Origin of the sequence: Rhizobium sp. SEMIA 4085 (assembly GCF_013004495.1) — a bacterium.
Lineage (GTDB): Bacteria > Pseudomonadota > Alphaproteobacteria > Rhizobiales > Rhizobiaceae > Rhizobium > Rhizobium gallicum.
Genome location: NZ_JABEPH010000001.1, coordinates 1 through 57671 on the forward strand (window position 1 = coordinate 1; position 57671 = coordinate 57671).

The 57671-nt window shown below is 58.9% G+C and carries 48 protein-coding genes and 3 pseudogenes (1 of these 51 running past the window's edge); 19 read left to right on the forward strand and 32 right to left on the reverse strand.

Translation table 11 applies throughout. From position 1 onward, the window contains the following. Positions 1-754 (forward strand): annotated as a pseudogene (locus C9413_RS00005) (IS3 family transposase); the annotation flags it as partial. A gap of 62 nt (positions 755-816) precedes the next feature. Here C9413_RS00005 and C9413_RS00010 read toward each other — a convergent pair. Further along, positions 817-1524, reverse strand: coding sequence for a DUF1013 domain-containing protein (locus C9413_RS00010; protein WP_039846535.1), 708 nt, complete (start codon positions 1522-1524; stop codon positions 817-819). A gap of 228 nt (positions 1525-1752) precedes the next feature. Here C9413_RS00010 and acs point away from each other — a divergent pair, with 228 nt between their 5' ends. After that, positions 1753-3708, forward strand: coding sequence for an acetate--CoA ligase (gene acs, locus C9413_RS00015; RefSeq protein ID WP_170250091.1), 1956 nt, complete (start codon positions 1753-1755; stop codon positions 3706-3708). 284 nt (positions 3709-3992) lie between these two features. Here the strand turns inward: acs and C9413_RS00020 are convergent, their stop codons facing one another. Next, positions 3993-4217: a DUF1674 domain-containing protein gene (locus C9413_RS00020; protein ID WP_039847053.1), complete on the reverse strand. Its 225-nt coding sequence runs from the start codon at positions 4215-4217 to the stop codon at positions 3993-3995. A 108-nt stretch (positions 4218-4325) separates the two neighbouring features. Between C9413_RS00020 and htpX the strand changes: the two genes are divergently transcribed. The 4 genes from htpX to purH all read left to right on the forward strand — a co-directional run bounded on the left by htpX (position 4326) and on the right by purH (position 10163). Beyond that, positions 4326-5288, forward strand: coding sequence for a zinc metalloprotease HtpX (htpX, locus tag C9413_RS00025; protein WP_039847052.1), 963 nt, complete (start codon positions 4326-4328; stop codon positions 5286-5288). Further along, a complete protein-coding gene (locus C9413_RS00030) occupies positions 5279-6664 on the forward strand; it encodes an RsmB/NOP family class I SAM-dependent RNA methyltransferase (protein ID WP_039846533.1) in 1386 nt (461 codons plus the stop codon). Before htpX ends, C9413_RS00030 begins: the two co-directional genes overlap by 10 nt. A gap of 111 nt (positions 6665-6775) precedes the next feature. After that, positions 6776-8449, forward strand: coding sequence for a heparinase II/III family protein (locus tag C9413_RS00035; RefSeq protein ID WP_039846532.1), 1674 nt, complete (start codon positions 6776-6778; stop codon positions 8447-8449). 97 nt (positions 8450-8546) lie between these two features. Continuing rightward, positions 8547-10163, forward strand: a complete 1617-nt coding sequence (gene purH, locus C9413_RS00040) for a bifunctional phosphoribosylaminoimidazolecarboxamide formyltransferase/IMP cyclohydrolase (RefSeq protein ID WP_039846531.1) — start codon at positions 8547-8549, stop codon at positions 10161-10163. A gap of 43 nt (positions 10164-10206) precedes the next feature. On the opposite strand, the gene C9413_RS00045 is transcribed toward purH, so the two are convergent. Beyond that, positions 10207-11607, reverse strand: a complete 1401-nt coding sequence (locus tag C9413_RS00045; protein ID WP_039846530.1) for an MFS transporter — start codon at positions 11605-11607, stop codon at positions 10207-10209. Positions 11608-11638: 31 nt separating this feature from the next. Further along, positions 11639-16417, reverse strand: a complete 4779-nt coding sequence (locus C9413_RS00050; RefSeq protein ID WP_170250092.1) for an NAD-glutamate dehydrogenase — start codon at positions 16415-16417, stop codon at positions 11639-11641. Between the two features lie 270 nt (positions 16418-16687). On the opposite strand from C9413_RS00050, the gene pdxY reads away from it, so the two are divergent. Together pdxY and C9413_RS00060 are read left to right on the forward strand one after the other, a co-directional pair. Further along, a complete protein-coding gene (gene pdxY, locus C9413_RS00055; RefSeq protein WP_039847051.1) occupies positions 16688-17566 on the forward strand; it encodes a pyridoxal kinase PdxY in 879 nt (292 codons plus the stop codon). A 70-nt stretch (positions 17567-17636) separates the two neighbouring features. After that, a complete protein-coding gene (locus tag C9413_RS00060; RefSeq protein WP_039846528.1) occupies positions 17637-18278 on the forward strand; it encodes a carbonic anhydrase in 642 nt (213 codons plus the stop codon). A gap of 18 nt (positions 18279-18296) precedes the next feature. On the opposite strand, the gene C9413_RS00065 is transcribed toward C9413_RS00060, so the two are convergent. The 3 genes and pseudogenes from C9413_RS00065 to C9413_RS34365 form a co-directional block, all read right to left on the reverse strand. Beyond that, positions 18297-19118 carry a lytic murein transglycosylase gene (locus tag C9413_RS00065; protein WP_039846527.1) on the reverse strand — a complete coding sequence of 274 codons (822 nt, stop codon included), beginning with the start codon at positions 19116-19118 and terminating at the stop codon, positions 18297-18299. A gap of 184 nt (positions 19119-19302) precedes the next feature. Beyond that, a complete protein-coding gene (locus tag C9413_RS00070; RefSeq protein WP_022717572.1) occupies positions 19303-20337 on the reverse strand; it encodes an aspartate-semialdehyde dehydrogenase in 1035 nt (344 codons plus the stop codon). Between the two features lie 109 nt (positions 20338-20446). Beyond that, positions 20447-20646, reverse strand: a pseudogene (locus C9413_RS34365) (hypothetical protein). 206 nt (positions 20647-20852) lie between these two features. Here C9413_RS34365 and C9413_RS00075 point away from each other — a divergent pair. After that, the gene (locus C9413_RS00075; RefSeq protein ID WP_039846526.1) at positions 20853-22739 is read left to right on the forward strand and encodes an MFS transporter; all 1887 of its coding nucleotides are present in this window, start codon (positions 20853-20855) and stop codon (positions 22737-22739) included. A gap of 233 nt (positions 22740-22972) precedes the next feature. On the opposite strand, the gene C9413_RS00080 is transcribed toward C9413_RS00075, so the two are convergent. The 4 genes from C9413_RS00080 to C9413_RS00095 form a co-directional block, all read right to left on the reverse strand. After that, complete coding sequence (locus C9413_RS00080) at positions 22973-23731, reverse strand: phosphatase PAP2 family protein (RefSeq protein ID WP_039846525.1); 759 nt, start codon at positions 23729-23731, stop codon at positions 22973-22975. A 123-nt stretch (positions 23732-23854) separates the two neighbouring features. Further along, the gene (leuB, locus tag C9413_RS00085; RefSeq protein ID WP_170250093.1) at positions 23855-24967 is read right to left on the reverse strand and encodes a 3-isopropylmalate dehydrogenase; all 1113 of its coding nucleotides are present in this window, start codon (positions 24965-24967) and stop codon (positions 23855-23857) included. Positions 24968-25147: 180 nt separating this feature from the next. Next, on the reverse strand, positions 25148-25756 hold the full coding sequence (gene leuD, locus C9413_RS00090) for a 3-isopropylmalate dehydratase small subunit (protein ID WP_039846523.1): 609 nt from the start codon (positions 25754-25756) through the stop codon (positions 25148-25150). 89 nt (positions 25757-25845) lie between these two features. Then, positions 25846-26076, reverse strand: coding sequence for a hypothetical protein (locus C9413_RS00095; protein ID WP_039846522.1), 231 nt, complete (start codon positions 26074-26076; stop codon positions 25846-25848). A gap of 111 nt (positions 26077-26187) precedes the next feature. On the opposite strand from C9413_RS00095, the gene C9413_RS00100 reads away from it, so the two are divergent. Both C9413_RS00100 and C9413_RS00105 read left to right on the forward strand, forming a co-directional pair. Further along, on the forward strand, positions 26188-27111 hold the full coding sequence (locus C9413_RS00100; protein ID WP_039846521.1) for a CoA ester lyase: 924 nt from the start codon (positions 26188-26190) through the stop codon (positions 27109-27111). Next, entirely contained in the window at positions 27108-27314 is a 207-nt protein-coding gene (locus C9413_RS00105) for a DUF1737 domain-containing protein (RefSeq protein WP_022717565.1), read from the forward strand. The genes C9413_RS00100 and C9413_RS00105 overlap by 4 nt, the downstream gene beginning before the upstream one ends. A 1-nt stretch (position 27315) precedes the next feature. Here the strand turns inward: C9413_RS00105 and C9413_RS00110 are convergent, their stop codons facing one another. Then, positions 27316-27753, reverse strand: coding sequence for a metallopeptidase family protein (locus C9413_RS00110; protein WP_039846520.1), 438 nt, complete (start codon positions 27751-27753; stop codon positions 27316-27318). Between the two features lie 164 nt (positions 27754-27917). On the opposite strand from C9413_RS00110, the gene C9413_RS34370 reads away from it, so the two are divergent. From C9413_RS34370 to C9413_RS32610, 6 genes and pseudogenes are all read left to right on the forward strand, one after another. Then, entirely contained in the window at positions 27918-28862 is a 945-nt protein-coding gene (locus C9413_RS34370) for a hypothetical protein (RefSeq protein WP_039847050.1), read from the forward strand. 10 nt (positions 28863-28872) lie between these two features. Then, complete coding sequence (locus C9413_RS00115; protein ID WP_348648758.1) at positions 28873-30321, forward strand: DNA polymerase Y family protein; 1449 nt, start codon at positions 28873-28875, stop codon at positions 30319-30321. Continuing rightward, positions 30318-33773 carry an error-prone DNA polymerase gene (locus tag C9413_RS00120; RefSeq protein ID WP_039846518.1) on the forward strand — a complete coding sequence of 1152 codons (3456 nt, stop codon included), beginning with the start codon at positions 30318-30320 and terminating at the stop codon, positions 33771-33773. The genes C9413_RS00115 and C9413_RS00120 overlap by 4 nt, the downstream gene beginning before the upstream one ends. A gap of 146 nt (positions 33774-33919) precedes the next feature. Further along, positions 33920-34325: pseudogene (locus C9413_RS00125) on the forward strand ((2Fe-2S)-binding protein). Then, a complete protein-coding gene (gene bfr, locus C9413_RS00130; protein ID WP_039846517.1) occupies positions 34291-34776 on the forward strand; it encodes a bacterioferritin in 486 nt (161 codons plus the stop codon). The pseudogene C9413_RS00125 and the gene bfr overlap by 35 nt, the downstream one beginning before the upstream one ends. A gap of 388 nt (positions 34777-35164) precedes the next feature. After that, positions 35165-35302, forward strand: coding sequence for a hypothetical protein (locus tag C9413_RS32610; protein WP_210263354.1), 138 nt, complete (start codon positions 35165-35167; stop codon positions 35300-35302). 165 nt (positions 35303-35467) lie between these two features. Here the strand turns inward: C9413_RS32610 and C9413_RS32615 are convergent, their stop codons facing one another. The 9 genes from C9413_RS32615 to rsfS all read right to left on the reverse strand — a co-directional run bounded on the left by C9413_RS32615 (position 35468) and on the right by rsfS (position 45501). Continuing rightward, the gene (locus C9413_RS32615) at positions 35468-36085 is read right to left on the reverse strand and encodes a hypothetical protein (protein WP_210263355.1); all 618 of its coding nucleotides are present in this window, start codon (positions 36083-36085) and stop codon (positions 35468-35470) included. Next, entirely contained in the window at positions 36085-38565 is a 2481-nt protein-coding gene (locus tag C9413_RS00140; RefSeq protein ID WP_210263356.1) for a class I SAM-dependent methyltransferase, read from the reverse strand. Before C9413_RS00140 ends, C9413_RS32615 begins: the two co-directional genes overlap by 1 nt. A gap of 65 nt (positions 38566-38630) precedes the next feature. Further along, a complete protein-coding gene (locus C9413_RS00145; protein ID WP_039846515.1) occupies positions 38631-39383 on the reverse strand; it encodes a protein-L-isoaspartate(D-aspartate) O-methyltransferase in 753 nt (250 codons plus the stop codon). Between the two features lie 402 nt (positions 39384-39785). Then, a complete protein-coding gene (locus C9413_RS00150) occupies positions 39786-40319 on the reverse strand; it encodes an RNA pyrophosphohydrolase (RefSeq protein ID WP_039846514.1) in 534 nt (177 codons plus the stop codon). A 10-nt stretch (positions 40320-40329) separates the two neighbouring features. Next, complete coding sequence (locus C9413_RS00155) at positions 40330-41523, reverse strand: divergent polysaccharide deacetylase family protein (protein ID WP_039846513.1); 1194 nt, start codon at positions 41521-41523, stop codon at positions 40330-40332. Positions 41524-41601: 78 nt separating this feature from the next. Beyond that, positions 41602-42924, reverse strand: coding sequence for a S41 family peptidase (locus C9413_RS00160; RefSeq protein WP_039846512.1), 1323 nt, complete (start codon positions 42922-42924; stop codon positions 41602-41604). Continuing rightward, positions 42914-44320 (reverse strand): murein hydrolase activator EnvC, encoded by a 1407-nt coding sequence (locus C9413_RS00165; protein WP_039847047.1) that lies wholly within the window; start codon positions 44318-44320, stop codon positions 42914-42916. Before C9413_RS00165 ends, C9413_RS00160 begins: the two co-directional genes overlap by 11 nt. Positions 44321-44462: 142 nt before the next feature. Further along, positions 44463-44945, reverse strand: a complete 483-nt coding sequence (rlmH, locus tag C9413_RS00170; RefSeq protein WP_039846511.1) for a 23S rRNA (pseudouridine(1915)-N(3))-methyltransferase RlmH — start codon at positions 44943-44945, stop codon at positions 44463-44465. Positions 44946-45057: 112 nt separating this feature from the next. Then, entirely contained in the window at positions 45058-45501 is a 444-nt protein-coding gene (rsfS, locus tag C9413_RS00175) for a ribosome silencing factor (protein ID WP_039847046.1), read from the reverse strand. Positions 45502-45703: 202 nt separating this feature from the next. Here rsfS and C9413_RS00180 point away from each other — a divergent pair, with 202 nt between their 5' ends. Next, positions 45704-46081, forward strand: coding sequence for a winged helix-turn-helix domain-containing protein (locus C9413_RS00180; RefSeq protein WP_039846510.1), 378 nt, complete (start codon positions 45704-45706; stop codon positions 46079-46081). Here C9413_RS00180 and modC read toward each other — a convergent pair whose 3' ends face one another. From modC to obgE, 8 genes are all read right to left on the reverse strand, one after another. After that, complete coding sequence (modC, locus tag C9413_RS00185) at positions 46082-47149, reverse strand: molybdenum ABC transporter ATP-binding protein (RefSeq protein WP_039846509.1); 1068 nt, start codon at positions 47147-47149, stop codon at positions 46082-46084. Then, a complete protein-coding gene (gene modB, locus C9413_RS00190; protein WP_039846508.1) occupies positions 47146-47844 on the reverse strand; it encodes a molybdate ABC transporter permease subunit in 699 nt (232 codons plus the stop codon). The genes modC and modB overlap by 4 nt, the downstream gene beginning before the upstream one ends. A gap of 49 nt (positions 47845-47893) precedes the next feature. Next, a complete protein-coding gene (gene modA, locus C9413_RS00195; RefSeq protein WP_039846507.1) occupies positions 47894-48691 on the reverse strand; it encodes a molybdate ABC transporter substrate-binding protein in 798 nt (265 codons plus the stop codon). Positions 48692-48933: 242 nt separating this feature from the next. Next, entirely contained in the window at positions 48934-50181 is a 1248-nt protein-coding gene (locus C9413_RS00200; RefSeq protein WP_170250094.1) for a TadE/TadG family type IV pilus assembly protein, read from the reverse strand. Positions 50182-51001: 820 nt separating this feature from the next. Beyond that, positions 51002-51586: a nicotinate-nucleotide adenylyltransferase gene (locus C9413_RS00205; RefSeq protein ID WP_223844030.1), complete on the reverse strand. Its 585-nt coding sequence runs from the start codon at positions 51584-51586 to the stop codon at positions 51002-51004. A gap of 37 nt (positions 51587-51623) precedes the next feature. Continuing rightward, entirely contained in the window at positions 51624-52907 is a 1284-nt protein-coding gene (locus C9413_RS00210) for a glutamate-5-semialdehyde dehydrogenase (RefSeq protein ID WP_170250095.1), read from the reverse strand. Further along, positions 52900-54069 (reverse strand): glutamate 5-kinase, encoded by a 1170-nt coding sequence (gene proB / locus C9413_RS00215; RefSeq protein WP_039846503.1) that lies wholly within the window; start codon positions 54067-54069, stop codon positions 52900-52902. The genes C9413_RS00210 and proB overlap by 8 nt, the downstream gene beginning before the upstream one ends. Then, positions 54056-55135 (reverse strand): GTPase ObgE, encoded by a 1080-nt coding sequence (gene obgE / locus C9413_RS00220; protein ID WP_039846502.1) that lies wholly within the window; start codon positions 55133-55135, stop codon positions 54056-54058. The genes proB and obgE overlap by 14 nt, the downstream gene beginning before the upstream one ends. Positions 55136-55219: 84 nt before the next feature. Here obgE and C9413_RS00225 point away from each other — a divergent pair, with 84 nt between their 5' ends. Beyond that, the gene (locus C9413_RS00225; protein WP_039846501.1) at positions 55220-56083 is read left to right on the forward strand and encodes an endonuclease/exonuclease/phosphatase family protein; all 864 of its coding nucleotides are present in this window, start codon (positions 55220-55222) and stop codon (positions 56081-56083) included. A gap of 38 nt (positions 56084-56121) precedes the next feature. On the opposite strand, the gene C9413_RS00230 is transcribed toward C9413_RS00225, so the two are convergent. The 3 genes from C9413_RS00230 to rpmA all read right to left on the reverse strand — a co-directional run. Next, entirely contained in the window at positions 56122-56709 is a 588-nt protein-coding gene (locus C9413_RS00230; protein ID WP_039846500.1) for a GNAT family N-acetyltransferase, read from the reverse strand. Further along, positions 56709-57341: a GNAT family protein gene (locus tag C9413_RS00235; RefSeq protein ID WP_039846499.1), complete on the reverse strand. Its 633-nt coding sequence runs from the start codon at positions 57339-57341 to the stop codon at positions 56709-56711. The genes C9413_RS00230 and C9413_RS00235 overlap by 1 nt, the downstream gene beginning before the upstream one ends. Before the next feature lie 124 nt (positions 57342-57465). Next, positions 57466-57671, reverse strand: the 3' portion of a protein-coding gene (gene rpmA, locus C9413_RS00240) for a 50S ribosomal protein L27 (RefSeq protein ID WP_022717527.1). The gene runs 64 nt beyond the window's last position; the window shows 206 of its 270 coding nt (coding positions 65-270); its start codon lies off the right edge, out of view; the stop codon is at positions 57466-57468.

A 57671-nucleotide genomic window follows, 5' to 3' on the forward strand; every position in this document is an offset into this window, starting at 1 on the left:
CAAACGGCAGCATCGCTGGCCGCCCGCCATGCCGCGCTCAAAGACAGCATCAAAGCCATCTTCGCCCTTCACAAGGGGCGCTATGGCTATCGCCGCATCACGGCTGCCATCTGCCGACTGGGACGGCGCGTCAATCACAAGACAGTTCAGCGGCTGATGGGGCAAATGGGTTTGAAATCGCTGGTGCGGCCGAAGAAGTATCGGTCCTACAAGGGCGCTACCGGCCGCACCGCTCCCGATCTCATCCAGCGCAAGTTCACGGCTGAGGATGCAAACCAGAAATGGGTGACGGATGTGACCGAGTTCAACGTTGCGGGCGAAAAGCTCTATCTCTCACCGGTCATGGACCTCTTCAATGGCGAGATCATCGCCTTCGAGACAGCCCGCCGTCCCGTCTTCAAACTCGTGGAAAAAGGCGCTGGACCGGCTGGGGAGCGGCGAAAAGCCGATCCTGCATTCCGATCAGGGATGGCACTATCAGATGACCGCCTATCAGCGCACGCTTGAAAAACACGACGTCATCCAAAGCATGTCACGCAAAGGCAACTGCCTCGACAACGCGGCAATGGAAAGCTTCTTCGCGGTGCTGAAATCAGAGCTGTTCTACCCGACCAAATTCGCCAGCATTCAAAGCCTGCAGTCCGCCATCACCGACTATATCAACTACTACAATCACGACAGGATCAAAATGAAACTCAAAGGGCTGAGTCCTGTACAATACAGAACCCAGCCCTTAAATCTGCCTTGCCTTTAAACCGTCCAACTTAATGGGGTCAGTTCAGATCCGGCGGGTCTTTTCACGTTTATGCAAACAGGTCAGAAGCGATCGTCTTCGTCTTCATCCTTGTCCTTGGGGGAGGACTTCAGAGACTTGAGCTTGGCAAAGACGGCATCGGCGTCGATTTCGCGTTCTTCTTCGCGTTCGAAATTCGGGCTCATGCGCTCAGTTTCCTGGGCGGACTGCAGCGTGGCGCCGAGTTCGGCGGCGGTCGGCAGTGGCCGGCCCCTGGATGCCTTTTCCACTTCCATATCGAGGTCGATCTGGCTGCAGAGGCCGAGCGTGACCGGATCCATCGGCGTCAGGTTGGCCGAGTTCCAATGCGTGCGTTCACGAATCTGCTCGATCGTCGATTTCGTCGTGCCGACGAGGCGTGAAATCTGAGCATCCTTCAGCTCCGGGTGATTGCGAACGAGCCAGAGAATGGCATTCGGACGGTCCTGGCGCTTGGAAACAGGCGTGTAACGCGGACCACGGCGCTTGGATTCGGGAACGCGAACCTTCGGCTCCGAGAGTTTCAACTTGTGGTTCGGATTAGCTTCGGCGCGGGCAATTTCATCGCGTGAAAGCTGGCCGGTCGAGATCGGGTCCAGGCCCTTGATGCCCTGCGCTGCCTCGCCGTCGGCAATTGCTTTCACCTCGAGGGGATGCAGCTTGCAGAACTGGGCGATCTGATCGAAAGACAGCGCCGTATTGTCGACGAGCCAGATGGCGGTCGCCTTCGGCATGAGCAATTGTTGAGCCATGGATATAGTCCTTCTGTCGTCCGCGCCGGTGTCGCGGTCCGTGGATATCACCATAATATCCGGGAAATATGGCGCTATATAACTGGAGTGACGCAGAATTGCAATTGATCAGGAATGAAATGACCTTTGTCTAATTGCCGGGTGCTTTTGACCTGCTATGAATGCCTAAATCGAGTTCCGGTGATCGCCTTGCGCAGTTAGCCGGTGCCTGTGTTGAGGAGGAACCACATGTCGGAAAAGATCCATCCGGTTACGAAACTGGTGAAGAGCCATGCCCTGATCGATAAGGCCAAGTATGAGAAATGGTACGAGGATAGCATCGAGAACCCGGACAAATTCTGGGGCAAGCACGGCAAGCGGATTGACTGGTTCAAGCCCTATACGAAGGTCAAGAACACGTCCTTTACCGGGAAGGTCTCGATCAAGTGGTTCGAAGACGGTCAGACGAACGTTTCCCACAACTGCATCGACCGCCACCTGAAAACGCACGGCAACCAGGTCGCCATCATCTTCGAAGGCGACAATCCCTATATCGACAAGAAGATCACCTATAACGAGCTCTACGAGCATGTCTGCCGCATGGCGAACGTGTTGAAGAAGCATGGCGTCAAGAAAGGTGACCGCGTCACCATCTATATGCCGATGATACCCGAAGCGGCCTATGCCATGCTCGCCTGTGCCCGCATCGGCGCCGTGCATTCCGTCGTCTTCGGCGGGTTCTCGCCGGAAGCGCTTGCCGGCCGTATCGTCGACTGTGGTTCGACGTTCATCATCACGTGCGACGAGGGCGTGCGCGGCGGCAAGCCGGTGCCTCTGAAGGACAATGCCGATACCGCGATCCACATCGCGGCCCGCCCGCATGTGACGGTGGGCAAGGTCCTCGTCGTGCGCCGGACCGGCGGCAAGACCGGCTGGGCTCCCGGCCGCGATCTTTGGTACCACCAGGAAGCGGCGACGGTGAAAGCCGAGTGCCCACCTGTGAAGATGAAAGCGGAGGATCCACTGTTCATCCTCTATACCTCTGGCTCCACCGGCAAGCCGAAGGGCGTCTTGCACACGACGGGCGGATATCTTGTCTATGCGTCGATGACCCATGAATACGTCTTCGACTATCACCATGGCGATATCTATTGGTGCACGGCCGATGTCGGCTGGGTGACCGGCCATTCCTACATCGTCTACGGTCCGCTTGCGAATTGCGCGACGACGCTGATGTTCGAAGGCGTGCCGAACTTTCCCGACCAGGGCCGCTTCTGGGAGGTCATCGACAAGCACAAGGTCAACATCTTTTATACTGCTCCGACAGCGATCCGTTCGTTGATGGGCGCCGGCGACGATTTTGTCACCCGCTCGTCCCGCTCGTCCTTGCGCCTGCTCGGGACGGTCGGCGAGCCGATCAACCCGGAAGCTTGGGAGTGGTATTACAATGTCGTCGGCGATGGCCGTTGCCCGATCGTCGATACCTGGTGGCAAACAGAGACCGGCGGCATCCTGATCACGCCGCTGCCTGGTGCGATCGACCTGAAGCCGGGTTCAGCGACCGTCCCATTCTTCGGTGTGAAGCCGCAGCTGGTCGACAATGACGGCAAGGTGCTGGAAGGCACTGCCGACGGCAACCTGTGCATTACCGACAGCTGGCCCGGGCAGATGCGCACGGTCTATGGCGACCATGAGCGCTTCATCCAGACATACTTTTCCGCCTACAAGGGCAAGTATTTTACCGGCGACGGCTGCCGCCGCGATGAAGACGGCTACTACTGGATCACCGGTCGTGTCGACGATGTGCTGAACGTATCCGGCCACCGCCTCGGCACGGCCGAGGTGGAGTCCGCGCTCGTCTCGCATAATCTGGTTTCGGAAGCCGCGGTCGTTGGCTACCCGCATTCGATCAAGGGACAGGGCATCTATTGCTACGTCACGCTGATGGCCGGAAACGAAGGATCCGATGAGTTGCGCCAACAGTTGGTGAAGCATGTTCGCTCAGAAATTGGCCCGATCGCATCTCCGGACAAGATCCAGTTTGCGCCCAGCTTGCCGAAGACCCGTTCCGGCAAGATCATGCGCCGTATTCTGCGCAAGATTGCCGAGGACGATTTCGGCGCGCTCGGAGATACGTCCACGCTTGCCGATCCGGCGGTCGTTGATGACCTCATTGCCAACAGGCAGAACAAGGTAACCGCGTGAAATCAGAGCGGCTCCCGGAAACCCGGGAGCCGCTTGTCAATCGTGCTGGCACAGACGGGCGCGCAGCTCCGCGCGCCCTCGTATTCACGGGCGCCTTCCAACAGCATATCTTCGGCCGGGTTCTCATCTGAACGAACCGCATTGGCGGCAATCAGGCCAAAATAGTTGTCGCTCTTCATCAACCGCACACGGGGTGAACCCGCCGTCAAGTCTTGCAGTGCGTCGACAGACAGCCCCGGCGAATCGCGAGGACTTCAAAGGTCGAGAAGAAAAGGAATATTTCCTTAAAAATCGATCGCACGGCCGTTGATTTCGTAATCGCCGAAGCGCGCTGGCTCGGCTCCTCCCCGTCCACCGATCTCCGGTGGCAGTTCCAGGGGTTTCTGGTTCCTGCGTCGTTCCTCGGCTTCGGCAAGCGCGCGTTTGGCAGCGGGAGACAGAACCTTGCGCGGCAGTTCTGCTCCTTCTGCCACAGTGCTATCTACATTGTCGTTGTCGGCTGGCTGCAATAGCGTCTCCCGCCGGAAATATTGAAAATGGCTGACGAATAACCAAATCATAGTGCGCCGGCGCCTTGATTGAAACCCTTTTGCCGCAAATGGGAGATGGAGACCTCGATGAACCTCGTTCGCACTGCCATGTTGCTTGCCTTCATGACGGCTCTGTTCATGTTCGTCGGATTCCTGATCGGTGGCCGCGGCGGCATGATGATCGCCTTCCTGATCGCTGCGGGTATGAATTTCTTTTCCTACTGGAATTCGGACCGGATGGTGCTTTCGGCCTACCGGGCGCGGGAGGTCGATGAGCGCAACGCGCCGGAATTCTTCCGCATCGTTCGCGATCTTGCGCAAAATGCCGGGCTGCCCATGCCGAAAGTCTATCTCTACGACAATCCGCAGCCGAATGCCTTTGCCACGGGCCGCAATCCGGAGAATGCCGCCGTGGCGGCCTCGACGGGGCTGCTCAGCGCGCTCTCGCCGGAAGAAGTGGCGGCTGTGATGGCGCATGAACTGGCGCATATCCAGAACCGCGACACGCTGACGATGACGATCACGGCAACGCTTGCCGGCGCAATCTCGATGCTCGGTAACTTCGCCTTCTTTTTCGGCGGCAATCGCGAGAACAACAATAACCCGTTCGGTTTCGTCGGCGTGCTTCTGGCGATGATCGTAGCGCCGCTCGCCGCTATGCTTGTGCAGATGGCGATCAGCCGGACGCGCGAATATTCTGCCGACCGGCGCGGCGCCGAAATCTGCGGCAACCCCCTATGGCTCGCTTCCGCGCTCGGCAAGATTGCCCGTGGCGCGGCGCATATCCCGAATTATGATGCCGAGCGCAATCCTGCGACAGCGCATATGTTCATCATTAATCCCCTCTCCGGGGAGCGTATGGACAACCTGTTTTCGACGCACCCGAATACGGAAAACCGTATTGCAGCACTTCAGGAAATGGCAGCAAACGGTATGAATGGCTCGACGGCGACGGTTCGTACTGGTAATCCGTCGCGCAGATCGCGCTCGGTTCCGAATACGGGTATTGGCCGCGGTGGTTCCCAACCGCCAAAAGGTCCCTGGTCTTGAATTCAGACGGCAGAAACAAGCCATTCAACAAAAAGAAACCGCCTTTAGAACGCCTGGCGGTCAAGCCGGGCCTAGAGGCGCGTGCGGCCGCAGCGAAGATTCTCGCTGCCGTGATTGACCGCAAACTGCCGCTAGATGGTGCATTGGATCACGAACACGGAAATCCCGCATACAAGGCACTCAGGGAGAGCGATCGCGCACTGGTTCGCGCTATTCTCAACAGTGCGCTCCGTCACCTGCCCCGCATCGATGCGGCGATTGCTTCTCTATTAGACTCGCCGTTGCCCGAAGGCGCGCGCGCACTTCATCATGTGCTTGCGGTTGGGGCGGCGCAGATCCTTTATCTCGACGTCCCCGACCATTCGGCGGTCGATCTTGCCGTCGAGCAGGCAAATCAGGATCCTCGCAATCGCCGCTTCGCAAAACTGGTGAATGCGATCTTGCGACGACTTGGCCGCGAGAAGGAGAAGGTCCTCGAAGACGTCGCGAAGATTTCGCCGATGCCGGCTTGGTTTATCGACCGTCTTGAAAAGGCTTACGGGAAAGAGGCCGCCGCGGCGATCGCCGAATCTCAGCTCGAGCCGGCGGCAATCGATCTCACCGTGAAGTCGGATGCGGCAGGCTGGGCAGCAAGATTGAATGGGGAAGTCCTGCCGACCGGTGGCGTGCGTCTCGCAGCCTTTGATGGCACTATCCCCTCCCTTGAAGGTTTCGATCAAGGCGAATGGTGGGTGCAGGATGCCGCGGCAAGCATTCCGGCCAAGCTCCTTGGCGACCTGTCTGGCAAACGCGTCGTCGATCTTTGCGCCGCACCGGGCGGCAAGACCGCACAGCTCATTCTCGCCGGAGGTAGCGTCACTGCGATTGATCAATCTGAAAGCCGATTGAAGCGCCTACGCTCCAATCTCGACCGCCTTGCCCTCAAGGCAGAAACGCTCGCGACGGATCTTGTGAAATACCAGCCGGGCGAGCCGTTTGATGCCATCCTGCTCGACGCGCCCTGCTCCTCGACGGGCACCACGCGCCGTCATCCGGATGTCCTCTGGACGAAGGGGCCGGAGGACATCGCAAAGCTTGCTGGCGTGCAAGAACGCCTGCTTCGCCATGCGCTGACGCTCCTGAAGCCTGGCGGTACTCTCGTCTTTTCAAATTGCTCGCTGGATCCAGTCGAAGGCGAGGATGTCGTCAGCCGCATCTTGGCGGACACAGCGAATGTCGAGCGCGTCCGGATCGACGCTGCTCTATGGCCCGGTTTGGAAATGGCGATCAGTCCGCTTGGCGAATTCCGGACGACCCCCGCCATGCTGCGCATGCCCGCAACGGTCGCTTCAGGTCTTGACGGTTTTTACGCTGCAGTGCTGCGGCGTCTTGCCTGATTGCATGGACCTTCCCTAGATTTCGTTTCTGTCACAATTAATGCAGTCTTTCCGCTGAAACCGGCTCTCATTCACCTATTCTTAATCATGAGGGTCAATAGACAATAGAATATGCAGTCCGGCCGGCGGTTTTCGAGTTTGTATGTTCGGGAGGCTTGGCGCCGCATGTCGCGGCGCATCGCATCCCTGCGCCTTCGCCTTTTGCGCCATACAATCCAAGTGCCCGAGAGGCTTATCGTCGCGCCGACTGATCTTCGCGCCATCGATTCTCATATCGCCGAGGAGATCATGAACGGCCGCTTCGCTCTGGCAGGCCGCCTGCTGGAGACAAACGGCAAGTCACCCTTCGGCTTTACGCTTCCCTCACGCGCTTTTGCCAGCCGTTTGCATGGCTTCGGCTGGCTTCGCCATATGCGTGCCTACAAAAGCGATCAAGCTTGCGCGGTTGCCCGGGCGATCGTCGATAGCTGGCTCTCGTTGCACGCTGGCCGCATGGAAGGCATTGCCTGGGAAATCGATGTCACTTCACAGCGAGTGATTGCCTGGCTCTCGCATTCGCCGGTCGTGCTGCAGAATGCTGATCGCGGCTTTTACCGTCGTTTCATGAAGTCTCTGGCGTTTCAGGTTCGCTACCTGCGCCGTATGGCGGCTTTCGCGCCGGCGGGGGAAGGTCTTTTCCGCCTGCGGATCGCCCTCGCCATGGCTTCGATTGCAATGCCAGCGCGACAAGGTGTGTTGCGCAAGGCCGCCCAGGCGCTGGATAATGAATTCGATAGCCAGATTCTACCGGACGGCGGGCATATCTCCCGCAATCCCCGCACAGGCCTGGAATTGCTTCTCGATCTCCTACCGCTCCGGCAGACCTATGTGAACCTCGGTCACGATCTGCCGCAGAAGCTGATTTCAGGCATCGATCGCATGTATCCGGCGCTGCGCTTCTTCCGCCACCACAATGGCGACCTCGCGCTCTTTAACGGCGCGACATCGACGCTTGCCAACGAGCTGATGTCGGTTCTGCGCTATGACGAAACGGCCGGCCCACCGTTCAAGGCGATGCCGCATTCGCGCTATCAACGTCTTGCGGCGGGAAATACCATTTTGATCGCCGATACCGGTCCTCCCGCAGCAGGCCCCCTGTCGCGCACGGCGCATGCAGGCTGCCTTTCCTTCGAAATGTCCTCGGGTCGTCATCGCTTTATCGTCAACTCCGGCTCACCGAAATTCGCTGGTCGCCGCTATGTGCAGATGGCGCGCACGACTGCGACGCATTCGACCGTGACACTGAACGACACCTCATCCAGCCGCTTCTCGGCTTCGGAATTTCTCGGTTATGTCATGACGGATTCGGTGAAGACCGTTAGCGTCGAGCGCGCTGAAACCGACGACGGACGCGACGGCATCAAGGTCAGTCACGACGGCTATCTGAAAAATTTCGGCATGCTCCATGAGCGCGAACTGACTCTGAATGCTGCAGGCTCCATCGTCACTGGCCGTGATCGGCTGGTGCCGCAGGGCGAGCGCGTCATTGACGAGCCTCTTCGTGCTGCCGCGCGCTTCCATATCCATCCGGCCATAAATGTGAAGCAGAGCGATCGCGAGTCCGTGTTGCTGACAGCGCCGGATGGCGAAAGTTGGCTCTTTTCGTCGCCGGGGAACGAAGTTCTGATCACTGAAGATATCTTTTTTGCTGACGCCTCCGGCATCTGCGGTTCTGACCAGATCGAGATCGACTTCGTTTTTGCCGAGAAGCCGGAAATTCGCTGGTTTTTGTCCCGCAAGAGCTAGTCGCCGTTTGCGAAGCGGCATAGCTCGTGCTAACGCGGCGCCATTATCCTGTACGTCCCTTGCCGGATGTCTCCCGAAGCCCGAACGGAGAAGGTTCATGGCCGTCACTTCCAAGAAAATCCCCGCCCCTGATAAGGTCAAGGTCAAGACCGCGCTACTCTCCGTCTCCGATAAGGCGGGTATTGTCGAGCTTGCCCGCGTGCTTTCCGAAAAGGGCGTCCGCCTGCTTTCGACAGGCGGGACGCACAGGGCCATCACAGCCGCGGGTTTGGCTGTCACCGACGTTTCCCAAGTCACCGGTTTTCCGGAAATCATGGATGGCCGGGTGAAGACGCTGCATCCGACGGTCCACGGCGGTCTTTTGGCAATCCGTGATGATAGCGCGCATCAGGAGGCCATGAAGGCGCATGGTATCGAAGGTATCGATCTTGCCGTCATTAACCTCTATCCATTCGAAGATGTGCGTGCCGCCGGTGGTGATTACCCCACGACGGTCGAGAATATAGATATCGGTGGTCCGGCAATGATCCGTGCCTCTGCGAAGAACCATGCTTACGTTACGATCCTGACCGACCCTGCAGATTACCCGGAACTGCTCGAACAGCTTTCGGCCGATGCAGGTCAGACGAGCTATGCGTTCCGCCAGCGTATGGCAGCCAAGGCGTATGCCCGCACCGCTGCCTATGACGCGATGATCTCAAACTGGTTCGCTGAAGCGCTTTCCATCGATACGCCGCGCCATCGGGTGATCGGCGGCGTTTTGAAGGAAGAGATGCGCTATGGTGAAAATCCACATCAGAAGGCGGCTTTCTACGTTACCGGGGAAAAGCGACCGGGTGTTTCGACGGCGATGCTGCTGCAGGGCAAGCAGCTCTCCTATAACAACATCAACGACACCGATGCGGCCTACGAACTCGTCGCTGAATTCCTGCCTGAAAAGGCGCCCGCCTGCGCCATCATCAAGCACGCCAATCCTTGTGGCGTTGCCACGGGGCCAAGACTTGTCGAAGCCTACAAACGGGCGCTCGCCTGCGATTCCGTTTCTGCGTTCGGCGGCATCATTGCGTTCAACAGCACGCTCGATGCGGAGACCGCCGAAGAGATCATCAAGCTCTTCACCGAAGTGATCATCGCTCCGGATGTAACCGAAGAAGCCAAGGCGATCGTTGCGAGGAAGCCGAATCTGCGCCTGCTTTGTGCCGGCGATCTGCCCGATCCGCGTGCCGCTGGCCTGACGGCGAAAACAGTCTCCGGCGGCCTGCTGGTCCAAAGCCGTGACAACGGCATGATCGAGGATCTGGAGCTGAAGGTCGTGACCAAGCGCGCGCCGACGCAACAGGAACTGGAAGACATGAAGTTTGCCTTCAAGGTCGGCAAGCACGTGAAATCAAATGCCGTCGTTTACGCCAAGGATGGCCAGACGGCCGGCATTGGCGCCGGCCAGATGAGCCGTGTTGATTCCGCCCGTATCGCTGCCCTGAAAGCCGAGGAAGCCGCCAAGGCGCTGGGTTTGCCTACTGCGATGACACGCGGCTCTGCGGTTGCTTCGGAAGCCTTCCTGCCGTTCGCCGATGGTCTCCTGTCGATGATTGCAGCGGGTGCGACGGCAGTCATCCAGCCGGGTGGTTCGATGCGCGACCAAGAGGTTATCGACGCTGCCAACGAGCACGACGTCGCCATGGTATTCACCGGCATGCGCCATTTCCGCCATTGAGCGGACAGAACGTTAGGCGCTTAGCCGGCGTCCGGCGTTCATTTCAGTCTTGCTTCCTGTCCGCCGGATAAGGGGTCGCGATCAGCAGGATCAGTCCGCCTGCGAGAAAAAGAATCAGCGTTGCCATGCCGAGACGCGCTGATCCGCTGGCATAGGTTATCAGCGAGAAGAAGAGCGTCGCCATGAAACTCGTGGCGCGGCCGGATAGCGCATAGATGCCAAAATAGCGCCCTGCCTCCTGCGGGCTGACGCTGCGCGCCAGATAAGAGCGCGACGAAGCCTGGACGGGACCAAAGGCGAGGCCGATCAACAGCCCGTAAAGAATATAGGCCTTTTCCGCCGCTGTGCCGAAAAGCCCTCCGGTGTCGGCCGTTGACATCGGCAGCAGGCCGAAAAGCGTATATCCAGGCCCCGTCGAAATGATCCCGAGGGTGGCGAGCAAAAGCAGCGTCAGGCTGATCAGGATCGTTGCTTTTGATCCGATCCGGTGATCAACGCGCCCGGCGATGACGCAGCCGAATATCGCGACGACATTGAGGATGATCCCATAAAGTCCGATTTCGATCGTCGCCCATCCAAACATGCCGGCGGCGAAGGCGCCGCCTAGGATCAGCAACCCGTTGACTCCGTCTTGATAGATCATGCGGGCAATCAGGAATTTCAGGATGCCTCTTCGGATCTTCAACTCGCTGATTGTGTTTGCGACCTGCCTGAGGCCGGAACGGACGGCAGCAGCGAGCGGCAATCCCTTCGCCGCATCGGGTGTGAAGAGAAACATCGGAATGATGAAGATGAGATACCAGACCGCGGAAATCGGCCCTGTAATACGCGCGTCCTCACCGATATGAGGATCAAGCCCGAACAACGGGTCGAGCCCCAACAGCGTCTTCCCCGTTTCCAGGTTTCCCGCAAGAAGCGTCACAACAGTGATGAGCACGATCATGCCGCCGAGATAGCCAAGCCCCCAGGCCGTATTGGACAGCCTGCCGACCTCCTCCTTGCCCACAAGGCGCGGCATCATGGAATCGTTGAAGACGATCGAGAATTCCGCGGCGATCGAGGCGAAAATCATCAAGATTACCGGATAGACAAGCGGCGAACCGGGCGCGGCGAACCAAAGGCCGAAGAGGCTGACAACCTTGATGATAGCGAAAAAAGCTATCCATGGTTTGCGGGCGCCGGACTGATCGGCGATGGAGCCGAGGATCGGGGAGAGCAGGGCTATGATCACCGAAGAGATCGTCGCGGTATTGCTCCACATCGCTTGTGCCGAAACCGGATCGTCCGTCAGGCGTGAGACGAAGTAGGGCCCGAAGATGAACGTGGTCACGACCGTGAAAAACGGTTGCGCGGCCCAATCGAAAAGCATCCAGCTCCAGATGCCCTTTTCCGACGCCTTCTGCGGCGCCGGCGTTCCCGTTCCGGTCCAGTCTATTCTGCTCACGCCTACACTCCCGCATTCGCGGCGGACTGTGTCACCTCGCCCGGTCGCGTGCAAGATCGGTTAAAAGACCTGCGGCCACTGTGATTCGTGCAAGAGTTGGATCGCCGCTGTCGCTGAGGTTTGACAGCTCTTCGGCGATGCGGTTGATCCTGATGCGATCGACTCCATGCCAGGCCTGAACCGGCAGCTTTTCCTTGCCATGCTCCGACAGCGCCGAGATGACGATATCGCGGCGGGCACTGGCAATTTGGTCGATGCTGCGCGCCAAGGCCAGGCTTTCGTAGTGATCCGACGTGAGAATGCGGGCGCCGGCTGCAAGCAGCCTCCCGACGCGGAAGGTCTGCGATACGGCAAAATAACTTTCCGCGGCACGTCCGAGCGCCTCGCCTGTGCGTTCGGCGATCTGCATGATCTCCGGCACCAGCACAAAGCCCGGCAGGCCGGCAATGACGTCGGCCAATCTTTCTGGCAGCCCGGCTTCGCGATACTCCATGGCACGCGCCTCGAACTCCGCGGGAGCCTGCGCAGCGAAGGAGGGCTTTAGTTTCTTCAACGCAGTCTGAAGCCGACTAATGGTTTCTGCTATGCCGCCTTTTGCCATGCCGGTCTTCAGGAGCAAGCGAGTCAAAACGGTGAAGCTATGGCCGATCTCTTCATAGACACGGTTCTGCATCTGTCCGGAAATGTTACCGTCCAGCGCATCGGTCTCGGTCCAAAGCCTGGTCAGGTCGAAGCCATCGCGGGCGATGATCGCGGCACGGACGACTTCCGGCGCTGACGCCGCTGTCGCATCCATCATGCTCACCACAAAGCCGGGACCGCCACGATTGATTGCCTCGTTGGCAAGCACCGTCGCGATGATTTCGCGCTTCAGCCGATGAGTTGCGATGTCGGAGGCATTGGTTTTCTGCATCTTAGCCGGGAAGTAGTTTGAAAGGGTCGACGCAAAATAAGGATCGTCCGGGAGGTCGCTTGCGGCAACGGCATCGAAAAGCACGATCTTGGCGTAAGAGAGCAACACGCCGATTTCCGGCCGCGTGAGCGGCCTGCCGGCAGCATAGCGCTCGGCAAGCGTCGCCTCATCGGGAAGCGTTTCCACCTTCCGGTTGAGCTGCTTGGCGCCTTCCAGCACGCTCATGAAGCGCGCGAGCTCAAGGCCGTTAGCGGTTCCCTTGCGTTCGGTCAGCGAGATCGCCAGCGATTGCAGATAGTTGTTGCGCAGAACGAGTGCCGCAACTTCGTCCGTCATCGAGGACAGCAGTTGATCGCGTTTTGTGCGTGTGAGCCGCCCGTCATGCATCGCGTTGGCGAGCGCGATCTTGATGTTTACCTCGACGTCCGAGGTGTTGACGCCGGCTGAATTGTCAATCGCATCGGAATTGCTCCGTCCGCCTTTAAGCCCATAAGTGATGCGGCCTTTTTGCGTGACGCCGAGGTTGGCGCCCTCCCCGATCACCTTCGCCCGCACTTCATCAGCCGTGATGCGGATCGGATCGTTGGAACGATCGCCCACTTCCGTATCGGTTTCCGTCTGCGCCTTCACATAGGTGCCGATGCCGCCGAACCAGAGAAGATCTACCGGGCTCTTCAGGATTGCTGTTATGACCTCGAAGGGGGTTGCCACCGCTTTGTCGATGCCGATTGCGGCAACCGCTTCCGGGGTCAGCGTGACCGATTTCGCCGCGCGGGAAATGATCATCGCGCCTTTCGAAAGAACCGACTTGTCGAAGTCCTGCCAACTTGAACGCGGCAGGTTAAAGAGTCGCTGCCGTTCGGCGAGCGTCTTTTCCATGTCCGGATCGGGATCGATGAAGATGTCACGGTGGTCGAAGGCGGAAACCAGCTTGATCTTTGGAGAAAGCAGCATGCCGTTGCCGAAAACGTCGCCGGACATGTCGCCGACACCGGCCACCGTAAACGGTGTCGTCTGGATGTCGATATCCATCTCGCGGAAATGACGCTTTACAGTTTCCCAGGCGCCACGCGCAGTGATGCCCATTTTCTTGTGGTCGTAGCCGGCCGAGCCGCCTGACGCAAAGGCGTCGTCGAGCCAGAAACCAGCTTCCTGCGCCAGTGCGTTGGCGGTGTCGGAAAAGGTTGCCGTTCCCTTATCGGCGGCGACGACGAAATAGGGATCGGCGCCGTCGAGCCGTACCGGATCTGCCGGAGGCACGATTTCGGTGCCTGAAATGTTGTCGGTGATCGAAAGCAGGGTGCGGATATAGGTCTTGTAGGCTTCGCGGCCGGCATTGAAGATCTCGTCGCGGCTGCCGCCAGCTGGCAGTTTCTTCGGATAAAAGCCGCCCTTGGCGCCGACTGGAACGATAACGGCGTTCTTCACCTGCTGCGCCTTTACGAGGCCCAGGACTTCCGTTCGATAGTCCTCGGCGCGATCCGACCAGCGCAGGCCGCCGCGGGCAACCTTGCCGAAACGCAGGTGCACGCCCTCGACCTCGACGCCATAGACGAAGATTTCCCGGAAAGGCTTTGGGTCCGGCAGGCCATCGACGAGATTCGGATCGAGCTTGAAGGCAAGCATCGCCTTCGGCGAGCCATCGGCATTGCGCTGGAAGTAGTTGGTCCGCAGCGTCGCATCGACGACATTGATGTATCGGCGCAGGATGCGGTCATCGTCAAGGCTCGGCACATTGGCGAGCGCCGTCTCAATCGACCGATGCAGGTCGGCGCTCTTTTTCATGCGCGCCTTCTCGCTAAGCTGCGGATCGAGCGCCTCATAAAAGAGGCGGAAGATCGACGCGGCAATCTCTGGGTATTTGTCGAGGGTCGTTGCGATGTAATCCTGCGAATAGGCGATACCTGCCTGACGAAGATAACGCGCATAGGCCCGCAGGACATTCGTCTCGCGTGCGGAAAGCCCGGCTGAAAGGATGAGCCGGTTGAAACTGTCATTGTCGATCGTGCCGTCGAAAGCAGAAATGAAGGCCTCTTCCAACGCGCCACCATGACGGCTGAGGTCAATTTCGGCGCCACTGCGGTCTTCAAGCTCCATATCGTGCAGTACGACGATGTTGACCGAGCCATCTGCGGTTGAAACTTCGATGTCGAAGGTCCGCTCGCTCAGCACGTTGAAACCGAGATTTTCGAGAAGCGGCACGCGGCGCGAGAGCGGAAGCTGCTCGCGAGCATGGAAAATCTTGAGTGAGAAGACCCGGCCGCGTTCCGCATCATTGCGGTAATAGAACTCGATGCGTATCGGCTCGCCAGAGGCGCAATCGGTGATGTCGGGGAGATCGGCAACCGTTTCTTCAGCGGTGAAGGAATCCTGGAAGGCATTGCTGACGACGATCTTCGGCGCCTTCGGCCCAGCCAGCGCTTCGAAACGATCGTCCCAGCGGGCGGTGATGGCGCGGATCGCTTCCTCGAGCTTCGATTGCGGGATGCGCGGCGTTTTGCCGCCGGACCGGCCGATGATGAAGTGTACGCGCGCAACCCGCCCTTCGGGGAAGGCCGGGTAATAGGCAGAGACCCGGCCGTCATAGACGGTCTTCAGATAGTTGCCGATCTTTTCGCGAACGATGGAATCGTACTCCTCGCGTGGTACATAGACGATGACCGAGACAAAACGGTCGAAATGATCGATGCGCGGCAGAACGCGGACGCGCGGCCGTTCCACAAGGTCATTGATCTGTTCGGCGAAATTCGCGAGCAGCGTCGTGTCGATCTGGAAAAGATCGTCGCGTGGATAAGATTCCAGCGTGTTGTACAACATTCGGCCGGAATGGCTCATGGGATCGAAGCCGAAATGATCTGTCACTTTGGCAACTTTGGAACGGATGAGCGGAATTTCCGAAGCCGAAGACGTATAGGCCGTAGAGGTAAAGAGGCCGACGATGCGCAATTCACCGGTGACGTTGCCGTCCTTGTCGAATCGCTTGACGCCGACATAATCCATATAGGCGCGGCGGTGGACGACGGATTTCACATTCGCCTTGGTGACGATCAGGAAATCCGGACCATCGAGAAAGGCGAGGATTTCCGGCGTTGTCGTTACGGCATCCTTGCCGGTGCGCAGCACCAAGACATCCGGATCGGAAAGAATGCCGAGGCCAGCGCCTTTGTCACGCTCGACCTTCGCTTCGCTCCCGTTGCTGGAATAGACATATTCACGCATGCCAAGGAAGGTGAAGTTTTCATCGCGTAGCCAGGTGAGGAAAGCCAGTGCTTCGTCCCGGTCGGCCTTCTTGCGGCTGGCGCTGTAGCTGCCCAATTCGGCAATCACGGTGTCGAGCTTGGAAAGCATAGGCTTCCAGTCGGAAACAGCCTGGCGGACCTGCTCCAGCACGATCATGATGCGCTTTCGAAGGTCGCCGGATTGCGCCGTAGTCAACGGCGAAATGTGAATCTGGATATGGCTGACACGTTTTGCCGGATCGCTCGGCTCTTCGGCTGAATAAAGTACCGGCGTCTTGCCATGCTCCACCACCAGGATCGGATGCACCGCCATATAGAGATCGCGATAGGTGCTTGTGATCTCGCTCATAACCGACTCGTAGAGGAACGGCTTATTCTGATCGGTAACCGTCAGGACCGAGACCGCAACGCCATCGGGTTCGACATCGGCCAGCGTTTCGATCGTAACGCGCGGGACCTTGCCGTCCCAGCCAGCGAGCTCCTTAGCAGAATGAACGGCCGAAAGCGCCAGCATCTCCGGTGTGTAGTGATCGAGGTCGTCTCCGCTCGCCCGGCCGAAGAGGATTTCCGGATCGAGATACTGCTCTTTGGCTGCAGCAGCGATCTTCTTTGCGCTTTCGATCAGCTTTTCCCGTCGCGGATGGTTTTTGGCAGCCATTGAAGACATTCCCCCGATTTGTGTGATTTGCCGCAAGTTAGCAGAAGAATTATCGAAAAAACCCCTAAAAGAGGCTCCACCTTCGCAGTTTTTGTGGGTTTTTGACCTTGTTTCAGTAGAATTTCAGGGGATTCTCCAATTATGGGAAAGCCCAGGCCGGTCTTGGATTTTCTCAGCTCGCCGAGATTTCCACGCATGGATGAAGAATGGTTGACAGGCGCGCGGCAAAAGGACGATCAACAGCGCATCGAATTCAGGGTTTAAATGACTATGCCGGATAATAGTGCTGCAGGAACGGTGATCGTCATCTCCAGCCATGTCGTTCGCGGTTCGGTCGGCAATCGTGCCGCTGTCTTCGCGCTTGAGACGCTCGGCCATCAGGTCTGGGCACTGCCGACGATCATTTTGCCTTGGCATCCCGGTCATGGCCGTTCGACCCGGCTCACTTTTGCGGAGGCCGATTTCGATGCCGCCATCGATGATCTCATCCGTGCACCGTGGGTTGGAGAAGTGAAGGCAGTCTTGTCTGGTTATTTCGGAAACGCTGCCCAGGCTAGTTCTGTTGCCCGTTTGGTCAGTGCATTGCGTGAAAAGAACTCCGAGCTGCTTTATGTCTGCGATCCGGTGATGGGCGATCTGGGAGGTCTCTATGTGCCCGAAGCGACGGCGGAGGCGATCCGCGACCATCTGATCCCGCTTGCGTCTTTGGCGACACCCAACCGCTATGAGCTGGCCTGGATGGTGGGCGCACCATTGGAGGACAATACAGCTGTTATGGAGGCTGCTTTGTCACTCGGTCCTTCCCGCATGCTTGTCACCTCCGCTATTGCGATGATGGCTGGGGGCACCGGAAATCTCTATCTTTCCGGCCGCCATGCTCTGCTTGCCGAGCATCGTGTCGTCGACAAGCCGCCGAATGGACTGGGCGACCTGCTGGCGGCCGTCTTCCTCTCGCGGCTCCTATCCGGGATGGACGACGAAAAGGCGCTGCAGCTTGCAACAGCCAGCGTCTTTGAAGTGCTGGTGCGTGCGGTCAAACGCGGCAGCGATGAGCTTACGCTCGCAAGCGATGCATCAAGCCTGTCGACACCGATGGCCATGGTGCAGATGCGCCGCCTCATGCACCCCGCCCAACGGAAGAAGAGTTAGCGGGCGCCCGTTTGCGCATTTCGCGTGCGCAGCAGTTGATCTTGCCGCGTCTGCGCGCTAATCGACAGTCATGCAGTGTTTTCCAACTTCACTTCTGGACGGCTATCGCAACTTCATGAACGGGCGGTACGCCGACGCCCGCGACCGCTATAAGATGCTGGCTGAAAACGGGCAAAGTCCGAATACGCTGGTGATTGCCTGTTCGGACTCGCGCGCAGCACCGGAACTTATCTTCGACGCTGGCCCCGGTGAGCTTTTCGTCATCCGTAATGTTGCCAACATGGTACCACCTTACGAGCCGGATGGCCATTTTCACTCGACATCTGCCGCTTTGGAATTCGCCGTACAGGTCTTGAAGGTTTCCGACATCGTCGTCATGGGCCATGGCCGCTGCGGCGGTATCCGCGCAGCGCTTGATCCCAATTCCGAACCGCTGTCGCCTGGTGATTTCATTGGCCGCTGGATGTCGCTCGTCCGGCCCGCTGCCGAGCAGATCCAAAGCAATGACGTAATGACTGCCGCTGAGCGCCAGACGGCGCTCGAGCGCGTCTCGATCCGCAACTCGCTCAATAACCTCAGAAGTTTTCCGGATATCAAGGCGCTTGAAGAGGCGGGGAAGATCGCCCTGCATGGGGCGTGGTTCGATATCTCGACCGGTGAACTATGGGTGATGGACGCGGAAACGCTCGATTTTATCCGCCCGGAAGTATAACCTTCGCGGGCGGGAAGCTCACTGGCCGTCGATCTGCTGGCCGATATAAGCGATTGCCTGTTGGTAGACCGTTGCGGCGTTCCAGCCTGCGATTGCTGCAAAGTTCGCTTCGCCTGGCTGATAACCGGCGCCGGGCTGCCAGCCATGGCCCCTAAGGAAGTTTGCCGTCGAAGCCAGGGCATCAGCGCGCGAGCCAACCATGTCGACGCGGCCGTTGCCGTCGCCGTCGGCTCCGAAACGGACCACATTGCGCGGCAGGAACTGCGTCTGGCCGATTTCGCCATGTGCCGCGCCGCGAGCCTGCGGGTTCAGATAGCCTTCGGAAACAAGTTGCAGAGCGGCGTAAAGCTGATCGGTGAAATAATCCGAGCGGCGGCAGTCGTAAGCGAGCGTCGAAACGGCAGATAGGGTATGCTGATTGCCCATATAACTGCCGAAGCCGGTCTCCATTCCCCAGATCGCAATAAGCGGACCGGCCGGAACGCCGTAGCGGCCTTCGATCGAGGCAAAGAGTCCCTGATTGGCGCGTTTCATGCTTCTGCCGCGGGAGATGATCGTTGCGCCGCCCCGCTTCTTCATGAATGCGTCGAAGGACAGCTTGAAGCTCTTTTGGCCACGGTCGGCTGCGATTGTCGATTTATTATAGCTTACATTGGCGAAGGCCCGGTTTAGCACCGATGGGCTGACGCCGCTGGCGGCCGCTTCCTGCTTGAAGTCTGCAACCCAGGCTTGGAAACCCGCGCTGTTGTTGCCGCACTGGGCAGCCTTTGCTGCTGCCGGAAGAGCTTGGAGTACGCTCGCCGCAGCGACGACCGCCACAAAGAATTTTGTCATGCTCATAAGAAACCCCGATCTCCATCTGCACAAGCTTGGCGCCGCGCAAGAATGCCAGCAGCAGATAATTTTGTCACGATCACCCTTCGGTGGGCCTTGCAACCTGATGGCCGTCGGCCAGCTTTCGTAGGAGCCCCGCATAATCAGGTGATATGCGGGGCTGATAGTAAAGTATGGTTAATTATTGGTGTCAGGCGGCCTTCTTGCGTGGCTTGATCAGCCCGCGGTTGACGAGGAGCTCCGCAATCTGGATTGCATTCAGAGCAGCGCCCTTGCGTAGGTTGTCCGACACCACCCATATATTGAGGCCATTCTCGACGGTCGCATCTTCGCGGATGCGCGAAATATAGGTCGCGTCTTCGCCGGCAGATTCGTAAGGCGTGATATAGCCGCCGTTTTCGTGCTTATCGATAACGAGGCAGCCTGGAGCGTCACGCAGGATCTCGCGCGCCTGATCGGCGGTGATCTCGTTTTCGAACTCGATATTGACCGATTCCGAATGGCCGATGAAAACCGGAACGCGTACCGCCGTGCACGTGACCTTGATTTTCGGGTCGAGCATCTTCTTGGTCTCGGCTAGAACCTTCCATTCTTCCTTGGTGTAGCCATCCTCCATGAAGACGTCGATATGGGGAATGACATTGAAGGCGATGCGCTTCGTGAACTTCTTGTTTTCGATCGGATCGGCAACGAAGACGGCGCGTGTCTGGTTGAAGAGTTCGTCCATGCCGTCCTTGCCTGCGCCGGAAACCGACTGGTAGGTCGAGACGACAACGCGCTTGATCTTGGCGAAGTCATGCAGGGGCTTCAAAGCCACAACGAGTTGTGCGGTCGAGCAATTCGGGTTGGCTATGATGTTGCGCTTGGTGAACTGCGTCACGGCATCCGGGTTCACTTCAGGAACGATCAGCGGCACGTCGGCGTCGTAGCGCCAGGCGGAGGAGTTGTCGATCACGACGCATCCCTGCTGGCCGATCTTCGGCGAGAATTTCTTGGACACCTCGCCACCAGCAGACATCAGGCAGATGTCGGTATCGGAGAAATCGTAGTTCTCCAGATTGGAAACCTTCAGTGTCCGGTCACCGTAGGAAACTTCCGTACCCTGCGAACGCGCGGAGGCTAGCGCCACGACTTCGTCGGCGGGGAAGCCGCGCTCCGAGAGGATGTTGAGCATTTCCCGGCCCACATTTCCGGTCGCTCCCGCAACTGCAACTTTGAATCCCATTTCAAGCTCTCTTTCTCTTCTCTCCTCTGTCCGGTGAGGGGGAAGGCGCGAAACGATCGCGGCTTCCTGTCCCCAGCCGGGCCGGGGAGAGAGCGGCAGGCCAGAGACGTCAGACGGTTTTCGTCGTCGTTTTGGCCTTGGTTTTGGAAGAAACCGGAACAGCAATATCCATCCCGGCACCCGGTGCCAGATCATTGCGCGCAGCAATGGCGTGTTCGTCGCGAACCATGGATATTCCTTTCCGCCGTTGCTCATAAAAGGTTTTCCACAGGAGTCAAGGTTTTTGCAACCTTGCTCTCTGTCGAGCACTTGGGCAGAGGTTGCGGCCCAAACCGGAAGAAGCCTCGCCTGCGACAATCTGTGCATAGGCATTAGACTAAAGTCATAATCCCAAAGCCGCTCTCTTTCTCCGAATCCTTTTCTGTCACACTCTCGTCAGGCGAGTTGCGTCCAAGGATGCTTTGAGGAGAGCTTGGGGCGCGTCTCGTTGCTTATCACTCTGTGGAGGACAGACAATGGCAAATGTCGCAAGCGTCGGAGACGCGAGAGTCGGCCCGATGACAGGCGAGGAGAAGAAGGTCATCTTCGCCTCGTCGCTCGGGACTGTTTTCGAATGGTATGACTTCTATCTTTACGGTTCACTCGCCACCTATATCGGCGCTACCTTTTTCAGCCAGTATCCGGAAACGACGCGAAACATCTTCGCGCTGCTCGCCTTTGCAGCGGGTTTCCTGGTGCGCCCGTTCGGCGCATTGGTCTTTGGCCGCCTCGGCGATCTGGTCGGCCGCAAGTATACCTTCCTGATCACGATCCTGATCATGGGTCTGTCAACCTTCCTAGTCGGTATCCTTCCAGGTGCGGCGTCAATCGGTATTGCAGCTCCGATCATCCTGGTCGCTCTGCGCCTGCTGCAGGGCTTGGCGCTCGGCGGCGAATACGGTGGTGCAGCGACCTATGTGGCCGAACATGCGCCGCATGGCCGGCGCGGCTTCTTCACGTCATGGATCCAGACGACGGCAACGCTCGGCCTGTTCCTTTCGCTGCTGATCATTCTCTTCGTCCAGTCCATGCTTGGCGCCGCCGATTTCGCCGCCTGGGGCTGGCGTATTCCATTCCTCGTCTCGGTCGTCCTGCTTGGCGTTTCCGTCTGGATCCGTCTGAAGATGAACGAGTCACCGGCTTTCCAGAAGATGAAGGCCGAGGGTAAGGGTTCGAAGGCGCCACTGACGGAAGCCTTCGGCCAGTGGCGCAACGCTAAGGTGGCGCTGCTTGCGCTCTTTGGCGCCGTCATGGGGCAGGCCGTCGTCTGGTATTGCGGTCAGTTCTACGCGTTGTTCTTCCTGCAGAACATCCTGAAAGTCGACGCGCAGTCGACCAACCTGATGGTCGCTGCATCGTTGTTGCTCGGCACCGGCTTCTTCGTCTTCTTCGGCTGGCTTTCCGACAAGATCGGTCGCAAGCCGATCATCATGGCCGGCCTTCTGCTCGCCATGGTGACTTACTTCCCGCTGTTCAAGGCTCTGACCAATTTCGCCAATCCGGCGCTTGCAGAGGCACAGGCCACGATCCGCGCAACGGTCACTGCGGCACCGGGCGATTGCAAGTTCCAGTTCAACCCGACCGGCACCGCGAAGTTTACCACCTCGTGCGATATCGCCACTTCATTCCTGACGAAGAATTCGGTACCCTATGATGTTGTCAGCGGGGCCGCCGGTTCAGCCGCCACGGTTAAAATCGCCGACGACACGATTACCAGCTATGATGCCGCTGCCGCTGGCGATAAGGCGAAAGCCATGAACGGCGCGTTCGAAAAGGGCATCAACATCGCGCTTCGCGACGCTGGCTACCCCTTGGTTCGCGGTGCGGCCAAGGTTCCGGAATCCAAGCTCGATGCCTTTATCGCCGCCAATCCGGAGCTGGCTCTCAATGCTGATGCGCTTCGTGCAGGTCAGAAGGAGACGGTCCCAGCCTCCAAGCTCGTGACCGACAAGCTGCTGACAGCCGACGAGGCCAAGGGCGTCACCGACATGGCTGTCTACACGGTCGCCAACGCTGGTGCTTTCACCATGGTTGCCGATCCGGCAAGGCTCAACTGGGTAGGCGTCGTCGCTGTCCTGACGGTCCTCGTCATCTACGTGACGATGGTCTACGGGCCGATCGCTGCCCTTTTGGTCGAGCTCTTCCCGACCCGTATCCGCTATACCGGCATGTCGCTGCCCTATCACATCGGCAACGGCTGGTTCGGTGGTCTGCTTCCGGCAACCGCCTTCGCGATGAGCGCCTTCAAGGGCGACATCTATTACGGTCTCTGGTACCCGATCATCTTTGCGGGCATCACCCTGGTCATCGGCATGATTTTCCTGCCGGAAACCAAAGACCGCGATATCCGCACGATGGACTGAGGCAAACCATCAGAATTGAGAAACGGGACCCGGCGCCTTCCAAAGGCGCCGGTTTTTTTATCCGCAAAAGCCCTTTCGGCGTCGGCCGTCCGTCAGGACCCGGGTTGAATGGAGCCCGTAGCGCGAATAGACGATCGCGGTCATCCATGACTACCTCGAAAAGTCATCCGTTAGAAAAGTGTTTTAGCAACAGCAACGGCAGCAGACGGTAACGACAGTTTTTTACGCAGAACTCAAATAAGCCTGCTGAGCCGTGGCACAGGCCAGCCTTCGCGACCGACAGCAAAGACCAGGCCGAAGCGGGCAAAGAGGATTGAGACGGCAAATGCGAGCCAGGCACCGAGTGCCAGTCCCGCTACGACATCGCTTGGATAATGGACGCCGATGATGATGCGGGTTGCACCGAGCCAGAGCCCGATACCGATGAAAATGAGCCTGACGTGCGGAAAAAGGAGGATGAGTGCCACAAAGAGCGCGCCGATATTGGCCGAATGACCTGATGGGAAGCTCTGATGCAGGAAATCCATGTTCAAGGGCGAGAAACTGAAAATGCCCTCCTGCTCATAGATAAGCGGACGCGCCCGCCCGATCAGGAATTTCAAGGCGTTGGCACAGACACTGGCCAGGATGACGGAAAGCCCGACATATGCCGTCATTTGGACGAAATAGGCCATGCGGAATTGACGGCGGACCTTCCAAAGCCGTCGGCGAACGGCGTAACCGGTAGCAAGAACGGTGCAAAGCCCCGCAAGGATCCAAGCAAGGCGGCCGATATCCGTTACGTCGCCGGCGATCGATACCAAGGGAGGCGAGAGGCTTTTGGCTGCCTGTCCGAGCGGTCTGTCGAAGACAAAAAAGGCAATGACGACCACATTGATCGCGGAAAGCGTGAACGCCTTCCAGGGAACTCTGCGATGGATCGTGCGTCGGGCGTCGTAGCGCTTGCAAAGATAGGATCGGCAGCCTGGTTTGTGATCGGCGGTATTGCTCATTCCATTCCTTCGTCGTTTTGCCCTTCGTCGTTTGCAGGACATAGGAACCGGAACTGATACCTTCAATAAAAAGCCCTCCGTACCGATAGATACGAAGGGCGGAGAAGCGTTTCACGTGAAATATCAGGCAGAAAGCGTCTTGAACTCGGCAAGGATCGCCTGGCCCATTTCGACAGTTCCAACCTTGTTGGCGCCTTCGGCCATGATGTCGGCCGTGCGCATACCCTTGTCGAGAACGTTGGCGATCGCCCTCTCAAGATTGTCGGCTTCCTTCACGAGGTTGAAGGAATAACGCAGGCACATGGCAAAGGAGGCGATCATCGCAATCGGGTTGGCGATGCCCTTGCCGGCGATGTCGGGAGCGGAGCCGTGGACCGGTTCGTAGAGCGCCTTTCGTTTGCCTGTCTTGCCATCCGGCGCACCGAGAGAAGCAGACGGCAGCATGCCAAGCGAGCCGGTCAGCATCGCCGCTACGTCGGAAAGCATGTCGCCGAAGAGGTTGTCGGTGACGATGACATCGAACTGTTTGGGCTGACGTACCAGCTGCATGCCGCCGGCATCGGCCAGCATATGCTCCAGCTGGACGTCGGAATATTTTGCCTTGTGCGTCTCGGTCACGACCTGATTCCAGAGCACGCCGGACTTCATGACGTTGCGCTTTTCCATGGAACAGACACGGTTTTGACGGGTTCGGGCCATTTCGAAGGCGACGCCGGCGATGCGTTCGATTTCATAAGTGTCATAGACCTGCGTATCGATGCCGCGTTTCTGGCCGTTGCCAAGATCGATAATCTCCTTCGGCTCGCCGAAATAGACGCCGCCCGTCAGTTCGCGGATGATGAGAATGTCGAGACCTTCGACAAGTTCAGGCTTCAGCGAGGAGGCGGAGGCAAGCGCCGGATAGCAGATTGCCGGGCGCAGGTTTGCGAAGAGTTCCAGGTCCTTGCGAAGGCGCAGAAGACCCGCTTCCGGGCGCACTTCATAAGGCACGCTGTCCCATTTCGGACCGCCGACTGCACCAAAGAGAACGGCATCCGCCGCCAGCGCCTTTTTCATGTCGTCTTCGGAGATGGCCGCGCCATGCGCATCGTAGGCACAGCCTCCGACAAGGCCTTCACCGATGGCGAAGCCGGCGTTCATCGCCTCGTTCATGTAAGCAATGATCTTGCGGACCTCGTCCATTGCCTCGGGACCGATGCCGTCGCCCGGCAGCAGGAAAAGATTGCGCGCTGTCATGAAACCCTCCGCGGAAAAACAAGCTGCGGCTTCTTAGACCCCGCCGGACGCCATTTCAAGGAACAGAACGGCTGAATCGGTACGGTTTGCTGCCTCACGATGGCGATGTGAATCCTGGCTTGGAAGCAAAGAAAAAGCCGGGTAGAAGCCCGGCTTGATCGCATGCTCGCGTTCGGGCGATTAAGCTGCCCAGGGACGCGACGCGGCGTTTGACTTTTCGAACCTGTCGATCGCAGAGGCCTTCTCCAGCGTCAGGCCGATATCGTCAAGGCCGTTCAGCAGGCAGTGGCGCTTGAATTCGTCAAGGTCAAACTTGATCGAACCACCGTCCGGGCCGGTGATTTCCAGGTTTTCGAGATCAACCGTCAAGATGGCGTTGGAACCGCGCGAAGCGTCGTCCATCAGTTTGTCGAGGTCTTCCTGGCTGACCCTGATCGGGAGAATGCCGTTCTTGAAACAGTTGTTGTAGAAGATGTCCGCGAAGCTTGTGGAGATGACGCAGCGGATGCCGAAATCGAGAAGCGCCCACGGGGCATGCTCGCGCGAGGAACCGCAGCCGAAATTATCGCCGGCAACGAGAATCTTGGCATTCTGATAAGCCGGTTTGTTGAGCACGAAATCCGGGTTCGGCGTGCCGTCTTCGTTGTAGCGGGCTTCTGCAAAGAGGCCCGTGCCGAGGCCGGTGCGCTTGATGGTCTTCAGGTAATCCTTGGGAATGATCATGTCCGTGTCGATATTGACGACCGGGAGGGGTGCTGCAACGCCCGTGAGCTTCACGAACTTTTCCATGGAAACCTGCCTTTGTATGCCGTTTTTCAACGATTGCTCCGGCAATAGAGCAAAACGCCGTAAAAATGAAGGAGAATCTTGGGGCGCGTTTAGAGATCGATGATCGTGCCGCGGCCGTCGTTCCAGATGCGCATTTCGCGCTTTGGCTGAGCCTTGGCGCGGACGGGCGCCGGCTTCATCTTCATCGAAAGCGCGCGGCCAGCCATCAGCACGGTCAGGATACCGCCAACGGCGAGCGTCACCGAAAAGGTGAGAGCAGCGAGCGCCACGAATACAGTGATCCCTGCCAGCATGAGGAAGATGGAGCGTATATTCTGCATGAGTTTAGACCTTTCTTCGAAAGGAATGTGGTCCTTGTTTTTTATTTCTGCAAGTCAAGCATGGCTTTTTGTTGTCTTGTCACTCTTCACAAAGCTTGGCACACATTCGTGATGAGCCAGAATTCGCCCATCCGTTCCTTCAGTTTGCACCGCTCTGTGCTGAGCGTTCCCGCAATCAATCTCCGAGCGCTCGAAAAGACCCATGCCCTCGATTGCGATGCCGTCATTTTCGATCTCGAAGATTCCGTGGCGCTGGAGAAGAAGGAGGAGGCCCGCGAAAACCTGAAAACCTTCTTTTCGGGCAAGCCGCTTACGAACAAGGAAAAGATCATCCGCATCAATGCACTTTCGTCGGCTTTCGGCCATGCCGATATGGAGCTAGTACAGGCGCTTCGGCCAGATTCGGTACTTTTGCCGAAGGTGGACGAACCGCAGGATGTCATGGCCGTGAGCGACCTTCTTGCTGATGCGGATGCACCAGAGACCTTGCGTATCTGGGCGATGATCGAGACGCCGCGCGGTATCTTGAACGCGGCGGCAATCGCAGAGGCTGGCCGCACCCTCGGCTCGAGACTCGATTGCTTCGTCGTCGGGCTGAACGATCTGCGCAAGGAGACCGGCGTTCTGCCTCAACCGGGCCGAACCTATCTCGTGCCATGGTTGATGCAGGTCATCCTCGCCGTGCGCGCCTATGGTCTCGATGCGATCGATAGCGTTTTCAATGATTTTAAGGAAGTAGATGCCTTCGAGGCCGAATGCGCGCATGCCCGGGCCATGGGCTACGATGGCAAAATGCTGATCCATCCGATGCAGATCGAGGCTGCCAACCGGCACTTTGCTCCCGATGAGGCTGCCATCCGGGAGGCGGAAGAAATCATTGCCGCTTTCGCCGATCCTTCGGCCGAAGGTCTCAACGTCATCACCTTGAACGGTCGGATGATTGAGCGGCTGCATCTTGTCCAGGCGGAAAGCCTGGTCCATAAAGCCCGCCTGATTTCCGAACGCCAGACTATTGAACGAAAGCCTTTATCATGAAGCTCTATCGCCTTTTGACCGGCCAGGACGACGCCGCGTTCTGCCATCGCGTAACCGATGCGCTCAACAAGGGCTGGTCGCTTCACGGTGCACCGTCGCTGACCTACAATATTCAGACCGGCCAGGTGATTGCCGGCCAGGCGATCGTCAAAGAGGTCGAAGGCAAGGATTATCATCCGGAGATGAAGCTCTCCGAGCAATAGGTCAGCGCTCGACGGCCTCCTCGACGCTCGCTTCGATCCGCTCCATGTCGTCATCGCTCAGCCCGAAATGGTGACCGATCTCATGGATGAGAACATGGGTGATGATGTCTCCGAGCGTTTCATCGTTTTCCGCCCAATAATCCAAAATGGGACGCCGGTAGAGGCGGATACGATTGGGCATCTCGCCGGTCTCGACCGTGAAGCGCTCGGAAATACCCCGGCCTTCGAAGAGGCCAAGCAGGTCGAACGGCGTTTCCAGCGCCATATCCTCGAAAACATCGTCGTCGGGAAAGTCTTCGATTTCGATCGTTAGATTGTCGGTGAGCGAGCGGAATTCATCCGGCAAGTGGCTATAGGCGTCCATCGCCAGGGACTCGAATGTGCTGAGCGTTGGGGCATGGCGGTCCCGCCAATCCTCGCTCTTGTCTATGCGGGCCATGAAAATTCCCTTCCTTTGGCGCCCATATAGAACCTTTGCGGGTGATTTTCGAGTGTGGAATCAAAGGCAGGAATAAATTCATAAGAATTGGGTGTTGACTCTTTTAGAAAGCTCTGGAATCCATAAGAACATAACAGGAACAATCTGACTTTGGAGTGAACGTCGTGGCGCAGACGGCCGTGGCGCGCGAGCAGCTTTGTGCGCTCCGCGAAACCATTGCGAAACTCGAAGGCAAGCCGGCACCGACGCTTGCGGCGGCGGCGCAAGAAGCTTTTGCGGCTGGTGATGAAACCTATTTAAGACCTGCAAACACGCCGCTGCGTCTGTCCTTTGACATTCCCATTCTCGATGAAGCGCTTGAAGGCGGTCTGCCGCTTAACGGCATTACCGAAGTCCGGTCTTCGATGCTGCGGGATGCGGCCGGCCCCAGCGGTTTCGTGCTGGCGCTAGCCGCCTGGCTGCAGCGGCAGGAGACGGCGGATGGCATGCCGGTTTTTTGGATTGGTGACAGAATATGCACAATGGAAGCAGGGCATCCCTATGCTGTGGGCCTCAAGGATTTCGGATTGGAGCCGGAACGCTTTCTCATGGCCTCGCCACACAAGCTGGAAGAGGCGCTGTGGCTTGCCGAAACGGCTGTCGAAAGCGGCCTCTTCCCAGCCACGATCCTGGAGGTGCGCGGCAATCCGGTCCAATTCGGTCTTACAGAAAGCCGGCGATTGAGCATGCGGGCAAGGGCTTCCGGCCGCCCGCTTTTTCTGTTGCGGCAGGGAGGCGAGGAGGAGGCGAGCAGCGCCATTTTCCGATTGCGTGCCGAACCTGCGCCAGCCAGCGCACGGCCTCTGCCGGATGGTTCGATGTTAGATGGCGGCATCGGCAATCCGGTTTTTCGTCTCATCCTGGAGAAGAGCCGCAACCCGGCTCCCCTCTCCTTTCTTCTGGAGTGGAACCCTCATGACCGCCGGTTTTTGCCCGTTAGCCAACCAGAGCGCACTCGTTCTCCAGGCGAGCAATCAGCGCATTCTGTCGCTCAGCTTTCCCCACCTTCCAACCGACAGGATCGCCCGCAAGAGGTGGGGTCTATCCTGGCGTTCGGCCGGACGCCCTGATGCGCCGCCGATCGTCTGTTCTGGACGGCTCGACAATGCCATGCGGCTAACGGCGCTCGACGAGGTGGCGGAACGGATCAAACTGAAAAAAAACCAGGGAGTGGCCGAAGCGCGTGCCATATACCCGCTTCTGGATGTCATCGAGGAAGACCTGGCGGCCGATCGTCGGCTTCTCGAGGGCATCGCTGATTGGTGCGACCGTTATACGCCGCTGGTGGCATTCGACGGCAAGGACGGGCTGTTTCTGGATATTACCGGCTGCGCCCATCTCTTTGGCGGCGAAAGGGCCATGCTCACGGATATCCTTTCCCGGCTCTTCCATATGGGGTTCGATGTCCGCGGCGCGATCTCTTCGTCGCCGGGCCTTTCCTGGGCCGTTTCCCGATTCGGGGATGGTGGCGTCATCGAAACCGATCAAATGGAACATGTGCTGGCACCACTGCCGGTCGCAGCCCTTCGGCTGGAGGAAGCGACCGTCGAGGCACTGAAGAAGCTCGGCCTCAAATATATCGTCGACCTCCTGTCTACTCCACGCGCGCCGTTGGCCCGCCGTTTCGGCGCGCAACTCCTGCTCAGGCTCGACCAGGCGCTTGGAGTGGAAGAGGAGCCGGTTTCCCCGCGGCGGCCCGTTGCCAGTCTTTCCGCCGAACGACGCCTCATAGAGCCGATCGGTACGGAAGAAGATATCCTCGCCCTCACCGGCCAGATCGCCCAATCACTGAAAGCCTCGCTTGAGGCACGCGGCGCCGGCGGCCGTGTATTCGAACTCGTGCTGTTTCGCGTCGACGGCAGGGTCTTCAGGATTCCCGTCGGCGCCTCGCAGCCTCTCAGGGATCCGAAGCATATCGCTTCGCTTTTCAGCGAGCGTCTGCAGGCAATCCACGACGATCTCGATGCCGGCTACGGCTTTGAAATCCTGCGGCTGAATGTGCTGCGCCATGATCCCTTCAATGCGACGCAGGGGGATTTCGAAGGAAGCCGACAGAGGGAGACATCGCTTGCGGCGTTCATCGACAAAATCGCAGCCCGCCTCGGCGCCGATTGCCTGCAGAGATTTCAACTGCGCGAGAGCCATGTGCCGGAGCGGGCGGCGATTGCAATTCCCGCCATGGAAGGCCTTCAGGCACACCGCAAGGCGGAGGAAGGAAATCCTTTTCCTTCCAGATGTGAGCGTCCCCTGCGGCTTTTTACCAGGCCGGAGCAAGTGGAGGCCCTGCTTGCCGAAGTGCCTGACGGTCCGCCGCAAATCTTCCGCTGGCGGCGCATGCAGCATCGCGTGGCAAGAAGCGAGGGACCGGAGCGGCTTGCCATGGAATGGTGGACCGATGGCGCGGATGCCGAGCCACGCGATTATTTCCGAATAGAGGATGATGCCGGTCACCGCTTCTGGATCTATCGCGAAGGTTTTTACGGGCATGAACTTCCTCCTCGCTGGTTCATGCATGGGCTCTTTGCATGAGCACGACGCCCGCATTTTTCGAAATTGGTGCGAGAACGAACTTCTCGTTTCTTGAAGGAGCCTCCAGTCCCGAGGAGATGGTGGTGCAGGCAGCTTGCCTGAAGCTCGGCGGACTCGGGATTGCTGACAAGAATTCGGTTGCCGGGGTCGTGCGGGCACATGCGCAGGCGGAGGAGATCAGGAAAAAATTCGACAGGAAGGAAGCCGGCCTTCTGGAAGAGGACGAGAAGAAGCAGATCATTCCCGATCCAATCCGCATCCAGCCAGGTGCGCGTCTCGTCTTTTCGGATGGAACTCCGGATGTTCTTGCCTATCCACAAAACAGGCGAGGATGGGCGCATCTCTGCCGTCTTCTGAGCGCCGGGAATCTAAAGCCGGAGGCGGAGAAAGGCTCCTGCATTCTCACCGAGGCGGAGATCATGGAATGGGGAGACGAGATGATGCTCGCCCTTGTTCCTGACCGGCTCGTTGTGAATGATGCCGTTGGTCAGCTAGCATTTGAGAATTGCCTGCAGCGTTTTCGAAAACGCTTTCGGAAGAAGGTCCATATGGCGCTAGCGCCGGCTTATGATGGCCGCGACAAACAGGTTTTTGCAATCCTTTCCATGCTTGCCGCCCGCAACCGCATTCCGCTGATCGCGACCAATCAGCCTCTTTATCATCATCCAGACCGGCGGCCTCTCTCCGATATCGTGATTGCGATCCGCAAGCATGTTCCGATTGCCGAAGCCGGTTTCCTTCTGGCGCCGAATGCAGAGCGCTATCTCAAGGGAACGCGGGAAATGGGGCGCCTCTTCAAGGACTATCCCGACGCGATCGACAATACACGCGCATTCTTCTCCAGCTTGACCTTTTCGCTCAAGGAGCTGGAGCACAATTATCCGCCTGAAAACGATCCTGGCGAAACGCCGTATGCAACGCTCGAACGGTTGACTTGGGCCGGAGCTGCAAAGCGCTACCACCCGCAGCCTGTTCCGCAGAAAATCGTGACACAGATCGATTATGAACTGGATCTCATCAGGCAGAAAAACTACGCTTCCTATTTCCTGACAGTTTACAAGATCATTCAACACGCCCGCTACAAGCTCGGGGTTCTGTGCCAGGGCCGCGGATCGGCTGCGAATTCGGTCATTTGCTATTGCCTTGAAATAACGGAAGTCGATCCGAACAAGGCCACCTTGCTTTTCGATCGGTTCATCTCGATGGACCGGGACGAACCGCCGGATATCGATGTCGATTTCGAGCACGACAGGCGCGAAGAAGTCATCCAGTACATCTATAAAAGATACGGTATAGAGCATGCCGGGCTGACAGCGGGGGTGACCACCTATCGCACCCGCTCTGCTGGCCGCGAGGTCGCCAAGGCCTTCGGGCTTTCGGAAGATGTCCAATCGGCAATCAGCAGCCTCGTCTGGGGCTGGTCGGAAGACAATCTGTCGAAGCGCGATGCAAAGGCGGCCGGTCTCGACATGAGCGATCCGGTGACGAAGAACGTCCTCAGATATGCGTCCGAGCTACTCGGCTTTCCGCGCCACCTTACCCAGCATGTCGGCGGATTTGTCATCACCCGGGACCGGCTCGACGAAGTCGTGCCCATCATGAAGACGGCGATGCCGGACCGCTACATGATCGAGTGGGACAAGGACGATCTCGACAATGTCAAGATTCTCAAGGTTGATGTTCTGGCGCTTGGGATGCTGACCTGTCTTCGCAAGGCCTTCGAACTTCTTCAGCTGCACTACGATGTGAAGAAAACGCTCGCCGATCTCGGCAACAAGGAGCATGGGGAGGAGGGCAAACCGGTTTACGAGATGATGTGCCGGGCCGACACGCTGGGCGTCTTCCAGATCGAAAGCCGGGCGCAGATGAGCATGCTGCCGCGACTGAAGCCAAGGGAATTCTACGATCTCGTCATCGAGGTGGCAATCGTCCGGCCGGGGCCGATACAGGGCGATATGGTGCACCCCTACCTCAAGCGACGGGAGCAGAAAACACCCATCGAATATCCCAGCAAGGAATTGAAGGCGGTGCTGGAAAGAACCCTCGGTGTTCCCCTGTTTCAGGAGCAGGCAATGCAAATTGCTATCACCGCTGCAGGCTTCAAGCCGGCGGAAGCCGATCGGCTTCGACGGGCGATGGCGACGTTCAAGAGAACCGGCACGATCGGCAATTTCGAGAAGCGATTCATCGACGGAATGGTTTCGAGAAACTATTCGTCTGAATTTGCGCGGCAGTGTTTTAATCAAATCAAAGGCTTCGGCGAATACGGCTTTCCGGAAAGCCATGCGGCTTCCTTCGCGTTGCTCGTCTATGCTTCATCTTGGATAAAGGCCTACTATCCCGATGTCTTCTGTGCGGCGATGCTGAACTCGCAGCCGATGGGATTTTATGCGCCGGCGCAATTGGTCCGGGATGCCAGGGAGCACGGCGTCGAAATTCGTGCGGTGGATATCAATCGTTCGGATTGGGATTGCCTCTTGGAGGATGCGCATTTCGACAAGTCAAAGATCGACTTCCGGCACAGGGACATGCACAAGATCATCCGGACGAAGAGGGCGGTTCGCCTCGGTTTGCGGCAGGTGAAGGGCCTTTCCGGCGACATGATAAAGGCGAAATTGATCGCAAATCGAGGTGCCGGCTATAGCTCGATCCGTGATCTATGGCTGCGCTCGGGCCTCGAAAAATCGGATATCGAACGGCTGGCAGATGCCGATGCGTTCGGTTCCATCGGCTTGTCGCGGCGAGAGGCGCTCTGGGAGGCGCGGGCGCTTGATGTGAAAAGTGCCGCAGAGAGGCTGCCTTTGTTCGATCGGGTGTCGAATGTCGATCTCCAAGTCGAACCGAGGGTGACACTGCCCGAAATGCTGCCAGGCGAGCAGGTGGTCGAGGATTATCGCTATCTCTCGCTGTCACTGAAGGGGCACCCGATTTCCTTCCTGCGAGAGGATTTCCAAAGAGCAGGGATTACACGCAATGTCGATCTTCTGGCCGTGCCGAACGGAAAGAGGGTGACGATTGCCGGGCTGGTGCTGGTGCGCCAGCGCCCGGGCTCGGCCAAGGGCGTGATCTTCATGACGCTTGAGGATGAAACGGGTGTTGCCAATGCTATCGTTTGGAAAAACGCCTTCGAGAAATACCGCTCGGTTGTCATGGGGGCGCGGCTCGTGAAAATCCATGGCAAATTGCAAAGTCAGAGCGGCGTCATTCACACTGTTGTCGAACATATCGAAGATATGACACCCGCTCTCGGCCTTCTGCAGAAGGAGGTGCAGCGCTTTGGTCTTTGCGAACGCGCCGACGAGGCTATGCGGCCGACGGCCGATCCGCGTGGAAAAAAGATAACGCATATCCTAAAAAAGGCGGCCATCGAACGGCGAGTGATATCAACAAGCATTGAGGCGAATGCTGGGGAGACCGCAAAGGTCATGCCGAAGGGGCGCAACTTTCATTGATGGGTTAGCGATAGATGATGTTGCCCATGTCAGCGTGCCCAGCCATGAGACACCCCACGCGCCCAGTGATTGCCCCCGTCACGTTTATGTCCGCGGGGACGCCAGTGCGATCAGGACCGAGATGGTCCGTTCAGCGGTTCCTCTTCCTGGCCGCGCCTTCTACCTCGATTTTTTTCTTGACACGCACCATCTTCTTTTGCAGAAAACACGATAGTCAGTGTCATGTTTGGAAATGAAGACGTGCTCGTCTGCAGTTGCAACTATATAACCGACAAGGAAATCCGGGAGGTCATCAACGACCTTCTCGATGAAGACTGTTGGCAGCTTATCGTGCCTGCGAAGGTCTATCATGCGATGGAAAAGCGCGGCCGTTGCTGTGGTTGTTTCCCCAACGTCGTCAACCTCATCATCCAGACCACCGAGGAATATCATGCCCGTCGCGACTCGACGGATGACGAGATATTTGATTTCATGTCCCGCCTGAAACAATTCCATGAAGAAAACAGGAGAGCGGACATTGAAAGGCGACAAAAAGGTCATCGAGCGGCTTAACGAGGCACTTTTCCTCGAACTCGGCGCAGTCAACCAATATTGGGTTCACTACCGCCTGTTGGAAGACTGGGGCTATACCAAGCTTGCCAAGAAGGAGCGCGCCGAATCCATTGAAGAGATGCATCATGCCGACCGTCTTGTCGCGCGCATCATCTTCCTTGAGGGGCATCCAAACCTGCAGACGCTTGCTCCGCTGCGCATCGGCCAGAACGTCAGGGAAGTTCTGGAAGCCGATCTTGCCGGCGAGTATGATGCCCGCACAGCTTACAAGAAGTCGCGTGACATCTGTCATGACGCCGGTGACTATGTCTCCATGAAGCTCTTCGAGGAGCTTCTTGCCGATGAGGAAGGCCATATCGACTTCCTCGAAACGCAGCTCGAGTTGCTCGAGAAGATCGGCGAAGCCAAGTATGGCCAGCTGAACGCCGATTCTGCCAACGAGGCCGAGTGACTAAACCTTCAAAACCAACCGGCCGCAAATATGCGGCCGGTTGGTTCTTCACGTCCAGGACGCGTGTTGCGCAGGGATGGAATTGCGTTCCATCGAGCGCCGCATCCAGGATCCCAGCTAATTGCGGTTAATTTCTCTCAGTTCCTTGTTTTTTTGGACGTGCTGGGTCCCGTTTTGGCGTCGTCGGCGACCCGACGCACGCACGAGGTCGGCCATTTCCATTGCGAGGCCGGTGGCGCCTCGATAATGCCGGAGGGACGATCGGGATCTTCGATCCAAGTCTCCTCGTACTTCGCGGGAACGATGCTCTTAGCGCGTTTCCGGTGGCGAATAAGGGCATTCATGGCGGTCCCCCGCGCCGTTGAGAACCACGGCCCCTTGCGCCTGCTTGGCCGAGGATCCAACCTTCCAACTGACCAATAACCTTGTCATCCGGGACGCCGTCATCACGGTAGCCATCTACCACATCGAGCATACCGAACAGGCCGACCGTTGCGTCGAAACGATCCTCGCCGGTTTTGTCTGACCCAAATCCGTCGGAAATGGCTTCGCGTATAGCCGTCCCGTCGACCTGCGGGCGTGCAGCGAGCCAACGGATGAGATGGTGGCCGATGGCTTGGCGGCCTGATTGCTGTCGCTTGCTCCAGAGGGGGCGGCGGGGGATACCGAGCTGGCCATAGACGTCGCCGGGCTAGGTCTCGGCGACGATGGTGACGTCAGGCTTCGCGAGGGCGTCGACCCCGCCGTCGAACGGCCAGAGGGCGATCTCAGCAAGGTTGGGGACGATGATCTCGCGCCAACCGGTTATCGCGGCCTTACCGACCTGATTGCCGCCCAACGTCCAGAAGATCATGCAGGCATTTCCCCGCTCGCCGGTGGCACGCTCGCAATGCCGGAGAAGATCGTTACCTGTTGCCACTCCCAGCGCGTCGAACAGATGCTGGCGTTGCGTGCCGCCCGGGCGCATTGGATAGAACGGACGGTGCAGCGAGATCTGGCGGCGATGCTCGGCGACCACGAACCAATCCGCAAAGGAACCCGTGCCGAAGGTCTGCAAGGCCTCGCGGAAAGAACAAAGCCCGATCGCCCTGCCATAAACCTCCGGCAATCCGATCGGAAAGTCGAAGCCCACAAGCGTCGCACCATCGACTTTGGCTCGCTGCCGTAGCCGGGGCAGTAGTGTCGCCGTATCACCGACGGGCTCCGGCGCCGATATCATCCAACGGCTACCGTCGTAAACAGCGACGCACGTCCAGCGTTTCTGTCGATCGATGCTCCAGTCGCAATGTGCGACGAGGGCTACGGACATCATCCCCTCCAGGATTCGATTGACGCATTCCCTGAACGGATCGGATGTTCAGGCGTTGGTTTAACTCGCGTACGGTCCTGATCTGGAACAAAGCCTTGCGGCGTCTGCGGAACGTATCGGTCCCACGACCCGGCGAGTAAGGCCGGGGCGACAAGATAGAGGATGATGGCGATCACCACGACGCCATTGAACCCGATATGCATTGCAAGCAGTACCGCGAGGATCGCGCTCAGCACCGACGCACAGCCATTGATCCCCCACGCCCAGGGGATAAACGCCTCCGAGCAGGCGCCAACGTGACCGAGGCCGAGGGGGAAGGGCATGCCCATGAAGACGGCGAGCGGCGCTATGAGGAGGAGTGCGATCGCGATCTTTGCGACATCCGGCAATGCCAGCAGCCGTTCAAATACCAAAGGCAGCGCGACCAGGTAGGTGGCAGCCAGGCATGCGATCACCATGACGGCGAGTGCAATGCCGCGCACCGCGGACCCGCGTCCGACGACCGCCATCCAGCGTGCGGCAAGGGCGCTACCCAGACCCGCGAAGGCAAGGAATCCCGCAAGCACGACGGCGACAGCGTAAAGCGGATGACCGAGGAACAGCACAAAGCGCTGAATGAAGGCGATCTCGATGAAGAGGAAGGCCAGGCCCAAGGCAAGGAAATAAAGCCCGAAGCGCAGTCGATGTACTCCTCTTGCGAGTGCCCGCCGGCGAAGCCAGAGCGGCAGCAGAATCAGGACGGCGCTGAGGATCGCGGCCTGGACGAGGGTCGTCGCCAGGATCAGGTAGCCCCAGTCGAGCATCGCTGCCCCACCTTGGGTGCGCAGCGTTAGGAGTTCGGGCAGGGCGCGCCAGCGGAAAAAGTCGAAGAAATAAGGCCGATCGTCAGTGGCCGGTGCAATATCAAACTTGTAGCGCTCGATGAAATCGGCCCGCTTCTTGGGGTCGAGGAGGGCGAGGGCTCCCTCGTAAAGATACTCCTGGTCGAGCTGGTTGTAACGGTTCACGTCGGCTGACGAGATGCCCGGCGCCCAGGAAATGTCAAAGAAATTCTCGGCCGCGAAGCCGCGGATGGCTGCGACGTCTTCGCCGGTGAACGCCGACTTGGCGACGAGGAGGGTTGCAGTGTTCCAGCTGCGGATCAGGGCGAGGTGCCGGCCTGCTTCGGTCACGCCATCAGCTTCAAGCGCTGCGGTAGCCGTGGCGAACAGCTTGAGGATGTCGCGTGGCGGCACCCGCAGCCATCGCGTGATGGCGATGATACCACCCGGTCTCAGCACTGCGAGGTAATCGCGCAGCGCCTCTAGTGTGTAGGTGTAGTTCTCATGCATGGTCTGTACGCCGGCCGCGGCCGCACTGAAAGAGTCAAGGAGCGGCATCTGGATCAGGTCGTAATGCTCGTCCGTAGCCGCGGCGTAGGCGCGCGCCTCGGCCAAATGCAGATGCACGTTCGGGCGGCTAAAGATGCTGCCGGCGAAATCCGCGAAGCGATTGCGAGCAAGGTCGATCATCTGCGGGTTGAGCTCTACGGCATCCACGGTGTCGGCTCCGGCGCGCAGCGCGAGCAGCACCTGCTCGCCGCCGCCGGCACCAAGGATCAGCATTCGCGGCCGCTTAAGGATGCGGTACGGGAGCGCCGCCGTTGTCCGGTCGAGATATGCAACTGTCGCCGGATCGCCGCCATAGGCGGTGATCGTCGTTATGCTGTCGCCATCGGTGAAGACGGCGAGTTGGGCGGGCGGCTCTTGGGTGTTGGCGAGACTGAGGCCCGGCGCGTACCGGAAAGGCACGGTCGGGCTCTCGACGATCGTCAGCAGTCCCAACGGGCTTGATCGCTCCTCGACGACTCGCGCGTTCGGCACTTCGAGAGCCATGCGCAGGCCCTTGTACTGCGACATATGCGGGCCGGGGTCCGTCCAGGACGGTGGTAGCCACACCGCGATGAGCGAGGCTGCAAGCCCTAAACTGCCCACGCCGAGCCAACGATGACGAGCCATGTCGGTCGCGGCGAGGGCAGCCGCGGCGAATCCCAGCGCTGCGACGAAGCACACTGCTGCAGGGGGAGGGACAAGAAACAACAGCCCGACGGTGCCCAGCGCACCGATCCCTGCGCCGACTAGGTCGAAGGCATAGACGCGTCCAATCTGGCCAGGGTGGCGGATGAAGGCAAGTCCGATACAGGTTGCACCGAAAAAGAACGGCAGGACCAGGACAGCATAGCTGGCCGCGAGCCAACCGAGCTGCCCCGGATTCCAGATAATCTCAAGCGCGTTGAACGGAAGCCGTTCGGCGCCGGCGACCCTGGCAACCGCGGTCATGCCGAACAGGGCTGCCGACGCTGCGAACGCGGCGGGATAGCGTTCCACCAGGGGGCGGCGGGCGAACGCAAGGAATGTACCGCTCGCGCCGAAGCCCAGGAGCGCGATGCTTATGATCATATAGGCGAAATGATGCCACTGAATGATCGAGAAGAGCCGCATTAGGAGCACTTCGTGGGCAAGGGTCGCCGCCGATATGAGACCGACCGGCAGCAGGTGAACCACTCTCATCGAGGCTGACCGCCCCTCAGCGGCACGAAGCTCACCGGCAGCAGCTGCCGGGTCGTGATGCTTCCGTCCACTCGCTTCTCGACCAGCATGAGAAACTGGGTCGCGAAGGGACCTCCGACGGGGACGACCATCCGGCCGCCCCCTGCGAGCTGTTCGACCAGTGGCGCGGGGATGTGGCTGGCAGCAGCAGTCACCACGATTCCGTCGAATGGTGCGTGCGCGGGCCAACCATAATAACCGTCGCCTACCTTCACCTCGACATTGTCGAAGTGGAGCTCCGCGAGCCGGGCGGCTGCCCTTTCGCCCAGTTTCGGTATGATCTCAATCGAGTAAACCTTTGCTGCGAGCGGCGACAAGACAGCTGCTTGATAGCCCGAGCCAGTGCCGATCTCGAGGACAACGTCACCGGGTCCGACGTTGATCAGGTCGGTCATCAGCGCGACGATGAAGGGCTGCGAGATCGTCTGACCGTATCCGATCGGCAGCGGTCGATCTCGATAGGCCGCCATGCGCAGCTCCTCGGGGACGAAGAAGTGGCGCGGCACCTTCCCCATCGTCTTCAGCACCACCGGATCGATGCCCTGGCCCTCGACGGCTGACGGCGCTGAGCGAGCGTGCAAATTGATTGTTTCGATCATCGCCATACGTTCGGCAAGGCGATCCTGAGCGGACGCAGATGTCGAGACCACAGCGGCAGCGGCCGCCAGAACCGCGGTCAATAACGTTTGGCACTGGGCTAGTGGACGCATGAACTCTCTCCCGTCCAAGGCAGAGAGTATAGTGGCTGCGGAGGCAATTTTGAACAGGGCTCGCTTGGCTCTCAGCCGCTTTCCGGCTTGAGACTTCGCAACAAAGGCGACCTGGCTGACGGAAAGTGGTCGCGCCTACTATAACCGCCCACCCTCGATGAAGTGCAGAACCTTCAACCAATTGAAATCAAAAGATTCTCGATGTCGAACGGGATTCGAAAAGGAAGGAGTTGGGAGGCGAAGAGGGGACTGCCGTTGAAAGACTTGCCGGTGGCTATCCTGTTTTCTTCAAGTTTCCAACCTTGAACAGGAAAGGCCAAAATCATCCATATGTAAGCCTTGGCGTCCCCGGTTGTTCGGGGACCGGCAAAGTGGAATTGGATCGAGAGACTGCTGCCGTCGTCAGTCCGCTGCTCGCAGGTCGGCCAAGTGGCTGAATTCCGAAACGACCCGATCGTAGACGGCGCGTTTGAAAGGCACGATCAGCCCAGGCAGCTCGTGCATGGATTTCCACGCCCAGGCATCAAACTCTGGCTCGTGGCCGCCGGGCGGCGGGTTGATGGCGATTTCGCTTTCATCGCCTTCGAAGCGAAAGGCGAACCAGCGTTGGGTCTGGCCGCGAAACTTACCCTTGAGGCCGATGCCGATCAGTTGCGGCGGTAGATCATAGTTGATCCAATCTCTCGCCTCCGCGAGCAAGGTCACAGTTCTGATACCGGTTTCTTCGTAGAGTTCGCGGTATGCCGCTTCGAGCGGATCCTCGCCCTTGTCGATGCCACCTTGCGGCATTTGCCACAGTTGTGGTGAGCCATCATATTCGGAATTGCCAACCGGGACACGCCGGCCCGCCCATACAAGCCCGTCGCGGTTGAGAACCATCACGCCGACGCAGGCACGGTAAGGAAGGTCTTCGGCTTTGATTGTTGCCTGATTCACGGGATGCTCCTTAAGGATTTTTAGGATCTGCAGCAAGAGCAGCAACACCGACGATCTCAATGCCCCGCATCCCCGCCTCGTCGCTCCATTTGGATATTGCCTCAATACTCTCGTCGAAAGCCGCCGCAACACCAATTGCCTGGCCGTTGCGCTTGGCAATGCGCTCGAGCTCGTCAAGCCTCTGCAGGATAGCGTTGACATCGACCTGACCATCGAGCTGCAGGTCCGCAAAAGCATGAGGAAGCTCCGTTCCCTTCGCCACAGCTTCCGTCTTTGACTGCGCAGACGAACCGTCGTCGAGAAACAGCAATCCGCGCTTGCCGATATCGCGCATCACCGGCTCCATGGCATCGGGATTGGAGAGAAAACGCCCTCCCAGATAGTTCATGATGCCCGTATAATTGGTGATTTCGCCCATCGCGCGGTGCAGGTTTTCTATATTTCTTGCTGGCGACTTCGAGGTCAGCAGCGTCTCGGGGCCGGGATCGTTTGCCGGATAATCGAAGGGCTCCAGTGGAACCTGCAGGAGGATCTCATGGCCGCTGCGGCGCGCTTCCTGCATCCAACGCTGCAGGCTGTTGCCGCTCGCGGCGAATGCGAGGGTGACTTCCTCCGGAAGTTCCTTGATGGCGCGCTGCGTACCCGTCTGACTGAGGCCGAGACCGCTGACCACGATCGCCACACGGGTGCCGCGCGCGCCCGACCATGGACGTGCATACTGATCCATCGGGCGACGGCCATCCGGCCCGATGACGGGTAGGCGGCCAAATTGGCTGTCTTCCAGAAGGCTCTCATTCGGCATCGCCGCCATGCGCGGATCCTGGCCGACCTGCATGGCGTCTACTAGCGCCGGGCCGTTATCATCGCGTGGCCGCGGGCTGTATTTGGTCACAACCGAGCCGTCCCCGGTCACCATCCGCTCGACATTCGCACCGGAATTTGGGTCGGAGCGAGGCATGCCATTTGCGGCCTGGCTTTGCGTCGGGGGGGGCTGGCCGGTATCTGTTGGTGGTGACGCCGCTTGTTCGGCCAGAGGGGGCTGTGTCCGCTGAAGGCCATCGTCACTGAGCATCGTGTAGAGAGAAAAGCCGCCGATCGCGATCAGGCAGAGGCTGGCGGCAATCCGGCCGATCCGCAAGATATTCGGCCGCTTTCGGCCAGCCTTGCGGTTCTGGCCTAATGGTGCATGCAAATCCGTTCCCAATTTCCTCGCCCGCTCCAAAACCGGGAAACAGCAAAAAATCAGGCCGGATCAACAATCCGGCCTGACGACCCATGAAAGTTACTTGGCGGAAACCGCCTTGTCCGGATTCGGGGGGAAGGCCGGGTCGGTCTTCTTGCCGCGAAGCAGGTCGAACGCATAATTCAACTGCACGTCGTCCTTCGGATCCGGGGGAACATAGGCAACAGAACCTGAGCCTTCATCGGTCTCGCTCTGACCCTTGATATGGCCGCGCAGGCTGGACTCGCCCTCGGTTGCCATCTTGTCCTTCAGATCGTCCGGCAGCGGCTCCTCGACCTTGATGTCCGGCGTAATGCCGGTGCCCTGAATCGAGCGGCCCGACGGCGTGTAGTAAAGCGCGGTCGTCAAGCGGAGTGCGCCGTTTTCGCCAAGCGGAATGATCGTCTGGACGGAGCCCTTGCCGAAGGACCTCGTGCCGAGAACAGTCGCGCGGCGTAGATCCTGCAGGGCACCGGCGACGATTTCCGAAGCGGAGGCCGAGCCGCCGTTGACAAGCACGATCACCGGCTTGCCATCCGTGAGGTCGCCCGGGCCGGCATTGAAGCGTCGGGTCTCGTCCGGATTGCGGCCGCGGGTCGAGACCACTTCGCCGCGCTGCAGCAGAGCGTCAGAAACCTTGATTGCCTGATCGAGCAGACCGCCCGGATTGAGACGCAGATCGAGCACATAACCCTTGAGTTTGTCGGCCGGAACCGTCGTCTTGATCTTGGCGATCGCCTTTTCGAGGTCCGGATAGGTCTTTTCGGTGAAGGAGATGACGCGGAGATAGCCGACATCATCCTCGACGCGAGACTTGACGGCCTGTACGGCGACGATGTCGCGAACGATCGTCAACTCGATCGGCTTATCCGCACCCTTGCGGATGAGTGTGAGCTTGATCGGCGTGTTGACGGCGCCGCGCATCTTTTCGACAGCTTCTTCGAGCTTCAATCCGCGGACGGACTGGCCGTCGATCTCGGAAATATAATCGCCGGCAAGAACGCCTGCCTTGGACGCGGGCGTATCGTCAATCGGCGTGATGACCTTGACGAGTTCGTCTTCCATCGTGACTTCAATGCCGAGACCGCCGAATTCACCCTTCGTCTGGGTGCTCATATCCTCGGCATCCTTGGCATTCATATAGCTCGAATGCGGATCGAGGGACGAAAGCATGCCATTGATGGCATTTTCGATCAGTTTGTCTTCTGCCGGCGGCGTGACGTACTGGGCGCGGACGCGCTCGAAGACGTCCCCAAACACGGAGAGTTCCTTGTAGGTGGATGCCCCGGCCGCTTCGGCCGGCACTCCTGCCGCATAAATTACGCTCATGGCAGTCGCACCCATCAATGCGCCGACCAGAACAAGAGAAGCCCTACGAATCATTGCGTGCCTTTCCAGTGTCTTTGGCGGACCACCACGGTCGGGAATCGACCGGTTTTCCGTCCTTTCGAAATTCAATGTAAAGCGTTGGCCGGTTGGTTTCCAGCGCCAATGCTGTTGCGCTCGCGACTCTTTTTGCACCCATCACCGCAAGCGGTTCGCCTGCGAAAACGAATTTTCCTTGGCGCGTGCTGATTATGTCCATTCCGGAGAGGACCAAGTGATATCCCTCGCCTGCATCGAGGATGATCATCTGGCCGTAGCTGCGGAAGGCGCCTGCGAAAACCACCAGTCCATCCGCTGGCGCAGTCACCACCGTATCCGGATTGGTGGCTAGCGTCATTCCCATGGCCTCGTGTCCAGTGCCGTCGGCGTCGCCGAAGTGGCGCAGAATATCGCCCGCCACGGGCAGCTCCAATTTCGCCTTCAATTCTCCGAACGGATATGCGGGCGCAATGCGGTTTTTATCGGGCACACCGCTGTCGGCAAGTGCCCTGGCTTGTGCCCGCTGCTCGTCCGTGAGCAGCTTCCGGTTCTCTTCCTCGCGCCGGGCCGCTTCAGCGGCTTCGCGCACGGAGGCGATCTCGGATTCCATCGAAGCGACGAGGCCCTCGAGCGTTGTCGCTTTGCCTGCCAATTCCTCAGAGCGCTTCTTTTCGGCTTCGAGATCGGCAGCGCTGCTGCGGCTTAGCTTATCGTTTTCGGCAAGAAGCAGGTCCATGCGCCGCTCCTCTTCGATACCATTCGTCATGGTGGCGGTAAGATTTGCCTTCTCCACCACGCTCGCCGCCTGCAAGGCCGCGAGGTTGGCGAGATCTGCGGCAAGCTTATCGGTCTCCTTGCGCATGCCTGGCACGACAGCACCCAGCAGGATGGCGCTACGCACCGAGGCAAGCGCATCGTCCGGTGTCACAAGGAGAGCGGGCGGCGGATTGCGGCCCATGCGCTGAAGGGCGGCGAGCACTTCGGCAAGCAGCCCGCGCCGCTCATGAAGCGAGCGGCGGATGGCGTCCTCCTTGATGCCAAGATCGGCAAGCTTCTTTTCGCTTTCGAGGATCTGTTTTTCGAGCGTCTTGCGCCTTGCTGCGGAATCGATCAGCGCCTGGCGGATGTTCGTGCTGCTTTTGTCCAGATCGGCGATGCTTTTTTGCAGCGCCATCACTCTATCTGACGAAAGATTGATCGTTTTTGACAGGGCCTCGAGCTCAGTGCGGGTCTCGTCGCGCTTTTTTTTGAGCTCGGCGGCCGGGTCCGGCAACGTCTGATCGGCCTGTTGAGATGTTCCGGCCCCGGGCGCTGCGACTGGTGCATCCTGGGCGAACGCGCCCGCTCCACCAAAATCGAACTGGGCGAAAATGACTGTCGCGCCGAGGCCAGCCGCGAATGCGGGCAGGATCAATCGCGTTCGCTTGCGGGCAGTTCTCGTCATGCGTGTTCAGGGGTAACTTTCAAATCGCGCGGAGACTATGCCGATTTGCCGTCATTTGCCAGAAAGATTGGCGAACAAGGTCACACTTGGCAAAACACGGCTGCGTGACTGATCAGACGCGGTGATAGGGGTGACCGGAAAGGATAGTGACGGCACGGTAGAGCTGTTCGGCAATGAGCGTCCTCACCAACTGATGCGGCCAGGTCATCTTGCCGAGGCATAAGGTCATGTCGGCGCGGTCGTAAAGCGCCGGGTCAAGGCCGTCGGCTCCGCCGATGGCAATCACTAGATCCCGTTTGCCCTGGTCGCGATAGTTGCCGAGGACCTTTGCAAAAGCTTCGCTGTCCAACGCCTTGCCGCGTTCGTCGAGGAGAATGAGAATGCTGCCTTCAGTTAGCGTCTTCTGCAGCATGGCTGCTTCTTCGCGCTTGCGCGTTTCTGCACTGGCGGCGCGACTTTCAGCAACCTCGGCAACGCGAGTAAATTCGAGACCGATCGCAGGACCAGCCTTGGCAAAACGGTCGAAATAGCGGGCCGCAAGATCCTTCTCGGGGCCGGACTTCAGCCGTCCCACCGCAAAAAGACCAACCCGCATCCACCCGCTCCTGTCATGCACCGCGAAGGCACAATACCGGCTTTGGGCCGGGTTCTCATGTTTCCGGCCTGTTTATTGCCGCGCTCAGGCACCGGACAAGCCGGCCCGCCTATCAGTGCCGCGTTTCTTCGTCCAAATCCGGCGCGCCCCACATCTTTTCGATGTTGTAGAACTCGCGGATTTCGGGGCGGAAGACGTGCACGATGATATCGCCGGTGTCGATCAAGACCCAATCTCCGCCGTCCTTGCCCTCAACGCGGGCTGCGCCAAAGCCCTCGTCCTTCAAGTCGGTGAGCAGATGATCCGCGATCGCCAGGACATGGCGGTTCGATCGGCCGGAGACGACGACCATATAGTCCCCCAGCGCAGATTTCCCAGCAATGTCGATGGTGACGATATCTTCAGCTTTGGAGTCCTCAAGGCTCGTGAGGACAGCTTGCAGAGCGCGGGCGGCGGCATCGGCGCCACGTTCCAGGCTCTTCGGGACAACGGCGAGCGTTCTTCCCTTGGCGTGTACTGTTGTCAGTGCTTTTCCTTTCCTGCAATAACAGAACATGCGCATCACTGATTTGGGCGAACCAAATCATGGTTAAGATAGGCATCAAACCGTTAATCTTTCAAGACACGAGCCGGTTTTCATTTCGCGAAGACTTAAATTCGCGTTCAAGATTTATGTCGTTACCGGCAGCAAGGCGGCTGTGTACAGCGCCAACGGCCAAGCGTAAAGTGGCTGCGATTTTCCGTAACTGCAGAACCGAATGGACACTACCGCCAGAAATCAACTCGTTCCCATCCTACGCATTAGCTTTCCACACGAGGATCGCCTAGGCCGCGGCAAGATGGAACTCCTGGAGCACATCCGCCAAACCGGCTCGATCTCGGCAGCCGGCAGGGCGATGGACATGTCCTACCGGCGCGCCTGGTTGCTCGTCAGCGACATGAACCGCATGTTCAAGGCGCCGGTAGTCGAATCCCAGCGCGGCGGCCAGAAGGGTGGCGGCGCTGCGCTGACGCCGTTCGGCGAGGAGTTGCTGTCGCGGTTCCGGCATATGGAGGACGCCATGCGGATAGCCCTTGCGGGCGATCTTGCCTGGCTGGAAGGCAACCGCAGTCAGGCCGAGGCGGCAAGAAAATAGTCACGGCTGCAGCGCGACTGTCTTGATGACAGCGAAGACATGCTTGTTGGGCACAAGATCGAGCCTCTCAACAGACAGGGCGGTGATACGCGACAGGATGATATCGCCGCCGCAGTCGATCTGCACCTCGACCGTTCCGTCTTCCGCAGGCGATGTATGTCGGACGATGCCGTCGATTATATTCAATGCGCTTAAACCTTCCGGCCTGACGGTCGCCAGCATGACATCGCGGGAAGGAATGTGGACGCGAACGCGCTTGCCCGGCGGCACCGAGACACCCGGCACATAAAGGCGGGCCGCCTTCAATGCGAGCGTCGCAAGGCGATGTTTTTCATCGAAGCTTTCGATAGCGCCTTCCAGAAGGGCACCTGCTTCGCGCCGGTCTTCGGCCGCCGAAGGACGGCTCAGCACATCGGTCGCGCTGCCCGCGGCCTCAACCTTGCCATCGCGCATCACGACGACCTGATTGGCGAGGCGTGCCACTTCGAAGATCGAATGGCTGACATAGACGATCGGAATCTGCGTCTCGTCACGCAGACGTTCGAGATAGGGCAGGATCTCGGCTTTGCGGGCCTCGTCAAGCGCTGCGAGCGGTTCGTCCATCAGCAAAAGACGCGGAGAGGAAAGCAGCGCGCGGCCGATCGCCACCCGTTGCTTTTCTCCGCCTGAGAGATTGGAAGGGCTCCGATCGAGCAGGCTTTCGATCCCGAGCAGCTCGACGATGTGGTCAAAGTTTCCGCTTGGCGAAGCCTTGGGCGCGAACCAGCTTCCATAGGAGAGGTTCTTTCGAACGCTCAAGTGCGGGAAGAGCCTGCCATCCTGGAAGACATAGCCGAAACGGCGGCGATGGCGGGGGATGAAGATGCCTTTGGCCGTGTCGGTGAGTGGCGTACCGTCGAGGAGAACCCGGCCTTCATCCGGCCGGACGAGGCCGGCGATGATGCGGATCATCGAGGTCTTGCCCGAACCGGATCGGCCGAAGAGGGCCGTTACGCCGACTTCGGAGGTAAAGGCTGCATCAAGGATGAAGGCGCCGAAGCGGTGCCTGGTTTCGATGGTGAGCGTCATTCCGGGTCTATCCTCCGGCCAGCGAGATGCGCCATGAGTTCAGACGCCAGCAGCGCTGCCATGGAGATGACGATAGCAACCAGGGTGAGGCGCATAGCGCCGGCGTCGCCGCCTGGGACCTGGGTGAATGTGTAGATGGCCGAAGACAGCGTCTGAGTCTCGCCCGGGATGTTCGATACGAAAGTGATGGTTGCGCCAAATTCGCCCATCGCCTTGGCAAAGGACAGGATCATCCCGACGATGATTCCAGGCGTCGTCAGCGGCAGCGTAACGGTGAGGAACACCCATAGCGGGCTTGCGCCAAGCGTGCCTGCCGCTTCCTCGATCCTGCGGTCGATCGCTTCAATCGAAAGCCGTATGCTTCGGACCATCAGCGGGAACCCCATGACCGCACAGGCGAGAGCTGCGCCTGTCCAGCGGAAGGAAAAGACGATCCCGAAATATTGATCCAGCAAGCTGCCGATCGGTCCCCTGCGGCCGAAGAGGATCAGAAGAATGAAGCCTGTGACGACCGGCGGAAGAATGAGCGGCAGATGAACGATGCCATTGACAACAGCCTTGCCATAGAAGCGGCCGCGGGCAAGAAGCAGCGCAACCGCAATGCCGAACGGCAGGCTCGCGAACATGGCGACAACGGAAACCCGCAGGCTGAGCAAGATAGCCGTCCACTCATCATTGCTCAGGCCAAAATCCAAGTTGGGTATCTCCGATAGATCGGTTCGAAGCTGCGGATAAACTCCCTGTTCACTTCAGGATCGTAAAGCCCTGCGCAGTAAAGAAGGGAGCGGCCTTATCCGACCTTAGAAACTTTAGATAGGCAACCGCGTCCGGGTTCTTGCTGGCGGCAAGCAGTGCGATAGGGTAGATGATCGGCGGATGCGAATCGGACGGAAACATGCCGACGATTGCGACGCCGTCATCTGCCGCCGCATCTGTCTGATAGACGATGCCATAAGGCGCTTCGCCGCGGGAGACGAGCGCAAGAGCGGCACGAACGCTTTGGGCACCGGCAATCTTCGGCTCCACCGATGCCCAGACGCCGAGCTTTTCGAGCGCGGCCTTGCCGTATTTGCCGGCGGGGACGGATGTCACTTCTCCCATGGCGAGCCTGCCATCGCCAAGTAGACCGGAAAGATCAAAGCCCGGCTTAATATCGACCTGCTTTGCCTTATCGATGGCAGTCACCAGCACGATGCGGTTGCCAAGCAAGTCTGCGCGGGTGTCTCCCCGGATCAGGCCCTTCTTGGCGGTGTAGTCCATCCAGTCGAGATCGGCGGGGATGAAGATATCGGCTGGTGCGCCATTTTCGATTTGCTTGGCGAGTGCGGAGCTCGCTGCATAGGAAACGACGGCTTCCGTGCCGCTTTCCTTCGCCCAAGCTGCATTTGCGGCATCAAGGGCATTCTTGAGGCTCGCCGCCGCAAAGACGGTGATCCTGTCTTTGGCCCCTGCTGGCTGCGGCAACAGCCCGGCAGCGCCAATCCAGGCGACCACGGAAAACATTCCGACGACACGTTTCATCCATTGCCGGCGATCATGCATATCTTCAATTCTCCGACGAAATATTCACAGGAATATATCGATATCGATAGAATTGGCTAGGGATAGGTTTTGAAGAAAATATCGGCTTGGAGGTTGTTTGATATCGGCCAGACCACCACCGGCCATCGATAGCAGGTGATCGAGATTGCCGGGTTCGGGCAGAGCGGAAAATTAGACAGGCTTTTACCGCGAAGGCAAGACGCCAAAGATGTGGCCGCCGTCCGTCGCCGTGTGTTCCACCCTCATTGGACAAGCCGGACGGCGCCGAGATTATTGATCTCGTTGTTCGCCAGTTCCGACTTGCAATCGAGCTTGAAAGTGCTGTTGCCGGTCATGATGATTTTCTGGGCGTTGATTCGGACGCACTCGCCAGACGTCGTACCATTGCCGGAATACTGAATTTCTTCGGCTGCTGGCATGTAGATGATGCCGCTGATGTTCGAGTTGCTGTGGCCATTGATCACTGCGGAGGACGTGTTATTGCGGTCGGCAACGATGACGAAACCCGCCCATGGCCCCGATGTCGGGGCAGTGACGTTAACGGTCGAACCGCCATGAATGTCGATTTCAGCGCCGTTGAGCAGGAAGAATGTGACCCCTTCGCCAGTGATGACCGACTGGCTCCCGAAATTCAGCTTGCCCCCGTCAATGATGTAGTCACCGGGCTGCAGCTTCACATCGCCCTTGACCTGGAGACCCTTGTACGTCCCGGGCACCAGTTCGCCCGAGCCGTTGTTCTTGGCCAACGTACCTGCTTTCGGCACCGTTTTGAGTCTGAATGGGTCGAGGGCCGCTGCCGTTCCCTCGTACGGCTTGTCGCATTCGAGATCGATTTTGTACGGCGAGGCGGAGATCTTGCCTGGCGTATAAAGACATTCCGTCTTCAGGCTTCCTGATCCACCGACATAGATGGCTTCGTTGCTGCGCGAGTTCGCGGTGATCGCACAATTCGACGTGTCGACCTTCGAGCTACCGGAAACCTCGAAGGCGCGATCTGCCGTCGGGCTGAGCGCCAGAATGCAGGCTTCGTTGCCCGCTTGGTAAGCGGTGCTGCTGCGGCGGGAGATAGGGAATGATAATCGAGTGAGAAATGCCGGCTGGTAGTTGACTGCGTAGTCAGCCGTCGCCGTTACCTGCTGTCCCGCCAGGGAATAGACGATATGCAGGGATGGAGGTTCCGCTGCCGGGGTGATTGCATCGTCGCCCTGGGAGACGGCAGCCGCCTCTTGATAATTGCCGAAGAACATTTCGTTCGCCAATTGAGTGGCTTCCGCCTCGCTGTAGCCCTCGCCGTAAAGGCGCACCGCCGCAAGCGTGGCGCTGTCCAGCGCCTCCTGCAATTTGTCAGCCTCGAAACTGGCATTAACGAAGTCGATCGCGACGGAGGCCGCCCCCAGCAAGGGAACGATTGCGACCGCAGTCAGGATTGCAAAGTTGCCGACCTCGTCGCGAATAAATCGATCGACATGCCGTTTGAGAACTTCACGCATGAGTATGCCCCAGTTCCGAGTACTCAAGCCGAAGTATTAGATGTTAGAGATATACGATTGATTGCTTATTTCATTCGAATTGTACGTATCCAAAGAATACAAATCTTACCCGTATACCGAAACGCTGGCTTTGCGGGTTCGGGGAATAGATGGGGCTGTCCAGCGCAAGTGCTCATGCGCCAGGTCATCAATCTGTTCGGCAAGTCGTAGTCACGCGGAAAACGCCGGATACGTGCCCCGAGCTACGAGGGCCAAGGTGGCCGGCGTCAATCAGTTACTCGAGGTCGATCAGTTACTGAGGCGCGAGTCCAGACCCAATTGCTCCGGCATCGAAGTCCGCGTCGGGCGAGACGCTGCCCTGCCGTGGTCGCGTTTGCTACTGAAACAGTCGGCAGCCGCTACGGCCCGACGCGACATAGCTTGGCGAATCTGGTCTGGTCCTAACTTCGTCGGTTTTGCGCCCTCTCCGGCTTGAGGACCGCTCCGCCCTCGTTTTTGGACTGGAATTCCGCTCAGGTGGATATGCTATTAGACTGTGCGAACGCGATAGAGCTATTTTTCCAATGCCGCAAAAAGCGGCAACAGTGAGATGTGGATTCGAGGAGCCTTGCGCGCATCGCATTGCTGCAATGCAATATACGGTATTCCAGTTTTCCGAACTTATGATAAAACATACTTATCGAAACGGCGATCTCCTCCTCCCAAAGCCGTTAGATATGGGTCGGCAGCACTCCTCCTCCCAGCTGTCGATCAAGTTTATAAAGCCCGACGGATCCTCCCCCGTCGGGCTTTTCATTTGTCAAACTTCCTGAAATTGCCGCTATTCAGCCGCTTTGCGAATAGCGGTCGAACTCAATGCCGAGCGCGGGCCATGAATAAAGGTCCAGGCAGGGGCGGATTTTTTCCAGAGCACGCGGGCATCGTCCTCGTCGATACGGGCGAAATCGAAGGTCTTTGCCATTTTTGACGAGAGATAGGAAAGCGTCGCCCCGGGGCGATCGATGACGGCGATCGGGAAGGTGCGCGCGATCTCTTGCCACTTTTGCCATCTATGGAAGGTTTGCAGGCTGTCGGCACCCATGATCCAGATGAAATGGATGTTCGGATTGCGCGCCTTTACCCTGGCGAGTGTATTTGCCGTGTAACTGACGCCGAATGCCTGTTCGAATGCAGTCACCTTGATATGCGGATCGGTTGTGATCGCTTCGCTGAGTGCGATCCGCTCGGCAAGCGGCGCAAGATGGTTGCGATTCTTCAGCGGATTGCCAGGCGTCACCATCCACCAGAGTTGGTCGAGGCCGAGGCGCCGTATGGCGATTTCCGCAACCAGCGCATGCCCTTGGTGCGGTGGATTAAAGGATCCGCCGAAAAGACCGACGACCATGCCTCGCTCGGTGTGCGGCATGCGAAGGTAGCGACGATCTATTTCGTCTGTCGTCACGTCAGGGCCGCGTTTGTCCGGTGCCGCGCACGCGGTATTTGAAGGAGGTAAGCTGCTCGACACCAACAGGACCGCGGGCATGCATCTTGCCCGTCGCAATGCCGATTTCCGCACCCATGCCAAACTCGCCGCCGTCGGCAAATTGCGTGGAAGCGTTATGCAGCAGGATGGCCGAATCGATCTCGGTGAAGAATCGCTCGACGACGGCCGGATCTTCCGCGATCACGGCTTCCGTATGGTTCGAGGAATACTTTTGAATATGTGCGATCGCGCCGGAAATGCCGTCCACGACGGCAACGGAAATGACTGCATCGAGATACTCGGTCGACCAATCCTCCTCGGTCGCCGGCTTCAATCCCGGGGCAACTTTCAACACTGTGGCGGATGCGCGGATTTCACAGCCGGCCTCGGCCAGCACTTTAAGAAGCGGTGTCAGATGCGTGCCGATTGCAGCGCCGTCGACAAGCAGGGTCTCCACGGCCCCGCAGATGCCTGTGCGGCGCATCTTGGCGTTGACGATGATCCGCTTTGCCATTTCGATATCGGCAGACTTGTCTACATAGATGTGGCAAAGACCTTCGAGGTGGGCAAAAACCGGCACGCGGGCTTCGTTCTGCACGCGGGCGACGAGGCTCTTGCCACCGCGCGGCACGATGACGTCGATTGCACCTTCCAAGCCCCGCAGCATGGCGCCGACGGCGGCACGGTCCGAAATCGGAACAAGCTGTATGGCATGCTCCGGAAGATCGGCTGCCTTCAGCCCTTCAACGAGGCAGGCATGGATCGCCTGCGATGAACGGCGCGAATCCGAACCGCATCGCAGGATCACAGCATTGCCTGCCTTCAGGCAAAGCGCACCGGCATCTGCCGGCACATTCGGTCGGCTTTCGAAGATCACGCCGATGACGCCGAGAGGTGTGCGGACCCGCTCGATCTTCAGTTCGTTCGGCCGATCCCAGGCGGTAATCACTTCGCCGACTGGATCTCTTAGCGCAGCAATGGCGCGGATGCCTTCGGCCATTTCGGTGATGCGCTGGTCATTTAGTGTCAAGCGGTCGATGAAGGAGGCAAGCATATCGGTGCCAGCGACATCCTTCAGATCCTTGGCGTTTTCGGCAAGGATGTGTTCCTTGCTTGCGAGGATCGCGTCGGCCATCGCATTCAGCGCCTTGTTCTTGGCCTCGGTGGACGCAAAGCCTAACGGTCGTGCCGCAGCCTTGGCCTTGCGGCCGATGTCGTTCATCAGCGCGTCAATGTCAGGGCTGTGCACAACGGTCTCAAGCATGGGCCGTGTCCTTCTTCTGTCGTTCCGATTTCGAATTTACCTGTGACGTCATCACCATATCGTCGCGATGGATCATGGCGGTACGGCCGGGATAACCAAGGATCGCTTCGATCTCCGTTGATTTGCGGCCAACGATCTGGCGGGCGTCTTCTGCGTCGTAGCTGACGAGGCCGCGGGCAATCTCGCGCCCAGAAGGGCCGATGATTGCCACGGTGTCCCCTCGGCTAAAAAGACCGATCACCTTGCGAACGCCGGCGGGAAGCAGGCTTTTGCCCGCACCCAGCGCCGCAACGGCGCCGTCGTCGACATGCAGTTCTCCGGCTGGCTGCAACTGACCTGCGATCCAAGTCTTGCGCGCGGTCACCGGGGTGCCGGAGGGTGCGAACCAGGAGGAGCGTGCGCCGTTCGAAATCGCCGATAGCGGGCTATCCGTTTTGCCGGAAGCGATGATCATTGCGCAGCCCGACGTCGTCGCGATCTTGCCGGCGTCGATCTTCGTGCGCATGCCGCCGCGCGAAAGCTCGGAAGCGGCACCGCCTGCCATGGCTTCGATCTCCGGAGTAATCTCGGCGATCGTCTCGAGGAATTCCGCCTCCGGATCGAGGTGCGGCGGCGCCGTATAAAGCCCATCGATATCGGATAAAAGGATCAGCAGGTCGGCGCCCGTCATCGTTGCGACACGGGCCGCGAGGCGATCATTGTCACCATACCGGATCTCGCTTGTCGCGACGGTGTCGTTCTCATTGATGATCGGAATGGCGCCGATCTTCAGCAACTGGTTGATCGTTGCGCGGGCATTCAAATAACGGCGGCGTTCTTCGGTATCGCCGAGCGTCAGCAGGATTTGGCCCGCCACGATCTCATCGCGCGAAAGGCTTTCCGACCAGGCACGCGCGAGCGAAATCTGGCCGACGGCTGCGGCCGCCTGGCTTTCCTCCAGCTTCAGCGCACCAGAAGGCAGATCCAGCACAGAACGGCCGAGCGCGATAGCGCCCGAGGAGACGACGAGCACATCCGCGCCTCTTGCCTTCAGTGCGGCGATATCGGCGCACATTTTATCCAGCCACGCGCTTCTGAGCCCGGTCTTGCGGTCAACAAGGAGCGCTGAGCCGATCTTGATGACGATCCGGCGGTAGCGATCGAGCGGCTTACGCGTCGTCATCCGTTCTGTCCTCGTCGGCAGCGATCATGTCGCGATGCCGCAGCTTCGGCGCTTTGGCCGGCTTCTCGCCGCCCGCATTCGCTTCGACAATGATGTCGCGCAGGGCTCGCAGAACCTCGGTCATGCCCTTACCCGTTGCGGCCGAAATCTGGAACGGCGTCTTGCCGCAAGCCTTGGCGAGCTCCTTCGTCTTCTTCTTCAGCGTCGCGTCGTCGAGCACGTCGATTTGTGATAGCGCAACGATTTCTACTTTGTCGGTCAGTTCGTTGCCATAGGCCTCAAGCTCGTTCTTCACCGTCGTATAGGCTTTGCCGACCTTTTCCTCCTGCGCCGAGACCAGATGCAGCAGCACGCGAGTACGCTCGACATGGCCGAGGAACCGGTCGCCGATGCCGACGCCCTCGTGCGCGCCTTCGATCAGCCCCGGGATGTCGGCGAGAATGAATTCCTGTCCGTCGATGGTTGCCACGCCGAGATTCGGATGCAGCGTGGTAAAGGGATAATTGGCGATCTTCGGCCGCGCGCGGGTGACTGCCGCTAGGAAAGTCGACTTTCCTGCATTGGGCAGACCGACGAGGCCGGCGTCCGCAATAAGCTTCAGATGCAGCCAGATCGTCTTTTCCTCGCCAGGCAGGCCGGGATTTGCCCAATCCGGTGCCTGATTGACCGAGGACTTGAAATGCGCATTCCCAAAACCGCCGTTGCCGCCGGCGGCAAGCCGGAAGCGCTGTCCTTCTTCCGTCAGGTCGCAGATCAGCGTTTCCTGGTCTTCTTCTAGCACCTGCGTTCCGACCGGGACCTTGAGCGTCACGTCGTCGCCATTGGCGCCGGTGCGGTTTTTGCCCATGCCGTGCATGCCGATCTTGGCCTTGAAATGCTGCTGGTAGCGGAAGTCGATCAGCGTATTAAGCCCGTTGACGGCTTCAACCCAGACATCGCCGCCGCGCCCACCGTCGCCGCCGTCCGGCCCGCCGAACTCGATGAATTTCTCGCGCCGGAACGAGACGCTGCCTGCGCCGCCGTCACCCGACCGGATATAGACCTTTGCTTCGTCGAGAAATTTCATTTTACTTCCATCATCGGTGGCTTTTTACGCGCCCCATCCTGCCGCTTTCGATATAGGCGGTTCAAGCTAAGGTCAAAGATTATCGTGAAGTTTGCGAGCTATAACATACAGTACGGCTTCGGTCTTGATGGGATTTATGATCTTGGCCGTATTGCGGACAGCCTCGATGGCGCGGATATCATCGCGCTTCAGGAGGTGACCAGAGGGTTCGCGCGAAACGATTTTTCTGACATGGCGGCCGATCTCGCGGCCTTTTTTCCCAACCATTTCTGGGTCTATGGCCCGGCCTGCGATCTGCATGTCGACGTCGGTGAAGAAGGCTTTCCGCCGCGCGGCACGCGCTTCCAGTTCGGCAACATGATCCTTTCGCGTTGGCCGATCCTGTCGGCGCGCACCCTGCTTTTGCCCCGCAGCCGCACAGTTTCGAAAATCAATCTGCAGCGTGGGGCGAGCGAGGCCGTCATCGATACGCCGGAAGGCGCGTTTCGCGTCTATTCCGTTCATCTCGATCACGTTTCGCCCGACGAGCGTATCCGCCAGCTCGCCTATTTGAACGAGCGCATCAATGCGTTCCCGTTCGAGGGCGGTTGCCTGACGGGTGCCGGCGAATTCGAGATTGCGGATCTGCCGCTTCCGGAAGACTACGTCATCTTGGGTGATTTCAACATGGTGCCGGAATCGCCGGAATATTGCTCGTTTGCCGGGACGAGGGACGGATACTACGGCCGCGTGCCGCGCATCGGAACACCTGTCGATGCGCTGGCCGCTCTCGAAGCCTACGCGCCCGCAAGCTATAGCTGGATGGACCCGGAAAATCACGGCAGGCGAATGCATCTCGATTACTGCTTTGTCAGTTGCGGCCTGCATGGCCGCTTGAAATCTGCTCATGTGGACACAGCTTCGATGGGCTCCGACCATTTCCCCGTCTGGATCGAGATCGGCGGATAGGAAAACACCGCAGCGCGGGCTGCGGTGTCTTTGTCTGATCAGGCAGCCTTCGTGATCTGCAGGGCGCCGGGCTGAAGCACGGTTTCGACGTGCGATACCATGGTGTTTCGGGCGAAGCTGTAGATCTCCGCGCATCCCGTCATCCGGAAACCGAGCTTCTCCTGCAATCTCAGCGAGGCTGGATTGTCCGCGAACACGCCCGAATGAACAGCGCTTTCCGGCATCCGCCGGGAAAAGCGCTCCAGCACGGCTGCGACAGCCTCGCTCATATAGCCGCGCCGCCAAAAGTAGCGGTTGAGCCAGTAGCCAAGGTGCCAGCGGCCGTGGCGGAGTTCGACCGAGACGACGCCGATATGCGTGTCGTCGCCATCGGTGACCGCCAAGTGCCAATCCGGCAGACTGCCGGACGTCACGGGAACCAGCCAATCAAGCGCGTCCTGCCTGTCATAGGGCGCGGGCACGCGGGCAAGCATGCGGGTGATTGCGAAGTCGGACAGCGATTCCGCAATCGCATTCGCATCGGCCAGCCTGTGCGGGCGGAGCGTCAGCCGGGGCGTGGTGACGACCGGCACGGGGCCGGGCGTCACTTGCTCGCCCTTGGGTCGCTGCAAGAGGGCGGCGCTCATCACAGGTGCCCCCAACTTCTGAGCGACATCCAGGTCTTCCGGTCGAGCCGGTACCATTCCACGGGCACGTTGCTGCCGAGCGCCAGAGACGCGGCAAGGCCTGAGCCTTGGAACTGGAAGCCGCACTTCTGGATGACCCGCCGCGATGCGATGTTCATCACCCGGCAACGGGCGTCGATCTGATCGACGTTTTCGCGCGTGCGGAAGACCATATCGACCAGAGCGTGGCATGCTTCGGTCGTATAGCCTTGGTTCCAGTAGGGTTCACCGAGCCAATAGCCGATTTCGACGGTACGCCCGTCTGCATGCGGCTCAACTCCGCAGCACCCCATGAAGGCGCCGTTTTCAGCTTTGGTGATGGCATAGACGCACTTACCAATCTCGCCATTCTTCGTCCGACGCACGAAGTCGGCTGCATCATTGGCGGTATATGGGTGCGGCATACGCGATACCATTGTGGCGACTTTGGCGTTGTTGGCGAGATGGGAAAGGGCGTCAATGTCTTCCTCGTGGGGCGCGCGCATGACGAGCCTTTCCGATAACAAGACAGGGCAATCGGTCCTTAACCGCTCAGGCCTCAGCCGTTCTTGGGGTGACCTTGATTGGTCAACCCTTATCAGTTCGCCTTGCATGTTCAGTCCTCCTTATGGACAAAGAAAAAGGGGAGATGGCGCCCCATCTCCCCTGTTTTCTGGACTGAACCTGGTACGGCCAGCCGGGTCGATGAGACGCCGGCTGTTTTTGAGCGCTACCGGCTTATTCCGCTGCTTCCGCTTTCGGCATTACAGACACGTACACGCGACCATTGGCCTTCGTTCGGTAGTCCACATTGCCTGCCGTAAGCGCAAAAATGGTGTGGTCCTTCCCGAGGCCGACATTGGCGCCCGGATGCCACTGCGTACCGCGCTGACGCACGATAATGTTGCCTGCGATGACGGCTTCGCCGCCGAACTTCTTCACGC

Excerpts from the sequence above, each read along its gene's own strand:
- C9413_RS00010 (WP_039846535.1), bottom strand. The coding sequence starts at position 1,524 with ATGGCTCAACAATTGCTCATGCCGAAGGCGACCGCCATCTGGCTCGTC.
- acs (WP_170250091.1), top strand. The coding sequence starts at position 1,753 with ATGTCGGAAAAGATCCATCCGGTTACGAAACTGGTGAAGAGCCATGCC.
- htpX (WP_039847052.1), top strand. The coding sequence starts at position 4,326 with ATGAACCTCGTTCGCACTGCCATGTTGCTTGCCTTCATGACGGCTCTG.
- C9413_RS00035 (WP_039846532.1), top strand. The coding sequence starts at position 6,776 with ATGCAGTCCGGCCGGCGGTTTTCGAGTTTGTATGTTCGGGAGGCTTGG.
- purH (WP_039846531.1), top strand. The coding sequence starts at position 8,547 with ATGGCCGTCACTTCCAAGAAAATCCCCGCCCCTGATAAGGTCAAGGTC.
- C9413_RS00050 (WP_170250092.1), bottom strand. The coding sequence starts at position 16,417 with ATGGCTGCCAAAAACCATCCGCGACGGGAAAAGCTGATCGAAAGCGCA.
- pdxY (WP_039847051.1), top strand. The coding sequence starts at position 16,688 with ATGCCGGATAATAGTGCTGCAGGAACGGTGATCGTCATCTCCAGCCAT.
- C9413_RS00060 (WP_039846528.1), top strand. The coding sequence starts at position 17,637 with ATGCAGTGTTTTCCAACTTCACTTCTGGACGGCTATCGCAACTTCATG.
- C9413_RS00065 (WP_039846527.1), bottom strand. The coding sequence starts at position 19,118 with ATGAGCATGACAAAATTCTTTGTGGCGGTCGTCGCTGCGGCGAGCGTA.
- C9413_RS00070 (WP_022717572.1), bottom strand. The coding sequence starts at position 20,337 with ATGGGATTCAAAGTTGCAGTTGCGGGAGCGACCGGAAATGTGGGCCGG.
- C9413_RS00075 (WP_039846526.1), top strand. The coding sequence starts at position 20,853 with ATGGCAAATGTCGCAAGCGTCGGAGACGCGAGAGTCGGCCCGATGACA.
- C9413_RS00080 (WP_039846525.1), bottom strand. The coding sequence starts at position 23,731 with ATGAGCAATACCGCCGATCACAAACCAGGCTGCCGATCCTATCTTTGC.
- leuB (WP_170250093.1), bottom strand. The coding sequence starts at position 24,967 with ATGACAGCGCGCAATCTTTTCCTGCTGCCGGGCGACGGCATCGGTCCC.
- leuD (WP_039846523.1), bottom strand. The coding sequence starts at position 25,756 with ATGGAAAAGTTCGTGAAGCTCACGGGCGTTGCAGCACCCCTCCCGGTC.
- C9413_RS00095 (WP_039846522.1), bottom strand. The coding sequence starts at position 26,076 with ATGCAGAATATACGCTCCATCTTCCTCATGCTGGCAGGGATCACTGTA.
- C9413_RS00100 (WP_039846521.1), top strand. The coding sequence starts at position 26,188 with ATGAGCCAGAATTCGCCCATCCGTTCCTTCAGTTTGCACCGCTCTGTG.
- C9413_RS00105 (WP_022717565.1), top strand. The coding sequence starts at position 27,108 with ATGAAGCTCTATCGCCTTTTGACCGGCCAGGACGACGCCGCGTTCTGC.
- C9413_RS00110 (WP_039846520.1), bottom strand. The coding sequence starts at position 27,753 with ATGGCCCGCATAGACAAGAGCGAGGATTGGCGGGACCGCCATGCCCCA.
- C9413_RS00120 (WP_039846518.1), top strand. The coding sequence starts at position 30,318 with ATGAGCACGACGCCCGCATTTTTCGAAATTGGTGCGAGAACGAACTTC.
- C9413_RS32615 (WP_210263355.1), bottom strand. The coding sequence starts at position 36,085 with ATGTCCGTAGCCCTCGTCGCACATTGCGACTGGAGCATCGATCGACAG.
- C9413_RS00140 (WP_210263356.1), bottom strand. The coding sequence starts at position 38,565 with ATGCGGCTCTTCTCGATCATTCAGTGGCATCATTTCGCCTATATGATC.
- C9413_RS00145 (WP_039846515.1), bottom strand. The coding sequence starts at position 39,383 with ATGCGTCCACTAGCCCAGTGCCAAACGTTATTGACCGCGGTTCTGGCG.
- C9413_RS00160 (WP_039846512.1), bottom strand. The coding sequence starts at position 42,924 with ATGATTCGTAGGGCTTCTCTTGTTCTGGTCGGCGCATTGATGGGTGCG.
- rlmH (WP_039846511.1), bottom strand. The coding sequence starts at position 44,945 with ATGCGGGTTGGTCTTTTTGCGGTGGGACGGCTGAAGTCCGGCCCCGAG.
- rsfS (WP_039847046.1), bottom strand. The coding sequence starts at position 45,501 with ATGTTCTGTTATTGCAGGAAAGGAAAAGCACTGACAACAGTACACGCC.
- C9413_RS00180 (WP_039846510.1), top strand. The coding sequence starts at position 45,704 with ATGGACACTACCGCCAGAAATCAACTCGTTCCCATCCTACGCATTAGC.
- modC (WP_039846509.1), bottom strand. The coding sequence starts at position 47,149 with ATGACGCTCACCATCGAAACCAGGCACCGCTTCGGCGCCTTCATCCTT.
- modA (WP_039846507.1), bottom strand. The coding sequence starts at position 48,691 with ATGCATGATCGCCGGCAATGGATGAAACGTGTCGTCGGAATGTTTTCC.
- C9413_RS00200 (WP_170250094.1), bottom strand. The coding sequence starts at position 50,181 with ATGCGTGAAGTTCTCAAACGGCATGTCGATCGATTTATTCGCGACGAG.
- C9413_RS00205 (WP_223844030.1), bottom strand. The coding sequence starts at position 51,586 with ATGCCGCACACCGAGCGAGGCATGGTCGTCGGTCTTTTCGGCGGATCC.
- C9413_RS00210 (WP_170250095.1), bottom strand. The coding sequence starts at position 52,907 with ATGCTTGAGACCGTTGTGCACAGCCCTGACATTGACGCGCTGATGAAC.
- proB (WP_039846503.1), bottom strand. The coding sequence starts at position 54,069 with ATGACGACGCGTAAGCCGCTCGATCGCTACCGCCGGATCGTCATCAAG.
- obgE (WP_039846502.1), bottom strand. The coding sequence starts at position 55,135 with ATGAAATTTCTCGACGAAGCAAAGGTCTATATCCGGTCGGGTGACGGC.
- C9413_RS00230 (WP_039846500.1), bottom strand. The coding sequence starts at position 56,709 with ATGAGCGCCGCCCTCTTGCAGCGACCCAAGGGCGAGCAAGTGACGCCC.
- C9413_RS00235 (WP_039846499.1), bottom strand. The coding sequence starts at position 57,341 with ATGCAAGGCGAACTGATAAGGGTTGACCAATCAAGGTCACCCCAAGAA.